The organism is Vibrio sp. RW (assembly GCF_027587105.1).
GTDB lineage: Bacteria > Pseudomonadota > Gammaproteobacteria > Enterobacterales > Vibrionaceae > Vibrio > Vibrio toranzoniae.
In genome coordinates, this window is sequence record NZ_JAPPTM010000015.1 from 57,672 (window position 1) to 98,329 (window position 40,658).

38 protein-coding genes (1 of these 38 only partly in view) are annotated in these 40,658 nt (G+C 43.7%); 15 read left to right on the forward strand and 23 right to left on the reverse strand.

All coding sequences use genetic code 11. The features are described from left to right. From OCT63_RS14170 to OCT63_RS14185, 4 genes are all read right to left on the reverse strand, one after another. Nucleotides 1-1,231, reverse strand: partial view of an AmpG family muropeptide MFS transporter gene (locus tag OCT63_RS14170; RefSeq protein WP_161678860.1) — the 5' portion only. The gene continues 128 nt to the left of window position 1, outside the view; the window shows 1,231 of its 1,359 coding nt (coding positions 1-1,231); the start codon lies at nt 1,229-1,231; the stop codon falls past the left edge of the window. Between the two features lie 54 nt (nt 1,232-1,285). Next, nucleotides 1,286-1,834: a peptidylprolyl isomerase gene (locus OCT63_RS14175; RefSeq protein ID WP_269983918.1), complete on the reverse strand. Its 549-nt coding sequence runs from the start codon at nt 1,832-1,834 to the stop codon at nt 1,286-1,288. Then, nucleotides 1,834-2,403, reverse strand: a complete 570-nt coding sequence (locus OCT63_RS14180; RefSeq protein ID WP_017056765.1) for a YajG family lipoprotein — start codon at nt 2,401-2,403, stop codon at nt 1,834-1,836. Before OCT63_RS14180 ends, OCT63_RS14175 begins: the two co-directional genes overlap by 1 nt. Nucleotides 2,404-2,469: 66 nt before the next feature. Next, nucleotides 2,470-3,621 carry a methyltransferase gene (locus tag OCT63_RS14185; RefSeq protein ID WP_161673109.1) on the reverse strand — a complete coding sequence of 384 codons (1,152 nt, stop codon included), beginning with the start codon at nt 3,619-3,621 and terminating at the stop codon, nt 2,470-2,472. Between the two features lie 173 nt (nt 3,622-3,794). Between OCT63_RS14185 and bolA the strand changes: the two genes are divergently transcribed. From bolA to dinB, 10 genes are all read left to right on the forward strand, one after another. Continuing rightward, the gene (gene bolA / locus OCT63_RS14190; protein WP_017056767.1) at nt 3,795-4,106 is read left to right on the forward strand and encodes a transcriptional regulator BolA; all 312 of its coding nucleotides are present in this window, start codon (nt 3,795-3,797) and stop codon (nt 4,104-4,106) included. Nucleotides 4,107-4,623: 517 nt separating this feature from the next. Continuing rightward, complete coding sequence (locus tag OCT63_RS14195; protein WP_032547916.1) at nt 4,624-5,964, forward strand: Na(+)-translocating NADH-quinone reductase subunit A; 1,341 nt, start codon at nt 4,624-4,626, stop codon at nt 5,962-5,964. A gap of 5 nt (nt 5,965-5,969) precedes the next feature. Beyond that, a complete protein-coding gene (locus tag OCT63_RS14200; RefSeq protein ID WP_269983919.1) occupies nt 5,970-7,214 on the forward strand; it encodes an NADH:ubiquinone reductase (Na(+)-transporting) subunit B in 1,245 nt (414 codons plus the stop codon). Beyond that, entirely contained in the window at nt 7,204-7,971 is a 768-nt protein-coding gene (locus OCT63_RS14205) for a Na(+)-translocating NADH-quinone reductase subunit C (RefSeq protein ID WP_046224562.1), read from the forward strand. The genes OCT63_RS14200 and OCT63_RS14205 overlap by 11 nt, the downstream gene beginning before the upstream one ends. Beyond that, nucleotides 7,971-8,603, forward strand: coding sequence for an NADH:ubiquinone reductase (Na(+)-transporting) subunit D (locus OCT63_RS14210; RefSeq protein WP_017056771.1), 633 nt, complete (start codon nt 7,971-7,973; stop codon nt 8,601-8,603). Before OCT63_RS14205 ends, OCT63_RS14210 begins: the two co-directional genes overlap by 1 nt. 7 nt (nt 8,604-8,610) lie before the next feature. Continuing rightward, entirely contained in the window at nt 8,611-9,207 is a 597-nt protein-coding gene (gene nqrE, locus OCT63_RS14215; RefSeq protein ID WP_046224563.1) for an NADH:ubiquinone reductase (Na(+)-transporting) subunit E, read from the forward strand. A gap of 29 nt (nt 9,208-9,236) precedes the next feature. Beyond that, entirely contained in the window at nt 9,237-10,463 is a 1,227-nt protein-coding gene (nqrF, locus tag OCT63_RS14220; protein ID WP_060468457.1) for an NADH:ubiquinone reductase (Na(+)-transporting) subunit F, read from the forward strand. 173 nt (nt 10,464-10,636) lie between these two features. Then, complete coding sequence (locus OCT63_RS14225) at nt 10,637-11,641, forward strand: FAD:protein FMN transferase (RefSeq protein WP_060468456.1); 1,005 nt, start codon at nt 10,637-10,639, stop codon at nt 11,639-11,641. 16 nt (nt 11,642-11,657) lie between these two features. Next, nucleotides 11,658-11,912, forward strand: a complete 255-nt coding sequence (gene nqrM / locus OCT63_RS14230) for a (Na+)-NQR maturation NqrM (RefSeq protein WP_004735214.1) — start codon at nt 11,658-11,660, stop codon at nt 11,910-11,912. A 194-nt stretch (nt 11,913-12,106) separates the two neighbouring features. Beyond that, nucleotides 12,107-13,183, forward strand: coding sequence for a DNA polymerase IV (gene dinB / locus OCT63_RS14235; protein WP_161673115.1), 1,077 nt, complete (start codon nt 12,107-12,109; stop codon nt 13,181-13,183). A gap of 100 nt (nt 13,184-13,283) precedes the next feature. Here the strand turns inward: dinB and OCT63_RS14240 are convergent, their stop codons facing one another. After that, entirely contained in the window at nt 13,284-15,218 is a 1,935-nt protein-coding gene (locus OCT63_RS14240) for a RecQ family ATP-dependent DNA helicase (protein WP_269983920.1), read from the reverse strand. 144 nt (nt 15,219-15,362) lie between these two features. Here OCT63_RS14240 and OCT63_RS14245 point away from each other — a divergent pair, with 144 nt between their 5' ends. From OCT63_RS14245 to OCT63_RS14255, 3 genes are all read left to right on the forward strand, one after another. Continuing rightward, nucleotides 15,363-15,836 carry a GreA/GreB family elongation factor gene (locus OCT63_RS14245; protein ID WP_161673119.1) on the forward strand — a complete coding sequence of 158 codons (474 nt, stop codon included), beginning with the start codon at nt 15,363-15,365 and terminating at the stop codon, nt 15,834-15,836. Nucleotides 15,837-15,919: 83 nt separating this feature from the next. After that, a complete protein-coding gene (locus tag OCT63_RS14250; protein ID WP_269983921.1) occupies nt 15,920-16,678 on the forward strand; it encodes a YggN family protein in 759 nt (252 codons plus the stop codon). Nucleotides 16,679-16,959: 281 nt separating this feature from the next. Continuing rightward, nucleotides 16,960-18,321, forward strand: a complete 1,362-nt coding sequence (locus OCT63_RS14255; protein ID WP_161673122.1) for a sodium-dependent transporter — start codon at nt 16,960-16,962, stop codon at nt 18,319-18,321. A gap of 158 nt (nt 18,322-18,479) precedes the next feature. Here the strand turns inward: OCT63_RS14255 and lipA are convergent, their stop codons facing one another. The 12 genes from lipA to leuS all read right to left on the reverse strand — a co-directional run bounded on the left by lipA (nt 18,480) and on the right by leuS (nt 31,295). Then, on the reverse strand, nt 18,480-19,445 hold the full coding sequence (lipA, locus tag OCT63_RS14260; protein WP_046224568.1) for a lipoyl synthase: 966 nt from the start codon (nt 19,443-19,445) through the stop codon (nt 18,480-18,482). A 4-nt stretch (nt 19,446-19,449) separates the two neighbouring features. Continuing rightward, a complete protein-coding gene (gene lipB / locus OCT63_RS14265) occupies nt 19,450-20,109 on the reverse strand; it encodes a lipoyl(octanoyl) transferase LipB (protein ID WP_017056781.1) in 660 nt (219 codons plus the stop codon). A gap of 195 nt (nt 20,110-20,304) precedes the next feature. Continuing rightward, a complete protein-coding gene (ybeD, locus tag OCT63_RS14270; protein WP_026084358.1) occupies nt 20,305-20,583 on the reverse strand; it encodes a DUF493 family protein YbeD in 279 nt (92 codons plus the stop codon). A gap of 231 nt (nt 20,584-20,814) precedes the next feature. Further along, nucleotides 20,815-21,996, reverse strand: a complete 1,182-nt coding sequence (locus OCT63_RS14275; protein ID WP_082710346.1) for a serine hydrolase — start codon at nt 21,994-21,996, stop codon at nt 20,815-20,817. A 93-nt stretch (nt 21,997-22,089) separates the two neighbouring features. After that, nucleotides 22,090-22,929, reverse strand: coding sequence for a septal ring lytic transglycosylase RlpA family protein (locus tag OCT63_RS14280; protein ID WP_060468450.1), 840 nt, complete (start codon nt 22,927-22,929; stop codon nt 22,090-22,092). Between the two features lie 3 nt (nt 22,930-22,932). After that, the gene (gene rodA / locus OCT63_RS14285) at nt 22,933-24,054 is read right to left on the reverse strand and encodes a rod shape-determining protein RodA (RefSeq protein ID WP_017056784.1); all 1,122 of its coding nucleotides are present in this window, start codon (nt 24,052-24,054) and stop codon (nt 22,933-22,935) included. Then, the gene (mrdA, locus tag OCT63_RS14290; protein ID WP_060468596.1) at nt 24,054-25,946 is read right to left on the reverse strand and encodes a penicillin-binding protein 2; all 1,893 of its coding nucleotides are present in this window, start codon (nt 25,944-25,946) and stop codon (nt 24,054-24,056) included. The genes rodA and mrdA overlap by 1 nt, the downstream gene beginning before the upstream one ends. Nucleotides 25,947-25,952: 6 nt before the next feature. Continuing rightward, complete coding sequence (rlmH, locus tag OCT63_RS14295; protein WP_017068506.1) at nt 25,953-26,423, reverse strand: 23S rRNA (pseudouridine(1915)-N(3))-methyltransferase RlmH; 471 nt, start codon at nt 26,421-26,423, stop codon at nt 25,953-25,955. A 3-nt stretch (nt 26,424-26,426) separates the two neighbouring features. Continuing rightward, a complete protein-coding gene (gene rsfS, locus OCT63_RS14300; RefSeq protein ID WP_017056787.1) occupies nt 26,427-26,744 on the reverse strand; it encodes a ribosome silencing factor in 318 nt (105 codons plus the stop codon). A 66-nt stretch (nt 26,745-26,810) separates the two neighbouring features. After that, nucleotides 26,811-27,836 (reverse strand): DNA polymerase III subunit delta, encoded by a 1,026-nt coding sequence (gene holA / locus OCT63_RS14305; RefSeq protein WP_060468449.1) that lies wholly within the window; start codon nt 27,834-27,836, stop codon nt 26,811-26,813. A 9-nt stretch (nt 27,837-27,845) separates the two neighbouring features. Beyond that, nucleotides 27,846-28,502, reverse strand: coding sequence for an LPS-assembly lipoprotein LptE (locus tag OCT63_RS14310; RefSeq protein WP_269983922.1), 657 nt, complete (start codon nt 28,500-28,502; stop codon nt 27,846-27,848). Between the two features lie 216 nt (nt 28,503-28,718). Next, the gene (gene leuS / locus OCT63_RS14315) at nt 28,719-31,295 is read right to left on the reverse strand and encodes a leucine--tRNA ligase (protein ID WP_269983923.1); all 2,577 of its coding nucleotides are present in this window, start codon (nt 31,293-31,295) and stop codon (nt 28,719-28,721) included. Between the two features lie 266 nt (nt 31,296-31,561). On the opposite strand from leuS, the gene OCT63_RS14320 reads away from it, so the two are divergent. After that, a complete protein-coding gene (locus OCT63_RS14320; RefSeq protein WP_017056791.1) occupies nt 31,562-32,032 on the forward strand; it encodes a zinc ribbon-containing protein in 471 nt (156 codons plus the stop codon). Between the two features lie 79 nt (nt 32,033-32,111). Here OCT63_RS14320 and lnt read toward each other — a convergent pair whose 3' ends face one another. From lnt to miaB, 5 genes are all read right to left on the reverse strand, one after another. Further along, nucleotides 32,112-33,629 carry an apolipoprotein N-acyltransferase gene (gene lnt / locus OCT63_RS14325; RefSeq protein WP_269983924.1) on the reverse strand — a complete coding sequence of 506 codons (1,518 nt, stop codon included), beginning with the start codon at nt 33,627-33,629 and terminating at the stop codon, nt 32,112-32,114. 32 nt (nt 33,630-33,661) lie between these two features. Further along, nucleotides 33,662-34,552 carry a CNNM family magnesium/cobalt transport protein CorC gene (gene corC / locus OCT63_RS14330; protein ID WP_017056793.1) on the reverse strand — a complete coding sequence of 297 codons (891 nt, stop codon included), beginning with the start codon at nt 34,550-34,552 and terminating at the stop codon, nt 33,662-33,664. 120 nt (nt 34,553-34,672) lie between these two features. Beyond that, a complete protein-coding gene (ybeY, locus tag OCT63_RS14335) occupies nt 34,673-35,134 on the reverse strand; it encodes an rRNA maturation RNase YbeY (protein ID WP_137007941.1) in 462 nt (153 codons plus the stop codon). Next, on the reverse strand, nt 35,135-36,259 hold the full coding sequence (locus OCT63_RS14340; protein ID WP_269983925.1) for a PhoH family protein: 1,125 nt from the start codon (nt 36,257-36,259) through the stop codon (nt 35,135-35,137). Nucleotides 36,260-36,424: 165 nt separating this feature from the next. Continuing rightward, nucleotides 36,425-37,849: a tRNA (N6-isopentenyl adenosine(37)-C2)-methylthiotransferase MiaB gene (miaB, locus tag OCT63_RS14345; protein WP_269983926.1), complete on the reverse strand. Its 1,425-nt coding sequence runs from the start codon at nt 37,847-37,849 to the stop codon at nt 36,425-36,427. Between the two features lie 305 nt (nt 37,850-38,154). Here miaB and OCT63_RS14350 point away from each other — a divergent pair, with 305 nt between their 5' ends. Then, complete coding sequence (locus OCT63_RS14350) at nt 38,155-39,330, forward strand: 2-octaprenyl-3-methyl-6-methoxy-1,4-benzoquinol hydroxylase (RefSeq protein ID WP_269983927.1); 1,176 nt, start codon at nt 38,155-38,157, stop codon at nt 39,328-39,330. A gap of 69 nt (nt 39,331-39,399) precedes the next feature. Here the strand turns inward: OCT63_RS14350 and OCT63_RS14355 are convergent, their stop codons facing one another. Then, the gene (locus OCT63_RS14355; RefSeq protein WP_060468441.1) at nt 39,400-40,446 is read right to left on the reverse strand and encodes a lactonase family protein; all 1,047 of its coding nucleotides are present in this window, start codon (nt 40,444-40,446) and stop codon (nt 39,400-39,402) included. Between the last annotated feature and the right edge of the window lie 212 nt (nt 40,447-40,658).

Here is a 40,658-nt window from a genome sequence, read left to right on the forward strand (position 1 = left end):
AATCAACGACTTCACCGCTGAATGATGCCAGTGTTGTCCGACCTAAATTTCCCAATGATGCAAGCAGAGCGTATTGGGTTGCAGAGAATGCTTGGCCAGTTACCATTGTCAGGAAAGAAACAAATGCAACGGTTGAGAAGGCAGATGTGAAGTTATCAACCATCAGCGTGGCTAAGAACAGATGCTCATTTGGACCAACTTGGGCGATCCATGCGAACATTAGATTACTGGCTGCCATTGCGATACCGCCGATCATTAACCCGCGAACTATACCAAATTTAACATTGACCATACTGCCAATTAAGGTGAATAACATAGTTAATCCCCAACCGATTAATTTAGAGTAGTAACCGATTTGCTCGTTAGAGAAGCCAATTTCTTTATAGAATGTGATCGACATTCTTCCCAAGAAGGCTTCACCTATCTTAAATAGAAAGACGAAAAGTAATAAAGTTAGAGCGACTCTAAATCCATTGCGTTTGAAGAAGTCTAGGAAGGGTTCTGCGACGGTCACGGTAAGCCAGACAGCAATAGGGTTACCTACTATTTGACGATGACGGCGTTCGGCTTCTGCTTGTAAGCTATCTCGTTTCGTTTTTGGTTCGCCAACGAGTAATGTGAACAACATTAGAATTGCGACAATACCAGCCATACCGTAGTAAACACCATTCCAGCCAACTGAATCAGCATTTATGAAGGCAAGGTAACCGGGTAGCGAATAGCCTGTCCACCAACCTATAACCGTCATAGCAGAAGCTTGAGGCAGTTTAGATGACTCTGACTTTGGAAATGTATCAATTCGAAAGGCATCGATCGCAATATCTTGAGTCGATGAAGCAATCGCTATGCCTAAAGCTAACATCGAAGCTAGAACAAGATCATCGGCTGGGTTTACTCCAGCAATGAAGAGCGTGCAGATCAATACAGCGCTTTGACACAAAAATATCCAACTACGCCGTTGGCCTAATATCGCATGTAGGATTGGTAGTTTGACTCGGTCTACCAGGGGGGCCCATAGAAAGTTAATGGCATAGACGGCAAATACGCTACCAAAATAGCCAATAGCAGCTCTTGTTAAACCTGCATCTTTTAGCCAGCCAGACATGTTGGAGCCAATAAGAACCCATGGGAAGCCACTTGAACAGCCTAACATAAACACCCAAAGTAGACGTTTATCTAGGTAGCTGCGAAAAGTCTGCATCCAAGAAAGAGAGGGAGAGCCTGATGACATGGGGCGTCCTTGTATAGAAAAACGCCCTTAAGAGGTTAAGGGCGCTGTATGAGATTACTTAAGAAGTGTTACTTTGTTGATGATGATAGGGTCTATTGGGATGTCTGACATACGGCCCATTCGCTTAGTCGGAATGGTAGCCATCTTCTGTACGACATCAAATCCCTCAGTCACTTTACCAAATACAGCGTAACCAAGATTAGCGCCTTTCGCGTTTAAGAAATCATTGTCAGCAAAGTTAATGAAGAACTGACGAGTTGCAGAATCAGGCGCATTAGTGCGAGCCATAGCGATCGTTGCTGTATCATTCTTTAGACCGTTACTGCCTTCGTTTTTGATAGGGCCATAAGTCGCTTGTTGATCCATGTCTTGATCGAAGCCACCACCTTGAGCCATAAAGCCAGGAATAACTCGGTGGAAGATAGTGCCTTCATAGCTGCCGTCTTCAACGTATTTTAGGAAGTTCTCAGCGCTAATCGGTGCTTGCTCTTGATTAAGCTCAATAGTGAAGTTGCCTAATGTTGTTTCCACGTTCACTTTAGGACCAGCCCAAACGCTCACGCTCACCAGCATTAATACTATAGAAGTAAGGATACGGCTCATTAGAAACGTTCCTTCATGTAAGTTTGTAGCTCTTGGTCGTTAGCAATCTCAGTAAGTACTAAATTGAGCACATCATTAAGGACCATTGAGATGTCGTCGTTTGAAGCGCTTAACGCACCAGTTCGAACGGCTGTACCATTGAATGTCTTAACCAGTTTGCCTTCAGGTGTCTCAGCGGTTACTTCAAGCGTCACTTTACCGTCCATTTGGTTTTCCATGATGGTGTGTTCTACGGTAACGAGTGCTTCTTGAATCTCTAAAACAATCGAGTTTTCACTGTTTACGCTTGCACGGAAACCTTGAGAGTCCAGCTGTTTTGCTAGCGCGTTTTCTAGAGAAATACGCATGTTTTGCTTAGCGTGAATCGGCTGAATATTTGAACGGCCGCTATCAACCAATGCTACATATTGAGCAGCACGGACATCTTTACTTGTGAGCGTGTATGTTTTGCCTTGTACAAGGTTGCTTGAGCTTAGTGAAGCTTCTGGCATTACGTTGATCTGTTCTTGCTGAGGGGCTGAACATGCCGTCAAAGCCATAATAGAAGCAGCCAAAATCAGTTTTTTCATTCCTTTATCCTTTCTAAATTCACACCAGAAGCTCGGTATTTTAAATTTTTGTGAAGTCGTTTCTGCTTATTTATTAAAATTAGCAGGTTCTCTTGTTGCCTGTAATATCTCAAATTTTTGGTTTAGTTCAAGCGTTTCAACGTTCGCTTCACCAAATAATCTTGCGAGTTTTACATCGTATCCGAGGTGTCGGTTACCAATAACAATTAATTTTCCGCCATTGCTAAGAACATGCTTCGCATCACAGAACATTTGCCATGCAATGTGATCAGTAATCGCTTGTTGTTGATGGAACGGAGGGTTACACATCACCAAGTAGGTGCTGTTTTTCTTAAAGCCATCTAAACAGTTGTTAGCAATGAATTGGAAGTTACCTTCTTCACCAAGGTTATCCTTGACGTTTTGTCGTGCTGATTCAACGGCCATAAAACTCTCATCAACGCAGGTGATACGAGCTTGTGGGTTCAATTGTCCTGCTTTTACACTCAATACACCGTTGCCACAGCCTAGGTCGATAATATGACGTAGCTCAGGATCTTGAGGTATGTGCTCTAGCATATAGCGAGCGCCTTGATCGAGTGCTTCCCCTGAGTAAACATTCGGTAAATTTTTCAGGCGGATATCTTCACCGTCTACATCCCACTCAACAAACGGCTCAACAGTTTGAATCGGTTGGCAATTTGGAGAAGAGAAAACCAAGCGGTGCTTTTTCTTCGCTAATGAGGTTTTGGTCTCGCCTAGGTATTTTTCGAAAAGGTTAAGTGTAGAGGTGTGGATCTCTTTTACTTTGTTGACACCGATCACTTGGCAGCCTTCAGGCAGTGCTTGGCGTAACTGACTTAACTGCCATACAAGGTGGCGGTTGGTTTTTGGTAGCTGCATGATCACAAGATCGATACCGTGTGGGATAGCATCCATTGTGTTTAAAAAGTTGACTCGATTACATTGATTTCGCTGTAAATTTTTTAGCGCACCGCGATGAGAGATAAATGAGTCGCTCATCATGGTGACATCATGATCTTTCGAGAACCAAGCAGATAGAGCACCAAAGCTGTCGTTCATGATCAGTATGTGTTTGCCCGGTTCAAGGTTCATCTCTTCAACATGACTGAGCAGGTATTCGTCGCCCGCATCCCAAGCTTGAAGGGTTTCATTTGAACGTTTAGGGAAACGATGTAAGGTCAAAGTTCTATCGTGAAGGGTAAGTTCGGTTTTCATTGCTTGAGGTGCTTATATAAGAAATAACAAAGATATTGTCTCAAATGCAGGCTAAACAAGATAGAAAAAACTCCACTAAACCGGAGTGGTTCGCAATGAAATACTCAGACAGTCGACCCGTTAAGGTTTATACTCAGCAACATATAATGCCAATACGTTACTAAGGAATCACAATGATCCAAGAAGTTATCGAAACAAAATTGCACAATGAGTTTTCACCAAGTCATTTAAACGTGGTGAATGAGAGCTATATGCACAATGTTCCGGCTGGTTCTGAAAGTCATTTTAAAGTGATTGTTGTCAGCGATGTGTTTGAAGGTTTGCGTCTTATTGCTCGTCATCGAGCGGTCAATAAAGTACTTTCAGAAGAGCTAGCGAATAATATTCACGCCCTGTCCATTCACACTTATACAAAAGATGAATGGATGAAGCAGCTAGATAACGTGCCAGATAGCCCAATGTGTATGGGTGGTGGTAAGTCATAGAACTTATCTATACAAAAGAGGCGGCAATACCGCCTTTTTTGTTGTCAAATATCTCTGTTTTTCGTTGTTATATCACTCAAATTGATGGTAAATCGAACGGCTAAAAATACCTACAATGAGTAATGTTTTTATTAACAGTGTTTCAACATAGTTCGTAAAATATGAGTTTGTGACAGAGTATTAATCTCTTGTTTAAAACATGATTCAAAAGCCATTTTATCTGTGCGGCCCGTCAAATTTATACATATTTGAGAGTCCATATGCTTCAAATCTCACCAAATAAAGGCCGTATTCAAGTTATTGGTCATGGCATCAAGTTATCAAAAAATGCTAGTATACGGCACCTGATAAATCTCACATGATTTATGTGATGAGTTTATTAAGATAATGTTGCGATTTTGGTGTCTCAAATTTACCAAAACCGGACACAGTAATGTCGTGTCTAAGGGCGATTTAAAACGTCCCGAATTTACGCAATTAAAAGAATCTTTTTCCCGATAAAGTAGTGCAAGTGCGTATGATTACAATAAATAAGGGTTTGGACCTTCCTATTGCAGGAACTCCATCCCAGGTGATTAATGATGGTAAGTCCATCACTAAAGTCGCCTTGCTTGGCGAAGAGTACGTTGGTATGCGTCCTACGATGCATGCTCGCGTTGGTGATGAAGTGAAGAAAGGCCAAGTTCTTTTTGCAGATAAAAAGAACCCAGGTGTTGTATTTACTTCTCCAGCAAGCGGTAAAGTTATTGAAGTGAACCGTGGTGCTAAGCGTGTTCTTCAATCAGTAGTGATTGAAATAGCAGGCAATGAGCAAATCACGTTCAATAACTATGAAGCCAACCAACTAGCAGGTCTTGACCGTGAAACGGTTAAAACTCAGTTAGTTGAGTCTGGCGCATGGACCGCTTTGCGAACTCGTCCGTTCAGCAAGGTTCCAGCCATTGATTCTGAAACTCAGGCTATTTTTGTAACTGCTATGGATACGAATCCGTTAGCAGCTGAGCCAGAATTAATCATTAACGAGCAGTCTGATGCTTTCGTTGCTGGTTTAGATCTTCTTTCAACATTGACTAACGGCAAAGTGTACGTTTGTAAAAAAGGCACTAGCTTGCCTCGTTCTGCTCAGTCTAACGTTGAAGAACATGTTTTTGATGGCCCACACCCTGCAGGTCTTGCAGGCACGCATATGCATTACCTTTACCCGGTAAATGCACAAAATGTAGCGTGGAGCATTAACTACCAAGATGTTATCGCATTCGGTAAGCTTTTCCTTACTGGTGAGATTCATTCTGAGCGTGTTGTTGCTCTGGCTGGCCCAGTGGTTAACAACCCACGTCTAGTTCGTACTCTAATTGGTGCTAGCCTTGAAGAGTTAACAGACAGTGAGTTAATGCCAGGCGAAGTTCGTGTGATTTCTGGTTCTGTACTCACGGGTACTAAAGCAACAGGTCCACATGCTTTTCTTGGTCGTTACCATCAGCAAGTTTCTGTTCTACGTGAAGGTCGTGATAAAGAGCTATTCGGCTGGGCTATGCCTGGTAAGAACAAGTTCTCTGTTACTCGTGCATTCCTTGGTCACCTGTTTACAGGTCAGTTGTTCAATATGACAACGACAACAAACGGCAGTGATCGTTCGATGGTTCCAATTGGTAACTATGAGCGCGTGATGCCTCTAGATATGGAACCTACATTGCTACTGCGTGATCTATGTGCAGGCGATATTGATAGTGCTCAAGCACTAGGTGCGCTAGAGCTAGACGAAGAAGATGTAGCATTGTGTACCTTTGTATGTCCAGGCAAGTACGAGTACGGTCAACTACTTCGTGAATGCCTAGATACGATTGAGAAGGAAGGGTAATTTTCATGGGCCTTAAAAAGTTTCTTGAAGACATCGAGCATCATTTTGAGCCAGGTGGTAAACACGAGAAGTGGTTTGCGCTTTACGAAGCAGCAGCGACAGTGTTCTACACGCCAGGTCTTATCACAAAGAAAAGCTCACACGTTCGTGATAGCGTTGATTTAAAACGTATCATGATCATGGTTTGGTTCGCGGTATTCCCAGCAATGTTCTGGGGTATGTACAACGCGGGTGGCCAAGCTATCGCTGCACTTAACCATATGTACGCAGGCGCTGAATTAGTTTCTGTTATCGATGGTAACTGGCACTACTGGCTAACCGAAATGCTTGGCGCCTCCTTAGGGCCCGATGCTGGTGTTGGCAGCAAGATGCTACTTGGTGCGACATACTTCCTACCTATCTATGCAACGGTATTTATCGTTGGTGGTTTCTGGGAAGTTCTGTTCTGTATGGTGCGTAAGCACGAAGTCAACGAAGGTTTCTTTGTTACTTCTATCTTATTTGCGCTTATCGTTCCGCCAACTCTTCCTCTATGGCAAGCAGCACTAGGTATTACCTTCGGTGTTGTTGTAGCGAAAGAGATCTTCGGTGGCACGGGTCGTAACTTCCTGAACCCTGCACTTGCTGGCCGTGCGTTCCTATTCTTTGCATACCCTGCACAGATTTCAGGTGACGTAGTTTGGACTGCTGCAGATGGTTTCTCTGGTGCAACTGCGCTTAGCCAATGGGCTCAAGGCGGCGGTAGCGCACTAATGAACGTAACATCTGGTGAAGCAATCACTTGGATGGACGCATTCATTGGTAACATTCCAGGTTCTATCGGTGAAGTATCGACTCTGGCGCTTATGATTGGTGCTGCGATGATCGTTTACATGCGTATCGCTTCATGGCGTATCATTGTTGGTGTGATGATTGGTATGATCGCTGTATCTACTCTGTTCAACGTGCTCGGTTCTGAGACAAATGCGATGTTCAGCATGCCTTGGCACTGGCACTTAGTTCTAGGTGGCTTCGCGTTTGGTATGTTCTTCATGGCGACAGACCCAGTATCAGCTTCATTTACCAACAAAGGTAAGTGGTGGTACGGCATCTTAATCGGCGCAATTTGTGTAATGATCCGTGTAGTTAACCCTGCATACCCAGAAGGCATGATGCTTGCGATTCTATTCGCAAACCTATTTGCCCCTCTGTTTGACCACGTTGTAATCGAGAAGAACATTAAGCGGAGACTAGCGCGCTATGGCAAGTAATAACGATAGCATTAAAAAGACGCTGTTTGTTGTTATCGCATTGAGCCTTGTGTGCTCAATCATCGTTTCAACAGCTGCAGTTGTTCTTAAACCTAAACAAGAAGCTAACGCAGTTCTGGATAAGCAAACTAAGATCCTGGAAGTTGCAGGCATTGAACTTGCGGGTGATATTCCAGCACTGTACGCCGATAATATTGAACCTCGTTTAGTTGATTTGGCTACTGGCGACTTTGTTGAAGGCGATGCTGCTGAATACAATCAACGTAAAGCAGCAAAAGATCCAGCTCAATCAATCAAGCTTTCAGCTGACGATGACATCGCGAAGATTATTCGCCGTGCGAACACTGCTACAGTGTACCTAGTGAAAGATGGCACTGAAACTTCTAAAGTTATCATTCCTATTCACGGTAATGGCCTTTGGTCAATGATGTACGCATTCGTTGCGGTAGAAACAGATGGTAACACTGTGGCTGGCATCACATACTACGAGCAAGGTGAAACTCCTGGACTTGGTGGTGAAGTTGAGAACCCAACTTGGCGTGATCAGTTCGTTGGTAAGAAATTATTCGACGAAAACCACAAACCAGCGATTAAGGTAGTTAAAGGTGGCGCTCCTCAAGGTTCAGAGCACGGTGTAGATGGACTTTCTGGTGCAACACTGACTAGTGTTGGTGTTCAACATACATTTGACTTCTGGTTAGGTGAAATGGGCTTTGGTCCTTTCCTAGCAAAAGTTCGTGACGGAGGTCTGAACTAATGTCTAGTGCAAAAGAAATTAAAAAAAGCGTATTAGCGCCTGTGTTGGACAACAACCCAATCGCGCTACAGGTTCTTGGTGTGTGTTCTGCTCTTGCGGTTACCACTAAACTAGAAACAGCATTTGTTATGACTATCGCGGTAATGTTTGTTACTGCTTTGTCTAACTTCTTCGTTTCTTTGATCCGTAACCACATTCCTAACAGTGTACGTATCATCGTTCAGATGGCAATTATCGCATCATTAGTAATCGTGGTTGACCAAGTGCTTAAAGCATACCTATACGATATCTCTAAGCAGCTATCTGTATTCGTAGGCCTAATCATTACGAACTGTATTGTAATGGGTCGTGCTGAAGCATTCGCAATGAAGTCTGCACCAATCCCATCTTTAATCGATGGTCTTGGCAACGGTCTTGGTTACGGTTTCGTTCTTATCACTGTTGGTTTCTTCCGTGAGCTTCTAGGCTCTGGCAAACTATTTGGTATGGAAGTACTACCTCTAGTGAGTAACGGTGGTTGGTATCAGCCGAATGGCTTGATGCTTCTAGCACCTTCTGCGTTCTTCCTAATTGGTTTCTTGATTTGGACAATTCGTGTGTTCAAACCTGAACAAGTAGAAGCGAAGGGGTAAGGTAATCATGGAACATTATATTAGTCTGCTAGTTAAATCGATTTTCATCGAAAACATGGCGCTTTCTTTCTTCCTAGGTATGTGTACATTCCTAGCGGTATCTAAGAAAGTTAAAACTTCTTTTGGTCTTGGTGTGGCGGTAGTTGTAGTACTTACCATTGCTGTTCCTGTAAACAACCTTGTTTACACACACATCCTAAAAGAAAACGCGCTTGTTGAAGGTATCGATTTAAGTTTCCTTAACTTCATCGCGTTCATCGGTGTTATCGCGGCGCTTGTACAAATTCTAGAGATGGTTTTAGACCGTTTCTTCCCACCTTTGTACAATGCACTAGGTATTTTCCTTCCATTGATCACAGTTAACTGTGCAATCTTTGGTGGTGTATCTTTCATGGTAACTCGTGACTACAACTTTACTGAATCTATTGTTTACGGTTTCGGTTCTGGTGTGGGTTGGATGTTAGCTATCGTTGCTCTTGCGGGTATCCGTGAGAAGATGAAGTACTCTGACGTACCTCCAGGTCTGCGTGGCCTTGGTATCACGTTCATTACTGTTGGTCTGATGGCGTTAGGCTTTATGTCTTTCTCTGGTGTTCAACTGTAGGGTAAGCACCCAGTAATAAGGAATAACAAATGTTTAGTATTATTCTTGGCGTAGCGATGTTTACCATTATTGTACTGGCTCTAGTACTAGTGATTCTTTTCGCTAAGTCTAAGTTAGTACCATCAGGTGACATCACTATTTCAGTAAATGACGATCCTGAAAAGGCGATCGTTACTCAACCTGGTAGCAAGCTACTTAGTGCCTTAGCTGGCGCTGGTATTTTCGTATCTTCTGCTTGTGGCGGCGGTGGCTCTTGTGGTCAGTGTCGTGTGAAAGTTAAGTCTGGCGGTGGCGACATCCTACCAACTGAACTTGATCACATCACAAAAGGCGAAGCTCGCGAAGGCGAACGTCTTGCATGTCAAGTTGCTATGAAAACCGACATGGAGATTGAACTAGACGAAGATATCTTTGGTGTTAAAAAGTGGGAATGTACTGTTATCTCGAATAACAACGAAGCTACTTTCATCAAAGAACTGGCTCTTGCAATCCCTGAGGGTGAAGAAGTACCGTTCCGCGCGGGTGGTTACATTCAGATTGAAGCTGAACCACATCACGTGAAATACGCAGATTACGATATTCCTGAGGAATACCGTGGTGACTGGGATAAGTTTAACTTGTTCCGTTATGAGTCTATCGTTAAAGAGCATTCGATCCGTGCTTACTCTATGGCTTCATACCCAGAAGAGAAAGGCATCATCAAGCTTAACGTGCGTATCGCGACTCCGCCGCCAAACAACCCTGACGTAGCTCCTGGTGTGATGTCTTCATACATCTGGTCTCTTAAAGAAGGCGACAAATGTACTATTTCTGGTCCATTTGGTGAGTTCTTTGCTAAAGATACAGACAATGAAATGGTCTTCATCGGTGGTGGTGCAGGTATGGCGCCAATGCGTTCACATATCTTCGACCAGCTTAAGCGTCTTAAGTCGAGCCGTAAGATGTCTTTCTGGTACGGTGCGCGTTCTAAGCGTGAGATGTTCTACATTGAAGATTTCGACGGCCTAGCGGCTGCGAATGAAAACTTCGTGTGGCACTGTGCACTGTCTGATCCTCAACCAGAGGATAACTGGGACGGTTATACCGGTTTCATCCATAACGTATTGTACGAAAACTACCTGAAGGATCATGAAGCTCCTGAAGACTGTGAGTACTACATGTGTGGTCCACCAATGATGAACGCGGCTGTTATCGGCATGCTGAAAGATCTTGGCGTAGAAGATGAAAACATCCTACTAGATGACTTTGGTGGTTAATCCATTCAAGTGATTGATATTATGGCTGACTCCAACGAGTCAGCCATTTGTTTTTCTAAGGTGGCTTTTGACAATACAACGGCTTATATAAGAAAGAGTAAGGTGTTAAAAATACCTATTTGTTCTCTTATTTTTCCTTATATAAATCCTCAACATTAGATTGGAGTAAGCAAGTGAAAATATGGCTTGTTGCATTAACTTCTTTAATTTTTCTAGCAGGCTGTGAACAGCCAAGAGAGCAAGTGCATTTAAGTGGCCCAACAATGGGTACCAGTTATAATATTAAATACATCAATGGTGATGAGTTTCCTGAGTCTAACGAAGTTCATACTGAGGTTGATCGTTTACTTGAACAAGTGAACGACCAGATGTCGACTTACCGTGAAGACTCTGAACTGAGCCTTTTTAATCAACACCTTGCTGCTGATGCATTCGAAGTGTCCGAACAGACTGCGACTGTTGTGAAAGAAGCGATTCGTTTGAACGGTCTTACTGAAGGTGCATTAGATGTCACGGTTGGCCCATTAGTTAATCTATGGGGCTTTGGTCCTGAAGCGCGACCTGAAGTCGTCCCAACAGATGAAGAATTAGCTGCTCGTCAAGCAAAGGTTGGAATACATCACCTAAGCGTTGAAGGTAATAAGCTCACTAAAGATTTACCGAACCTGTATGTTGACCTTTCAACCATTGCAAAAGGTTGGGGCGTGGATGTGGTCGCAGATTACCTTGATTCAATTGGTATTCATAATTACATGGTAGAAGTAGGTGGTGAAATCCGTCTGAAAGGTCTAAATCGTGAAAGTGTCGGTTGGCGTATTGCGATAGAGAAACCAAGTGTTGAAGAGCGCACTATTCAAGAGATCATTGAGCCGGGTGATATGGCGATCGCCACGTCTGGTGACTACCGTAATTATTATGAGCGTGATGGTGTTCGTTATTCTCACATCATCAACCCAGAAACAGGAAAGCCTCTTCATCATAAAGTGGTTTCTGTAACTGTATTGGACCCGTCTTCAATGACTGCAGACGGCTTATCTACTGGCCTTATGGTCTTAGGTGAGGTTAAGGGAATGGAAATCGCAAACCAACATAACATTCCTGTGTTCATGGTGGTTAAAACAGCAGATGGCTTTAAAGAGATTGCTTCTGAAGCATTTAAGCCATACTTAAGTAAATAAGGTAAGCGAGAGAATTATGAATACATTTCTGATTACATTTGGTGTTTTTCTTGCTGTAATCGCAGCGATGTCAATTGGTTACATTATCCAAAAGAAAGTTGTAAAAGGTAGCTGTGGTGGTTTGGGGGCTGTTGGTATTGATAAAGTATGTAACTGCCCTGAACCTTGTGATGCGCGTAAGAAGCGTGAAGCACGAGAAGCATACCGTGAAGAGAAACTAGCAGAGCGTCAACAGAAAGAAGCGTCTTGGAATAAAGATCGTATCGCTTAACTGATGATAGCTATTAGGGGGCAGAGTTATCTCGCCTCCAGAGAATTTAGAATGAAAAGCTCAAGACGACTGTCTTGAGCTTTTTTTGTTGTGGTGAACTTTTTTGGGGTGGGATTTCGGTCGTTTTAAACCTAGTAATAATTTACTATACTATACTGTTTATAGATACAGTTGTAAGGTTGAGCTATTCTTAGATGTCTAGTGTGGTTGAAGATAAAATAAGAAAGATAATCCATGTCGATATGGATTGTTTTTACGCGGCTGTCGAAATGCGTGATAACCCTGCTTATCGAAATCGACCACTGGCTGTAGGTGGTCATGAAAAGCAGCGTGGCGTTTTAAGTACGTGTAACTATGAGGCTCGCAAGTTTGGAGTTCGTTCTGCTATGCCCACAGGGAAAGCGCTACAGCTTTGCCCTAACTTGTTGGTTGTCCCAGGAAGGATGTCGGTTTATGTCGAGATATCTAAAAAAATTCGAGAAATTTTTTCTCGATACACTTCGATGATTGAACCTCTCTCTTTAGATGAAGCATTTCTTGATGTTACAGAGTCGAAAAAGTGCCATGGTTCGGCAACACTGATCGCCGAATCGATTCGGCGTGATATATGGAGTGAACTCAACCTCACGGCTTCTGCAGGTATTGCTCCGATAAAGTTCCTAGCGAAAGTCGCTTCAGATATGAATAAGCCAAATGGTCAGTTTGTTATCCCTCCGCAAGACGTGCAAGCGGTGATCGACCAGTTACCACTCGAAAGCATTCCCGGTGTCGGCAAGGTGAGCATTGAAAAGTTACATCAAGCTGGCTTCTTTACTTGTAAAGATATCAAAGAATCTGACTATCGAGACTTACTGCTCAAGTTTGGCCGTCAAGGTGCATCACTTTGGAAGCGCAGCCATGGTATTGATGACCGAGAAGTGATTATTGAGCGTGAAAGAAAGTCGGTAGGTGTGGAGCGAACCTTTACTCAAAACATATCGACCTACGCAGAATGTTGGCATGTGATTGAAGACAAGTTGTTTCCTGAACTTGAAACTCGCTTAGAAAAGGCTAGCCCAAGCAAAGCGATCATCAAGCAAGGTATTAAGCTCAAATTTGCTGATTTTCAGCAAACCACGATTGAGCACATACATGCTTCACTTGATCGCGAACACTTCAAAGAACTGTTAAGTGAAATACTGAAAAGGCAACAAGGACGAGAAATACGCTTACTTGGTTTGAGTGTGGTGTTACAACCGAAAGACCAGATGCGTCAGCTGAGTTTCTTTTAAGGAAAGGCGTTGAGACTTTAGGTTTAGAAGTGTTGTTTGATACCGACTAGACTTTACAGCCTAATCGGTTTTTTCTAAAAGCAAAGAAAAAGAACTTGGCTTACCTAGGTAGCTGTTTAACTCGAGCTAAAGTATCACTGAATGGTTGTTGTTCGAGCTTACCGTAACCGTTCATCTTGCTCGCTTTAAGTTTAGTTGAAAGCGGAGTGGCGATTCCGCATAAAAAACGAGTAATGGCTTCGTCGGTAATCAATTGTTGGCTCTTAGATATAAACTCATGAATCCATGTTATCACCGTCTCATCATCAATAGGTTCAACATCAACAGTGGGTAATATTGCGACTTGACCGCGACATACTGAACAGTGTCCACAATTGGTAGGGGCTTTGTCGTCGGCAAAGTAACTCGCAAGGCGTGAGCTTAGACAGGTGTCGGATTCAAAGAAGCTCAGCATCTGATCGAGGCGATTAATTTCACTGCTCTCTTTTGCCTTAAATAGCTCAGTTAGGCGTTCAGATAGTTGCATCATATCTTCAGAGGTATTATGGATTGCGTAGACATCTGTGATCTGCTTGCTTTCCAGTTCGATCCAACCTTGTTCATTGAAGTAATCGATAGCCGCGATAACACGCTGACGATCCGCTTGGAAGTGTGTCCAAAGTGCGTCGAAATCGACTTGGCACCAGACTCTTGCTTGGGGCGAGCATTGGAAAATTGCTTCTACGAAATTACGACGCTCCCCTTGGAATGGTTCAGAGATCTGCTGCTTAGGACGAATGAACTTAAATTTGTAATCAGCGAAGTAGCTGTATTTAGGCTCAATCACCCCTTCAATTTCGAGGTACACCAGTAGTGTCTTTAATGGCAACTGACGAATGTTGGACTCACGTGATAGTTGGTTGAGCATGATTTCCCATTGGTTTGCGCCAGAAGCACCAATTTTCTGGTTCTCGTAGATCTCCTTCAATACCGCTTGGATTGCTATGTTGTCTGGCGTGTCGCCAAAGACGAAGTTCTCTAGAGTACTTAGGCCATATTTGTTAGCGAGTAAAATACATTCAGATGGCTGACCATCTCGTCCCGCTCTGCCTATCTCTTGCGAGTAGTTCTCTATCGATTTTGGGAGATCGAAGTGAATAACTCGGCGAATATTGGATTTGTCGACGCCCATGCCAAAGGCAATCGTCGCCACGATACAGTTCACGTCGTCATTCATGAATTGGTGTTGAATTGCATCTCTGTTTTCTGGCTTAAGACCAGCGTGATAAGCCACGGCGTTAACGCCAGCATTACGAAGCTGCTGTGCGACCATTTCTGCTGTTTGTTGAAGGGTGACATAAACAATGGTTGGCGCCTGAGATGCTTGGTTAACAACATTACACAAGGTTTCTAGCTTGCTGGTTTGTTCACAAGGTTGAATCGACAGGTCGAGGTTTTGGCGATAAAAGCCTGTAACTACAACACGTTCTTCATCAATATCGAATTTAGACTTCATATCGTGGATCACTGTGGTGGTTGCAGTTGCCGTGAGTAGAAGTACTTGAGGGATATTGAGCTGCTTTTGGTACTGGGGAAGCTTCAGGTAGTCTGGTCTAAAGTTATGGCCCCACTCTGAAATACAGTGTGCTTCATCGACCACAAGTAACGAGATTGGCACTTGAGAGATAAATTGGCGAAATCGTTCATTCTTCAGTCGCTCAACGGAGATCATTAGGATTTTGGTGTCACCGTTACGTACTGACTGCATGACTTGTTGTGTCGTTTGTCTGTCTTGGCTTGATTCTATTGCGGCTGCGCTGATGCCTTTATCGTGTAAGAAGCTGAGTTGATCTTTCATTAACGCTAATAGTGGTGATATCACTAAGGTTAAATGAGGTAACTCCAACGCTGGTAATTGATAACAAAGCGACTTGCCTGAACCCGTCGGGAATATAGCGGCAGTTGAATGACCAGATAGAACATTATCAATGACTTGCTTTTGCCCATGACGCAGTGAATCGAATCCGAATACTTGTTTTAGCTTCTGCTCAATCATTTATGCTCTACCTGAATTATTAAGTGTTGTACTGATGCTAAAGCAGCGCTTATTGGTGATAGCGTCGCTCAATGAATCAAATGTCTTGCACCTGATTGTACCTAATTCTATTCTGTAGCTCCTATAGAAAAGCACCCCAAAAGTATGAATAAGTCTGAGCTTCGACAAATAATCTTAGAACAACTCGAATCCCGATTACGTATCGCACAATCTGCTACTCAACGAGCTATTGACGCTGCGACCGATGAAGAAACTGTGCCAGAACATAAGTATGATACATTGGCACTAGAAGCTTCATATCTCGCCCATGGTCAAGCGATGCGAGTGCAAGAGTGTGAAGATGATATCCAGTGCTATCGGAATCTAGTATTACGTGACAGTGAAAAGATTACAGTAAGCAGCTATGTTGTGGTTATTGACGAAAATGATGAATATAAACACTTTTTCATTGGACCGAGAGTCGGAGGGCTTTCTGTTACGTGGAATCATCATGAGATCGCTATCGTTACGGTGAATGCACCCTTTGGTAAGGCTCTGATGGGCAAAGAAGTTGGTGATGAGATAGAGTTTAAGGTCGCTGACAAACTGTTTTGTTATGAAGTTGTGTCTATCGATTGAATGACGCTCGATATAAAACGTTTCTCTGACAAAGAATTATAAATCACGGGTATAGTTCTTTGTCAGATTGATGAGAGGATGTTATGAAAAACAATGTATTAATTGCATCACTAACAGTTGCAATAGCTGTTGTGAGCTTGCCAACGTTTGCAGCTCAGTGTCGAGTTGATTTGAAGAATGAATTACGAATCGATGATCAAAAAGTCGAAATCCACCAAGTGAATGGTGATACTGCTGTCTTTGATAACAATAATGATCTCTATATTCATGGTGAAAAGGTTGAACTCGATGCTGATCAACAAGCAGCGATAGAGAAATACCGTGACAACATGAGTGAGTATTTACCACGAGCGAAACAAATGGCTAACGATAGCCTAGCGCTAGCCAATGACGTTATTGATGACATCGCGGTTAGCCTCGATTCCCCTGAGTCTTTTGATAATGTAAAAAATTCCATGAAAGAGTACTTCGCTGAACTAGAAGCTCGTTATTATAAAGACGGTGAGTTAGTGCTGCCAGCTAATAGTTTTGACTCGATGGCCAATGGTTGGTCTGAAGATTTCGATAAGGCTAAGAAAATCTTTAACCAAGAGTTTATCTCTAGCGCTTTTAATGCGATGTCAGAGAAAATGAAGCAAGAGGGTGGATTAAATCTTACCGAGTTGGCTGATAGTATGGCTGAATTAAAGCTCACAGTAGAAGAGAAAATGAAAGAGCATGCTCAACAAGTAGAAGAAGAAACGGCTGAGTTTTGTGATTCTCTAGATGAGATGGCAGAACAAGAGCAAGAGCTGCATGACATCATTCCGAACCTAAAAGATTATCAGGTATTTACGATCTAACCTGAAGTGGATAGGAATAAAAAGAGCACCGATTGGTGCTTTTTTTGTTTCTATTGGATTGAGTTGATAAGGTTATTTTAGTGTTGGTTAGTTTTGAGGTAGAGGGCTATTTGGTTTTCTCGATGTATTTAAATTAATAAAACTGGCTTTCTGTTAATTTGGTGGTTCTAAATAGTGAATTAACTATAAAAATTAGCGAATTATTCATTTATTGGTTGTGCCTAACATTACTTTTTATTATTGTACTTCTAAACTAGTTCGCTGATTTTGATGTGAGAGATATGGAGCAACAATCTTCCTCTTCAAGAGAGCATTTTAGCTCTCGTTTGGGTTTTATTTTAGCAGCGGCTGGTGCCGCTGTTGGTTTGGGAAATATTTGGGGCTTCCCAACCCAAGTTGCCAGTAACGGTGGTGGCGCTTTTCTCTTAGTCTATTTGTTCATGATCTTCGTGGTTGCTTTTCCAATGCTGGTGGTTGAGATGGCGATTGGGCGTCATGGTCAAGCGAACCCTGTCGATAGCATGCGCTCTTTAACTAAAAAACCTTTAGGCAAAAAAGTCGGTGAATTTGTCGGCTGGATTGGCCTAAGTGTCCCAAGTGCAGTATTAGCTTTCTATAGCATTGTTGGTGGGTGGTTGATCTGTTTCCTGATCGGTGCTGTTGCTGACCTGATTGGCCTAGAGATTATTGCGGATTGGTTTAAAGGTTTCAGTGTTGAGCGCAATGTATTTGGTACCGTGGCGTTCTATGTACTGACTATTCTGATTGTACAGGGTGGTGTTAAGCAAGGTATCGAGAAGTGGTCGACGCGTTTGATGCCTGCACTGTTTGTGTTGTTCGGTTTATTGTTTGTTTATATCATGACGCAAGCTGGCGCGATGGAAGGCCTAAAGCACTATTTAGTGCCAAACTTTGAAAAGGTGTGGGATAGAAAACTGATTCTAGCAGCGATGGGACAGGGATTCTTCTCGCTCACCATTGGTGGATGCTCAATGTTGGTTTATGGTTCTTACTTAAGCAAGAAAGAGAATCTGCCAAAAATGGCAATGAACGTTACTTTGGTTGATACCGCGGTTGCTTTTATTGCGGGTTTGGTCGTAATGCCTGCAATGTTTGTCGCGATGCAAAAAGGTGTTCAAATCTATGCGGAAGATGGCTCGTTGTTAAGTTCTGATACTTTAGTGTTCACGGTTTTGCCTTTGATGTTTGATAGTTTAGGTGTACTTGGTCAGATCTTCGCAATTGTCTTCTTCTTGTTGCTAACGATTGCAGCCCTTACTTCTTCAATTTCGATGCTGGAAGGGCCTGTAGCGCTAGTGAGCGAGCGTTTCAATACCAGACGAACGGCAACGAGTTGGGTGATTGGTGGTGCTATTGCATTGTTCAGTGTGGTGATTGTTTACAACTTTGCTGCGATGTTTGGCATGGTTGCGATGATAGCGACTCAATACCTTCAACCGATTGCAGCACTGATGTTCTGCCTGTTTGGCGGCTGGGTGTGGAGCCGAGCTTCAAAAGTGAAAGAGCTTGAGCAAGGCTGTCCTGATTTTCAACTTGGCTGGTTTGGTAAAGTGTGGCCAATGTATGTGAAGTTCGTATGCCCAATCTTAGTGGCAACGGTTATTTGGGCTTCTTTCGGTTAGTAACCATTTACTGCCTAGAGCATTAGACGTGTAGTTCAAGGCCACTCTTATTGAGTGGCCTTGTTGTTTTTATGTCGAACAAGCTTGTTTTACTCGATAGAAAAAAGGCGCTGAACATACAGTTCAGCGCCTTTTCAATTTTGGTTTAAGCTATGTGATTACTTAATTTCCATACCTTGAGCTTGCAAGTCGGCATGGTAAGAAGAACGTACAAACGGGCCACAAGCGGCGTGAGTGAAGCCTAGTTCAAGAGCAATCTCTTTTAGTTCATCGAACTCAGAAGGCGGCACGTAACGTTCTACTGGTAAGTGGTGACGGCTTGGCGCTAGGTATTGGCCTAGTGTCAGCATAGTTACACCATGTTCACGAAGGTCTTTCAGTACTTGAACGATCTCTTCTTTAGTCTCACCAAGACCCATCATTACACCTGACTTTGTTGGAATATCAGGGTGTTGCTCTTTGAATTTTTTCAGTAGATCAAGAGACCACTTGTAGTTCGCACCTGGGCGCGCTTTACGGTATAGACGTGGCGCTGTCTCTAGGTTGTGGTTGAAAACATCTGGCGGGTTGTCTTTCATTAGATCAAGTGCAACGTCCATACGACCACGGAAGTCAGGAACCAGTGTTTCGATACGAATATTTGGGTTTTGTTCACGAATTTCACGGTTACAGTCAGCAAAGTGCTGAGCGCCACCATCACGTAGATCATCGCGGTCAACTGAAGTGATTACTACGTACTTCAGTTTCATGTCTTTAATCGTCTTAGCCAGTTTCTTCGGCTCTTCTGCTTCAGGAGCAACCGGGCGACCATGGGCAACATCACAGAACGGGCAGCGGCGAGTACAGATAGCGCCAAGAATCATAAACGTTGCCGTACCGTGGTTAAAGCACTCGGCTAGGTTAGGACAAGACGCTTCTTCACAAACTGAATGTAGGTTGTTTTTGCGCATTGCAGATTTGATTTCTTGGATACGATGGCTGTCTGAAGGCAGTTTAATCTTCATCCAGTCAGGCTTGCGTAGAACTTCTTTCTGTTCAGCAGGCATATTCTTTACGGGAATTAATGCCATTTTGTCAGCGTCACGATATTTAACGCCTTTTTCCATTTGGATTGGTTTGCTCATGATTTTATGCTTCTGCTGTAATGTTACTGGTGGCTTGAATGTCTACTTGGTCATAATCGAGTAATTCTACAAGCTCTTGTATTAACTGTTGCTCAACGTTTTCTAATTCACTTGGTCCACCGAGTTGGCTTACTTGTGCCATTTCCATACCTTGGTAACCACATGGATTAATGCGTAGGAAAGGAGACAGATCCATATTAACGTTGAGTGCTAGCCCGTGGAAGGAGCAGCCGCGTCGAATGCGTAATCCGAGTGAACAGATCTTCTTGCCATCGACATAAACACCAGGAGCGTCAGGTCGGGCAGCTGAATCTATATTGTAAGCTTTCATAGTATTGATTACGAGGTTCTCGATATGAGTCACCAAATCACGTACTCCGAATTTCTTGCGGCGGATATTAATCAAAAAGTAAGCGACTAACTGACCCGGGCCATGATAAGTCACTTGGCCACCGCGATCGCTTTGTACCACAGGGATATCACCAGCATTTAATACATGCTCAGCTTTACCTGCTTGTCCTTGAGTGAAGACAGGGTTGTGTTCAACTAACCAAACTTGGTCTACATCTTCTTCTGTGCGTTCGTCTGTGAACTTATGCATGGCTTTCCATACAGGTTCGTAATCCTGACGACCTAATTTTTTTACAATTAGCTTATTTTGCAAATCAGCACTCCCTCAAGGATTAACAAAGTGAACGCATTATAAACGCGAAACATGATTCTAACTACAGACGGACTGCAAGGTTTTTCAACTTTCTTTGTATTTATTTAAAATTAAGTTGAATGAATTCGGCATTGATAGAAAGCTCTAAATAAAAACAGCGGCAATAAGCCGCTGTTTTTCATGCGTAATCGAAAACTACAGAACCATCCGAACGATTTCGATCTCGCCCAGTTCTTTATATAGTGTTTCTACTTGTTCGATTGATGTCGCAGTAATATTGATAGAAACGGAGTGGTAGTTACCTTTCGCACTCGGTTTTAGCGTTGGACTGTAGTCACCAGGAGCATGACGCTGGATCACTTCTAGCACTAGCTCAGTCAGTTCTGGCTTAGCGTGGCCCATTACCTTGTAAGTGAATGAACAAGGGAACTCTAAGAGGTCTTTTAGTTTTGCATCAGAATTGATGTTCATGATTAGCTCCAAAAGGCTAGACTCTCGCAAATTGGCGATATGTCGATAAAAAGCGTGTTCGGTCAACAGACACGAGTAATAAGGCGGAATATTACGTGTAAATATCATCGAACTCAAGATCAACAAAAGCCGCACATAGCGGCTTTTTTTTCGCTAATGAGTAAATTATGAACTTACTCATTAGGTTAGCTCTGTAAGAAGTTTAGGTATTGTTTAGAACAAACCTTTAACTCGTTAGAAGAAACCTTTGAAAAGCAGTACCAAGTAGTCCCACAGACGGCTAAATAGGCTGCCTTGTTCTACATTTTCAAGTGCGAGCAGTGGGTATTCAGCAACGTCTTCACCGTCTACTTGATAGAATAGCTTACCTACAACATCGCCTTTACTGATTGGTGCTTCTAGCTCTTTTTCAAGAACGAAGCTTGCCTTTAAGTTCTTCGCTTGACCACGAGGAAGAGTGACGAAAGTATCTTCGTCTACGCCTAAAGCAACGGTATCTTGGCTACCCATCCAGATCTTCTCTTCTACGAAGGTTTCACCGGCTGTATGTGGTGCAACTGTTTCGAAGAAACGGAAACCGTAGCTCAGTAGCTTTTTGCTTTCTGTCTTACGAGCGTTTGTATTCTTAGTGCCCATAACAACAGCAACTAAGCGCATTTTTCCTTCTGTCGCTGAGCTTACTAGGCTGTAACCTGCGTTGTTCGTGTGGCCAGTTTTTATGCCATCAACGTTCATGCTCTTGTCCCACAACAGACCGTTACGGTTGTATTGGGTTATGCCATTGTAAGTGAATTTTTTCTCTGAGTAGATACGATACTCATCAGGAACGTCGCGAATCAGCGCCTGACCAAGTAGCGCCATATCATAAGGCGTTGAGTATAGGTTTGGGTTATCTAAACCGTGCACGTTAGCGAAGTGCGTGCCTTTCATGCCGATAGAGCTTGCCCATGCGTTCATTAGATCAACAAATGCGTCTTCAGATCCGGCAATGTGTTCGGCCATAGCAACACAAGCATCATTACCTGATTGAATAATGATTCCGCGGTTCAGTTCTTCAACTTTAACCGTTGTACCCACTTCAACGAACATTTTAGATGAATCTGGGAAATTTTTAGCCCAAGCATTTTCGCTGATTACAACGTCGTCGTTCAGGTTGATGTTACCACGATCAAGCTCTTGGCCAATCACGTAGCTCGTCATCATCTTGGTTAAACTTGCTGGAGAAAGTTGAGTATTCATCTCTTTCTCGGCTAGTACTTTGCCCGAATGGTAATCCATTAGAACAAAACCTTTAGCGGCGATTTGGGGTGCGTCAGGAACAACAATAGGAGCGGCGAATGATGATGTAGCTATTGTTGCTGAAAGCGCAACAGAAGTAGCAAAAATCGATTTAACAAGTTTATTAGATTTAATCATTTTGAATGCAATTATTTGGTTAACTATTCATATCTTAACAGAATCACTCTGTCACACCAGAGCGCTGATTACCAGAAGTAACTGTTAGATTAATTAGCGAGTTAGTGTGTGTTTTTTTATATAAGCTGACGGGTAACCCATAAGCTTAACCTGTTTTAATTTCTCTTGAGTCAGCGCATAGTCATGAAATGGCCCAAGCATCAGACGGTAGTTATCATCATTTGACTGTAAGAAGGTTGCTACTGCAAGCTTTCCACCTAGATCTTTGGCTAAGTTCTCAGTTCTGTCTTTATGCCGAGATGTGGCAACCTGAATGATAAATTGAGGTAAAGTGGCTTTTTTATTCGCATCGGTCGGCATAGCGACTGTGATGACTTCAATCTCCACATTAGCCGTGCCCGTTCTCAAAACATCGAGCTTGTAAGCCGCCGCATAACTAAGGTCAATGATTCGGCCTTCATGAAATGGGCCGCGGTCATTGATACGAACAATCGTGGTTTTGTTATTGTCGGTATTCGTCACTTTTACATAGCTTGGAATGGGTAATGTTTTGTGCGCTGCAGACATCGAATACATGTCGTAGATCTCGCCATTAGACGTTAAATGACCATGAAATTTCTTACCGTACCAAGAGGCTTTGCCTTTCTCAGTAAACCCTTGGGTCTTTTGTACTATTTTGTAGTTTTCGCCACGCAGAGTGTAATCCGTGTTACCACCTAAGCTGTACGGTTCATACTGAGGGTGAGCGTCCTCTAAATGCTCTACCGAGATAGGTGCGTCTGGTGCAATATCTGAATCAATATCGTAGCGGCCTGTTGGCTGCTGTGAAGAACAACCATTAATTAAAATCGCTAGCCCTAAGATAGAGACTATTTTTTTGATTGGCAGTTCATCAACCAAGGATGCTTTTTTTGGAAACGTTTTAATAGACATCGATTAGGTCGCCTTTGAGAATGCTTTTCTATGTGTATGGATAGACATTAAAATACCAAAACCAGCCATAAGGGTAACCATTGAAGTACCGCCATAACTAACCAGAGGAAGGGGGACACCTACAACTGGAAGGATGCCACTTACCATGCCAATGTTTACAAAAATATAGACGAAGAAGCTCAATACAATACTGCCGCCCATCATTCGGCCAAAGGCCGTTTGTGCTTGGCTCGCAAGTATTAATCCGCGTCCAATAATAAACAGGTAAATAGCAAGCAAAAACAAAATACCAATCATGCCCCACTCTTCGGCAATTACTGCAAAAATGAAGTCGGTGTGTCGTTCTGGGATAAACTCCAGTTGAGACTGCGTGCCTTGCAGCCAACCTTTTCCTGATATCCCACCCGAACCTATCGCAATCTTACTCTGAATGATGTGGTAACCCGCACCTAATGGATCGGATTCAGGATCAAAAAGGGTTCTTACCCGTACTTTTTGATATTCGCGCATCAAGAAGAACCACAGAATTGGAATGAACGCGCCAAGAGCAATTGCGGCACTGGCGATGATCTTCCAGCTAATACCTGAAAGGAATATTACGAAGATACCTGACGCAGCGATGAGTATCGATGTTCCTAAATCGGGTTGCTTAGCGATTAAAATAGTCGGTACAAGAACCATGACTAAAGAGAGTGTCAAGGTCTGTAAGGTGGGCGGAAGTGAGCGCTTACCGATAAAACGTGCCAGCATCAAAGGTACCGCAAGTTTCAATAGTTCAGAAGGCTGGAATCGAACAAAGCCGAAGTTCAACCAACGCTGTGCACCTTTAGAAGCCTCACCAAAAAATAACACCCCCAATAGTAGAATGACACCAACAGCGAACAGCAGTGGAGCTAAGGTTTCGTAGGTACGAGGAGAAATTTGCGCTAAGAAAATCATAACCCCCAAGGAGAGTGCCATGCGCATGGCCTGGCGATCCATCATTGCCAGGCTTTGACCACTCGCGCTGTACATTATCAGTAAGGCGAAGCCCATTAAAGCTAGGATACCGAGTAATAGTGTTAGGTCGATATGTAGCCTTTCAAATAAGGCTCTGTTTCTCCCTGTTGAAGGATCAAGTTTCATTATTTTGTTGCCTTACTGTCGTCATCTTCTGCAAGGATAATATGGTCTAGGATTTGTCTTACTACTGGCCCACCATTTGATGAACCGCCACCTGCATTTTCTAAAACAATGGTGACTACGGCTTCAGGGTTTTCAAAAGGAGCGTAACCAGTAAATAGAGCGTGATCGCGTAAGTGCTCGGCAATCTCGTCAGCGTTGTATTCTTCATTCTCCTTCAAGCCAAAGACCTGTGCTGTTCCTGACTTCCCCGCGGTTTGGTAAGACATATTTCGGAATGAGCGTCTTGCCGTACCTTTACGCCCATGGTTTACCAACCTCATACCTTCTTGCGCTATATCCCAGTACTTTTGTTTAACACCGGTAATAGGGGGGTAAGTTACGATCTCTGATATTGTTTGTTCATCGAACGGCTGGGCATTCTCAATCGTCGAGCGCAACAAGTGAGGTGCTGTCACTTTACCTTCGTTGACTAATACAGAGGTGGCCTTGGCGATCTGCATAGGTGTGGCTGTCCAGTAGCCTTGGCCAATACCAACAGGAATGGTATCACCTTGATACCAAGGCACACGGTGTCTTGCCATCTTCCATTCACGAGTAGGCATGTTGGCTTTACTTTCTTCGTAAATATCGATCCCAGTGTAGTCCCCAAAGCCAAATAGCATCATCCACTTAGATAAACGATCTATGCCTAGATCAAAGGATATTTGGTAGAAGAACGTATCAACAGATTCTTCAATGGCTTGGACAATATCAACTTTACCGTGTCCCCAGCGACGCCAATCACGGAACGGTTTTGTTTTCGAGTTTGGTATCTTCCAATAACCGGGGTCATTACGCGTTGTATTTGGCGTTATTACGCCCTCTTGCAGAGCTGCAACGGCAATGAACGGCTTGATAGTAGAAGCTGGTGGATAAATACCTAGTGTTGCACGGTTAACCAAAGGTCTATCTTTGTTTTGTAATAAGGCGTTGTAACCTTTTGAAGATATACCATGAACAAAGGCGTTTGGGTCATAGCTTGGGCTGGAAACCATAGCCAGTACACCGTTATCTTTCGGATCGAGAACGACAGCTGAACCACGACGGCCATCAAGTATTTTATGCACATAAAGTTGTAGGTTGATATCGAGGTTGAGAACAATATCTTTACCTGGAATGGAAGGAACAAATTTTAATGTGCGAATGACTCGACCACGGCTGTTAACTTCGACTTCTTGGTAACCCGCTGTTCCATGCAGCGTATCTTCGTAGTATCTTTCAATACCTAGCTTACCAATGTCACGAGTCGCTTGATAATTGGCGTATTTCTCTTCGCGCTCTAGTCGTTGTATGTCTCTGTCATTGATACGAGATACGTAGCCAATAACGTGGGTCAGTACATCACCATACGGATAAAAACGCTTTAGTGTGCCTGTCACTTCAACGCCCGGGAACTTGTGCTGATTTACGGAAAAAACCGCCACTTGCTCTTGAGTCAGTTGGTTTAAAATTGGAACGGATTTAAAACGTCGTGAGTTTCGGCGATCACGATTAAAGCGCTCGATACGTTCTGGCGGAATATCGATTAAAGTTTGTAAACGGACGATAGTATCATCCATATTTTTAATTTTTTCTGGTGTAACTTCTAAGTTGAAAACTGGACGGTTTTCAGCAAGAAGGACGCCATTGCGATCGTAAATCAAACCGCGATTGGGGGCGATTGGAACGACCTTGATACGGTTGTCGTTGGAGCGAGTTTTATAGTCCTGATACTGGTTGACCTGAATGTTATACAGGTTAACAACCAACATCGACATCATGACTATGATCCCTATAAACGCAACAAAAGCACGACTAGTAAATAGTCGTGCTTCTGCTTTGTAATCACGGATTTGGCTACGTTTACGTAACATTAACACTTATTCTCGATGATACGGATGGTTAGCGGTAATGCTCCAAGCTCGATACAAGCTTTCAGCCATGATAACGCGTACTAATGGGTGAGGCAGAGTAAGTGCTGACAGAGACCAACTTTGGTCGGCAGCCGCTTTACATGCAGGGGCTAACCCTTCAGGTCCGCCAATTAAGATTGAAACGTCACGTCCATCCAGCTTCCAGCTTTCTAATTGCTCAGCTAGTTGAGGGGTATCCCACTTGCGTCCTGGGATATCGAGCGTGACAATGCGGTTGCCTTTTGGAACCGCAGCCAACATCGCTTCGCCTTCCTTTTGAAGAATGCGTGCTATATCGGCATTTTTCCCGCGCTTTCCCGCAGTGATTTCAATGAGTTCTAATGGCATATCGTGAGGGAAGCGGCGTTTGTATTCTTGAAACCCTTCTTCAACCCACTTTGGCATTTTTGTACCAACTGCGATTAACTGGATCTTCAAAGCTTAGCCCCAAAGTTTTTCTAGTTGGTATAGCTCACGATGTTCTTCTTGCATAACGTGTAGCATGCTTGTGCCCATATCGAGAACGACCCATTCACCTTCTTGCTGACCATTAATACCGAGTGGTTGCATACCTGCTTTACGCACTTCATCTGCAACGTGCTGTGCAATGGAGGCAACATGGCGTTTAGAGGTACCAGTACAAACAATCATGTAATCAGTCACACTTGATTTGCCTTCTACATCGATAGTCACTATCGATTCTGCTTTCATGTCGTCGGCTTTGTCTGCAAGAAAATCTTTTAGTTCTTCACGTAACACAGGGTGTTCCTTTAATCTGAATGTAGCTTTGCTTAGGGTCTATTGACCTTAGAATATAACACGCTTTTATGCGTGAGATGGTATTGAAGCTGAAGGGATACAAAACTCTACGCTTAACTGATGAATTAGTGGCCAAGGCGATTGCTCATATTGGGTTTTTGTCATCAATTCTGCTTGAGTGAGCAGCGCGAACAGGGAGTGTAATTGAGAAATCGAAACTCTTGTTAGCGCGGCGTTATAAAGCGGCTTTTTAGATTGCCAGATGCGGTGTTTTTCGAAGATCTGACCAATCGGCATCTGTTTCATTTGTTGCTGCATTTGCAACAACAAAGAAAGTTCACGTTGTACGCTGCGCAGCAAAATGACTGGCTCAACACCTTCCGCTTCGAGTTGCCTTAAGATTCGTTGTGCGCGATTGCCTTTACCTGCCAGCAATGCATCACTCCAGTGGAAAGGAGTAAAGTGGTTGTGTCGACTCAGCGATTCTTCTAAGCGTACTAAAGTGAGCTTTCCATCTGGGTATTGCAGTGCTAGTTTTTCTAGGCTCTGAGTCAGTGCAAAAAGGTTCCCCTCGTGCCACTGAGCCAGCATTTGAATGGCTTCAGGATCTGGCGACAAGCCGATTTGACGACAACGAGCCTGCACAAATTGAGGCAATCGGCTGATATCAGGAGTTAAACAGCTGACCCAGTGCCCTTGATTAGAGAGCGCTTTAAACCACTTAGCATTCTCTTGAGCTTTGGTTAGCTTAGTACCAATTAAAATTAACAAAATATCGCTGTGAATATGCTCAGAGATGGCGAGCAGTTCTTTCGCTATTGCAGCATTCACACCTGATTCTGGCAGTTCCAGCTCGATTATTTGACGGCTAGAGAACAGGCTCAATGCCTGAGTGCAGTCATAGACTTGATTCCAGTCGAGGCTATTATCAATCACAAAACGGTGACGTTCTTCGAAGCCTTGCTCTTTGGCTGTCTTTTGAATCGCTTCTCGGCTTTCTTGCAGCAGCAAAGGCTCGTTACCAAAAATGAGGTAAACGTTGCTTAACTGCTTAGCAAGTTGCTCTGGTAGACGATCAGCAAAAATACGCATTAAATAAACCTATTGCTCGACAGTTACACTGGGCTCAGCATCAGATGCTGCACTGGCGTCGATCTCAACGTCGTCAATTTCGATGTTCTTGATGTTGTACTGTTTCTCAAGTTCTTTCACTTGAACATTACCTAAGGCTTCTAGGTCCATACTGCCAGCTGCAATAGTCGCTTTTAGGCGAGCCATTTGGCGAAGGATCTGACTGGTTGCAAGCTTACGCATCTCATCTTCAATCATTTCTCGCTCAACCGATTTTGCTAATGCTGTTAACGGGTTATCTAGGTAACTACGGGTTACGCTCGTTGAGAACGTTTTTGAACCAACCTCTGGGATGGTTACGCGATAAGAAGCGCGGAATGTGAGTTCTTTTTCTGCCGCACGTGTATTTTGGTAAAGAGACAGAGTGCGCTCGCCTACGCTTTCGCTAATGATATGCAGGTTAGGAGTGTTCTGCGCAGGTGGCACAATTTCTACATCATTCATGCGTAGTTGACCTTTCATCATACGTGTAAACGTGCTGTATTGGTCGTAACTGGTCACAGAGATCTTGTTGAGTTCTTCTGGTACGGAGTAATCACCACGCAGGTGGAAGCCACACGCACTCAGTAGGCTTACGGTTAAAACAACAATAGTAACTTTCAATGAAGATAGTGAAATCAGGCGCATTATTTGATGGCTCTCATGAAGGTAGAATACTTATTTAAAGGCTTTAGTTTCTTCGAGTCGTGTGGCTCTGAATGGAAAGCGCTTAAATAAGTAGACAGGGTAATTCGTTCCCCTGTCTACAGACTACTAAAAACGAAATAAGTTCGTTACAGCAGTTATATATGCGAACTAAAACCAGTGAGCCAGTTTTAGCCTGCAACTGTTAGTTTGCCAATATTAGTTAGCAACGATGTTCAGAAGCTTGCCAGGTACGAAGATAACCTTACGGATAGTTAGGCCATCTAGGAACTTCTTAGCGTTTTCATCGTTTAGACCAAGTTCACGAACTTGCTCTTCGGTCGCATCAGCAGCAACCGTCAGTTTCGCACGTAGCTTACCGTTGATCATGACAACGATAGTTTTCTCGTCTTCCACTAGCGCTTTCTCATCGAAAGTTGGCCATGTTGCTGAGTCTACGTTTGATTCACCCAGCGCAACCCACATTTCGTAAGAGATGTGTGGAGTCATTGGGTAAAGCATGCGAACGACAGCTTTTAGCGCTTCATCAAGGATTGCACGATCTTGTACCGACTCTTGAGGTGCTTTCGCTAGCTTGTTCATCAGTTCCATGATCGCAGCGATTGCTGTGTTGAACGTTTGGCGACGGCCGATATCGTCCGTTACTTTCGCGATAGTCTTGTGGATGTCACGACGAAGTGCTTTTTGGTCACCAGACAGAGCAGAAGCATCAACAGATTCAGCTGTACCCTTAGAAGAGTGAGCGTGAACTAGTTTCCAAACACGTTTAAGGAAGCGGTTTGCGCCTTCAACGCCAGATTCTTGCCACTCAAGTGTCATATCTGCAGGAGAAGCAAACATCATGAATAGACGTACTGTGTCAGCACCGTACTTGTCTACCATCTCTTGTGGGTCGATACCGTTGTTTTTCGACTTAGACATCTTGATCATGCCTGAGTGTTCAACGTCGCGGCCTTGGTTGTCGACTGCTTTTTCGATGCGACCTTTACCGTCACGATCGATAGTCACATCAGTAGGAGCAATCCACTCTTTCGTGCCTTTCTCGTTCGTGTGGAAGAACGCGTCAGCTAGAACCATACCTTGACATAGAAGTTGCTTGAACGGTTCATCAGACGTTACGTAACCTGCGTCACGTAGCAATTTATGGAAGAAGCGAGAGTAAAGCAGGTGCATACACGCGTGCTCAATACCACCAATGTATTGGTCCACTGGTAGCCAGTAGTTTGCTTTCTCTGGATCTAAGATATCGTCAGCTTGTGGTGAACAGTAACGAGCGTAGTACCAAGAAGACTCCATGAACGTATCGAATGTATCAGTTTCACGTAGCGCAGGTTCGCCGTTGAAGGTTGTTTCTGCCCAAGACTTGTCTGCTTTGATTGGACTAGTTACGCCATCCATTACCACGTCTTCTGGAAGAATAACGGGTAGTTGGTCTGCTGGTACTGGGTGAACTTCACCGTCTTCAGTGGTTACCATTGGGATTGGCGCACCCCAGTAACGTTGACGAGATACACCCCAGTCACGTAGACGGAAGTTTACTGTCTTCTTACCTTTGCCTTCAGCTTCAAGCTTCGCAGCGATTGCATCGAATGCTTCTTGGAAAGCAAGACCATCGAATTCACCAGAATCGAACAGCACACCTTTCTCTGTGTAAGCTGCTTCAGACACGTCTAGCTCAGAACCGTCTTCAGGCTTGATTACTGGGATGATGTCGATGCCGTACTTCGTTGCGAATTCGTAGTCACGTTGATCGTGAGCAGGAACCGCCATTACCGCACCTGTGCCGTAATCCATAAGAACGAAGTTGGCTACGTATACAGGAACCACACGACCGTTAAGAGGGTGGATAGCCGTTAAGCCAGTATCCATGCCTTTCTTTTCCATCGTCGCTAGTTCTGCTTCAGCCACTTTAGTGTTACGACACTCTTCAACGAATGCAGCAAGCTCTGGGTTGTTTTGCGATGCTTTCTCTGCAAGAGGGTGACCTGCAGCGATACCCACGTAAGAAACACCCATTAGTGTGTCTGGACGCGTTGTGTAAACTTCCAGTGGCGCTTCTTCACCGTTAACAGCGAAAGATAGCTCAACTCCTTCAGAGCGGCCGATCCAGTTGCGCTGCATGGTCTTAACCATTTCAGGCCAACCTTCAAGGTTGTCTAGATCGTCGAGTAGCTCTTGTGCGTACTCAGTGATCTTAATGAACCACTGTGGGATTTTCTTTTGCTCTACTGGGGTATCACAACGCCAGCAGCAGCCATCTTCTACTTGCTCGTTTGCCAGTACCGTTTGGTCGTTTGGGCACCAGTTAACAGAAGAGGTCTTCTTGTAAACTAGGCCTTTTTCGTAAAGCTTAGTGAAGAACTCTTGTTCCCAACGGTAGTACTCTGGAGTACACGTTGCGAATTCACGGTTCCAGTCGTAACCAAAGCCTAACAGCTTAAGCTGGTTTTTCATGTACTCGATGTTTTCGTAAGTCCATGGTGCAGGCGCTGTGTTGTTCTTAACAGCTGCGTTTTCTGCAGGTAGGCCGAACGCATCCCAACCAATTGGCTGCATTACGTTTTTGCCTTGTAGACGTTGGAAACGAGATACCACATCACCGATGGTGTAGTTACGCACGTGACCCATGTGCAGTCGGCCACTTGGGTACGGGAACATAGACAGACAGTAGAATTTTTCTTTGTTTGGGTCTTCACTTACAACGAAAGTTTCGCTGTCATCCCAGTGTTGTTGAACCTTTTGTTCAATCTCTTGCGGGTTATATTGTTCTTGCATCGATGGTATCCGGTTATCTTGGAATTTGTGAGTTCGGTTAGAACAGAATCTTACAGATCGTCATAGAATACCTAAAGGAGCTTAGTACAACAATAGTTATACCCTTCATACTTGCAGTTGCACCATGGTTGATTGCGTAAATTCAACCGTATTACTTAAGACAGCTATGCTTAAGGGTATGAATTGCATTTGTTTGTGAGGGATTGCTTGCTTAGCTGTATACCAGTTACCTAAGATAAAGGTTTGTAATCTTAAGGAGGTTGTTTATGCCGAAGAAAAAAGCACTCTATGAAGAAGTCGTCGAAGAGGTAATTGAAACGCTGAAGCATAGCCCCGAAGAGTTCAACAATAAAATTGAAACGTCAGGTAAGTTTGCTAAAGCAGCCAATGATATGACCAAAGACGAGTTATCATTGATTTCAGCGTATGTTAAGTCGGACTTGAAAGAGTTTTCTGAAAGTTACGAAGAGAGTAAAAGCGGTCCATTTTATTTGATGATTGCAGACTCTATTTGGCAAGGTCTGTTAGATATCACTGATCGAACTAAAGTGGAGTGGGTTGAACTGTTCCAAGACCTGGAGCACCAAGGTCTGTATCAAGCTGGTGAAGTTATTGGTTTAGGTACACTCGTATGTGATGAGTGTGGGAATCAAACGGAATATAACCACCCAACAACCATTATCCCTTGCATTAAGTGTGGTTCGACTGGATTTAGCCGAAAGGCATTGAAACCTTAGCTTTAGCTGCTTTCTCTTCTAAACTGCTTATGTAATAAAGATGAAGGTTGATGCTCTCACATCAACCTTTATCTTGTCTTTAGTCTTTTTGTCTTCTCACCAGCCAACCGACCACCAAGCTCAACAAAGCCCAGATATACAGCGGCCAAGTACCGACCACGTGATAAGGGGTTTGACCATCTGTTGAAACAAGCTCAGCTTTTAATACTGCGGTTTCAAACTGAGGTATCTGTTTGATGATCTTGCCTTTGTGATCTGTCACAGCCGTTACGCCATTGTTGGTAGAGCGAATAAGAGGCTTGCCGAGCTCTAGAGCACGCATTTGAGCGATTTCCATATGTTGCAGAGGCCCAATTGAACGACCAAACCACGCATCGTTAGAGAGCGTTAAGATAAAGTCTGTCTCATCGGTAACATTTCGCCTTACTTGTTCATTAAAGATTATTTCATAACACAGCGCAGGGGCAAGATGGCGACCATTAGAAACGATGTTTGGTTGAACATAATCACCACGGCTAAACGATGACATTGGCAAGTTAAAGAAGGGAGCTAACGGGCGCAGGATCTCTTCAAACGGTACAAACTCACCAAATGGCAATAGGTGATGTTTATGGTAGCGTTCGTTTGGATCATAGCTATATTCGCCGTATGGGTTTACTCCTAGTGACAGAATACTGTTGTAGTACTTCTTATCTTCAGACTGATTTAGCACACCGGTGATGATTGAGCTGTTGTTCATCTTGGCTGCGCTGTCTAAGTTGCGTAAGAAAGAAGGGATCTCAACCTCAAATGCAGGGATCGCCGCTTCAGGCCAGATGATGATATCAGCACCCCAGTTTTCTCTGCTCAGGTCGGTGTATTTCATCATAGTTGGCCAGCGATGACTGGGTAGCCATTTACTGTCTTGAGCGACGTTACCTTGGATTAATACGACTGACGTTGTTTTGTCTGGGTTCGGTGTCACCCAATCGATGTTTCGAATACCGAAACCTGCACTAAACACGATGGCAGGGATGATGCTGACACTCCATGCTTTGTTGATAACCGTATAGGCAAGTGCGGAGGCTGAAATAATGATCGCCAGAGTGACCAGTTCTACACCGCCAATAGGTGCGAATGAGCCTAACGGAGAATCGATTTGGCTGTAGCCTAACCATAACCAAGGGAAACCAGTCATTACCCATCCACGCAGCCAATCACTGATTAACCACAATGCTGGCGCCGCGAGGAAATATCGACTGAGACTATTGGCAGGAAAAAACTTGTTTAGACTCCAAGTAAATAGACCCGAATAAACAGCTAGGTAGCCAACAAGCAATGCCATTAAAAACAGGTTGGCTGCCAGCGGCATTCCACCAAAGCCATCAATGCTGACATATACCCAGCTGATACCTGTTGTAAATTGGCCTAAACCCCATGCATAACCAATCCAAAGCGCACTTTTAGGTGATCGGTTGTGGATCAGCAAAAGTAATAAGGCTGGGCTGAGAATAGCAAGAGACCATATCGAGTATGGTGCAAACGAAAAGGTTGTTATAGCGCCAACAAAAACGGCCGCAAGCGGCCGTAATAGGCGATGAATAAAGGTCTTAGTCATCTAATTTCTGTCATCTCTTTTGAGAGAAGTGGTTATTCTTCAGTAGTCGGAAGAGGTTGCTCATCAGGAACGGTTACCTGTAGCTGGATCACGCGACGATTATCCGCTGATGTTATTTTGAAATGGTAGTTGTCGATTTCTACTACTTCTCCACGAACAGGCAGATGACCGAGAGCTGTCATCACCATACCACCCACAGTATCCACTTCATCATCACTGAAGGTTGTGTTAAACGTTTCGTTAAACTCTTCAATGGTGGTTAAAGCTTTAACCGAATAGGTATGCTTACTCAGCTTGCGAATATCTAGCTCTTCTTCATCGTCAAACTCGTCTTCTATTTCACCAACGATTTCTTCGAGGATATCTTCAATGGTGACTAGGCCAGAAACACCGCCAAACTCATCGACTACGATAGACATGTGGTAACGCTCTTCTTGGAACTCCTTAAGTAGGCGATCAACTCGCTTACTTTCCGGAACAACCACGACAGGGCGAATCACTTGTTCGATATCAAATGGGGCACTGTCTGAACCTAGATACTTAAGTAGGTCCTTCGCTAATAGAATGCCTTCAACATGGTCTTTATCTTCACTGATCACTGGGTAGCGAGAGTGTTGAGCATCAGTAATAAGCGCAGTCAATGTATCTAAGTCATCGGTGCGTTCAACTGTAACCATTTGAGAGCGAGGCAGCATGATATCGCGTACTCGCATCTCTGAAATCTCCATAACACCTTCGAGCATGTCGCGAGTGTCGTGGTCAATTAGGTCATTAATTTCTGAGTCGCGGATAATATCTACGAGCTCTTGGCGGTCTTTCATTTCGCCTTGAAATAGTTGGCCTAGGCGTTCAAAGAAGGACTTTCTACTCGGACCTTCAGATTTTTTACTTCCCTCAGAAGTGGGGGGGTTACCTTCGTTCATGATTTCTCAAAAAATAACGCTACCAGAAGTGTGATAGCACACATTAAAACTCAGATTCCTGTAAAAACAACAGGTTCGATGAGTTATTGTTTCTCTGCAATCTGCTTTACTAGAATCAATTTACTTTTCTAGAATGTAAGGGTCTTCAAAGCCCATAGCTTGCATGATTTCTGTCTCGAGTGACTCCATCTCTTCAGCTTCATCATCTTCGATATGATCATAACCTAGCAGATGGAGGCTACCATGTACAACCATATGAGCCCAGTGTGCTAACAGAGGCTTATTTTGCTCTTCTGCTTCTTTCTCGACAACTTGGCGGCAGATAATAAGGTCGCCCAGTAGATCTAACTCGATCCCAGGAGGAGCCTCGAATGGAAAAGACAACACGTTAGTCGGTTTGTCTTTTCCACGGTATTCATGATTGAGCTGGTGGCTTTCTTCTGTATCTACGATACGAACTGTCAACTCGGCGTTCTCTTGAAACTGAGGAATGGTCTTGTCTAACCAAAGCTGGATATCTTGTTCGGTTGGGAGACCCTGCTCATTTTCGACCGCTAATTGCAGGTCTAGTTCAATAGACATCTATTTATCACCTTGCCCTGTAACCGCAGAAGTATTTTGTGTTGCTAGTTGTGTCGTCGTCGCTACTTGTTGAGCCTCAAGAAGTTTGGCTTCTCTCTCTTCACGTTTACGGGCCTCAAACTCTTTACGCTCTTTCTGGTCTTTTGCTTCCCATTTCTCGTAGGCATTGACGATACGAGCAACCACTGGGTGACGAACAACGTCTTCAGACATGAAGAAGTTAAAGCTAATGTCATCAACTTCACTGAGCACTTCAGTTGCATGACGTAGACCAGATTTTGCACCACGAGGTAAATCGATTTGCGTTATATCACCCGTGATGACAGCTCGCGAATTAAAACCAATACGGGTTAAGAACATTTTCATCTGTTCAACCGTGGTGTTTTGGCTCTCATCAAGAATAATAAAAGCATCATTCAGTGTACGGCCACGCATATAGGCCAGAGGCGCTACTTCAATCACGTTACGTTCAATCAACTTTTCAACACGTTCAAAGCCAAGCATTTCGAAGAGTGCATCGTAAAGTGGACGCAAATATGGATCGACTTTCTGGCTTAAATCACCAGGAAGGAAACCAAGTTTCTCACCGGCTTCAACAGCAGGGCGAGTCAGTAGAATACGGCGAACCTCTTGACGTTCGAGTGCATCGACAGCTGCCGCAACGGCTAAATATGTTTTACCAGTTCCTGCTGGGCCAATACCAAAAGTGATGTCATGAGTCACCATGTTCATTAGGTACTGTGCTTGGTTTGGAGTACGTGGCTTAATCACGCCCTTTTTAGTCTTAATGGTGACTTCTTTACCGTAATCAACCTCAGACTCGACGTGTTGCTCCAAAATGCCAGATTCGGTGATCGCCAGATGCACCTGCTCTGGTTCGATATCGATCATGTTGCCTTTAACTGGAGCCGTTTCAACATAGAGGTGTTTGATGATGTCTAAAGCGGCGGCTGTCGTGTGAGGCTTACCAACGATTGTGAAGAAGTTGCTGCGGTAATTAATCTCAACACCCAGGCGACGCTCAAGGTGTTTGATGTTGTCGTCGAATGGTCCGCATAAATTTGCCAAGCGCTTGTTGTCTGCTGGCTCTAGATTTATCTCTAAGGTAACGATTTTATTGCTCAAATTAGCCTCTCATTTTGTACCATTCTCTCTTAAATAAAAATAAAAGAGCAAGAAGCCCGATTTAGACCGGGCTTCTGATGGTGATATCCCTATTTCTAAGATGGTCACTTAGTTAGGTAATTTCAAGCTTTGTGTTTGTGCTTTGTGCTCAAACAGTTGTATTGCTTATGGCGTAAAGGTTGCTACGCCTAGCTCGTCTTCGCGTTTTGTTTTTTCCATCATTTCTGCTGGAGTCATAACAACGCGTAGACCCATGTCTTTTTCTGTTCGAACCAATTCGCCACGTAGTGAGTTGGTGTAAACTTCAGTGATCTTCACGTCTACGAATTGACCGATGAGATCAGCAGAACCTTCGAAGTTCACAACACGGCTATTTTCAGTACGGCCACGCAGTTCCATTAGATTCTTTCTTGATGGGCCTTCAACAAGGATACGCTGCTCAGTGCCTAGCATCAGACGAGAGAAGCGCATAGCTTGTGTGTTTACCGTTTGTTGCAGTTCGTACAAGCGATCTTTCTTCTCTTGTGCTGGAACGTCACATGGGTAATCTGCTGCTGGCGTACCTGGGCGAGGAGAGAAAACAAAGCTGAAGCTCATATCGAAATCAACTTCTTTAATTAGCTTCATTGTATCTTGGAAGTCTTGCTTAGATTCGCCAGGGAAACCAACAATAAAGTCAGAGCTGATTTGAATATCAGGACGAGCTTTACGCAGTTTGCGGATAATAGACTTGTACTCGATAGCTGTATGGGGACGCTTCATCATCGTCAGAATACGGTCACTACCACTTTGTACTGGTAGGTGAAGGAAGCTCACTAGTTCTGGTGTATCTTTGTAAACTTCAATGATGTCGTCACCAAACTCAAGCGGGTGGCTTGTTGTGAAACGAATACGGTCGATACCGTCGATAGAAGCAACAAGACGAAGCAGTTCTGCGAATGAACAGATATCACCTTCGTATGTTGGACCGCGGTATGCGTTTACGTTTTGACCCAGTAGGTTAACTTCACGTACGCCTTGCTCTGCAAGTTGAGCAACTTCGAACAGTACATCATCCATTGGACGGCTAACTTCTTCACCACGTGTGTATGGTACAACACAGTAAGTACAGTATTTAGAACAACCTTCCATGATAGAAACGAACGCCGTCGCGCCTTCAGCTTTTGGTTCTGGCAGGTTATCGAACTTTTCGATCTCTGGGAACGAGATGTCCATTACTGGCTTTTCGTTAGACAGTGATGACTTAATCATCTCTGGCAGACGGTGCAGAGTTTGTGGGCCAAAGATTACGTCTACGTACGGTGCACGTTGACGAATGTGATCACCTTCTTGAGTCGCTACACAGCCACCCACACCGATCACCACACCTTCTTTTTTATCTTTAAGCGTTTTCCAACGACCAAGCTGGTGGAATACTTTTTCTTGCGCTTTTTCGCGGATAGAACAAGTATTCAATAGTAGTACGTCTGCTTCCTCAGGTACTTCCGTTAGCTCATAGCCGTTTGCAGCGTTAAGCAGGTCGGCCATTTTTGATGAATCGTATTCATTCATCTGACAGCCCCAGGTTTTAATTAGCAGTTTCTTACTCATTTTATGTTCGCTCGATCGTTAGTTTAATTTAAGGGAGCAAATCGCCCATTATTCATCCTCAAGCACCTTCGGTCATCATTAGGTATTCATTTATGACGGGCGCTAGCGGCAAGCGGCGTATTGTACTGGTTTCAAAACCGACTGACTAGTAGTCTGATCAAATCTCTTCGGTAGTGGTTTCTATTATCGTTAACGCTAGATACAGCAAGGGATAACCCTTCTTTCAAATAAGGTTTTTGGTTACAAGTTAGTTATGAAAAAGTACAATCAAAACAGTCAAAGAATCAAACTGATAAGTACAAAATATGAACAATTACGATGTTGTGGTCGTTGGTGGTGGTATGGTTGGTGCAGCAACAGCGATTGGTTTTGCAAAGCAAGGTCTGAGTGTTGCGGTGATCGAAGGTTGTGCTCCACAAGCTTTTGATGAGTCGCAAGCGATGGACATTCGTGTGTCAGCGATCTCTCAAGCATCGGTCGATTTGCTTGAAGATCTTGGTGCATGGCAAAGTATTGCAGCGATGCGAGTGTGTTCTTATAAGCGTTTAGAGACGTGGGAGCACCCAGAGTGTCGTACTCGTTTTGATGCCGCATCACTGGATCTGCCTCGTCTAGGTTATATTGTCGAAAACAGACTTATTCAGTTAGGCTTATGGTCTCAGTTTGATGCTTATGACAATTTAGAACTGTTGTGCCCTGAAAAGTTGGATTCTATTGAATTTGGCGAAACTAATATCGTCAAGCTTCAATCTGGGGCAGAGTTATCAGCGAAGTGGTTGGTTGGTGCTGATGGTGCGAATTCAGCCGTTCGTCAACAAGCTGGAATAGGCATTACGGCTTGGGATTATCGACAGCACTGCATGCTTATCAATGTAGAAACAGAACTACCTCAACAAGATATTACTTGGCAACAGTTTTTACCGAGTGGACCTCGTTCATTCCTTCCATTGTGCTCGCTAATGTCTGAAGGCAAAGAGGTGGGGCAGGGTTCTTTAGTTTGGTATGACTCGCCTTCTCGTATTAAGCAACTTTCTACTATGAGCCCAGAAAAATTACGTAATGAAGTACTTACTCACTTTCCTCAAGAGTTAGGTGATATCAAAGTCTTGAATGCAGGTTCATTCCCTTTGACTCGACGTCATGCTCAATCATACTCGAAGAAAAACTGCATTTTAGTCGGGGATTCTGCGCATACGATTAACCCGTTGGCTGGGCAGGGTGTTAACTTGGGCTTTAAAGATGTGGCAGCACTATTGGATATTACCAAAGAGAAAGGTGAATTGAGTCAATCTGAGGCGAGACGCTATGAAGTGATCAGAAGAGGTGACAATCTGATGATGCAAAGTGGCATGGACTTTTTCTACAAAACGTTCAGTAATGATATTGGCCCGCTCAAGTTTGTGCGTAATGCTGCACTAAAGCTAGCAGAACACTCAGGGCCGATTAAAGCTCAAGTCTTGAAATACGCGTTGGGCCTTTAAACGGTTACATAAGGTTATTTACATAGAGAAGGAGAGCAGATGCTCTCCTTTTTTGTATGGTGTTGGATGCTATAACTGCTGTGTAATACAAACCGGTGTATCGATCTCTAAAGAGTACCCTGTATAAACCAAAGACCCGTCCTTATTATCTCGCTTGAATGATGTGATGTTGTTGGAGTGCTGGTTTGCGGCGATAAGCCACTGTCCACAGTCAGTGATATGAAAGTCGCGAGGGAAGTTACCTTCAGTGTTATAGCTATCAATAAAAATTGGTATTTTAGTCATAGAATCTATTCTGAAGCTACTGATCCTTGATTGATATCGACCAGACACATATAGGAATTGCTCATCCGGCGATAACTTAATTGCAGCTGCGGCTTCTCCCTTCTCCATATTCGGAAGGGCATCTATTTCCTCCACAATGCTCCACACACCTAAAACTTTTTCCAACATGAGTATCGTTTCAGAGAGCTCACAGAGCACGTAGGCCTTATCTTCAGCCTTATTGAAGACCAAATGGCGAGGCCCATTACCTGCTGGCGCTTTAATGGATTGCATTGGTTCGTCTAGAAACTCTTCCTGCTCTTCGTCAAAACAATAGAAATTGATTTTATCAGCTCCTAGATCGATGGTGACAAACTGTGGTGAGTTTTGTAAGAACAGGCACTGATGAGCATGAGGCCCAGTTTGTCGATCTTTGTTCGGCCCAGAACCGACCATTTTGATTGTTTTGAGTCGCTTATCGATATTGCCATTGATACTTAGACTAAAAATATCGAATGTGCCTGATGAGTATTGCGACGTAATAGCAAATTTATTGTTGGGAGCAATCGCGACATGGCAGGGGTGACTGCCCGAGATAACTCCTGAATTGGTCGTTGTCTTTGAATATGTATTAGGAATATGAAATAGCTGGGGTTGTTTTGGTTGTTCGACTTCAGACGCGGTATAAATTCCAAGTTTTGTCGCTACGACAAAAGAGGGGTTATTACACTCGGCGACAAGCTTAAAAGGTAATAGTTTTCCTGTACCTAAGTCTAACTGAGTTTGATAAACACCTTGGCTTTTACTTGGTGTGTCCGTGTAGCAACCGATCGTTAAAGGGAGGATTTTCATTGGCAGTCAGACTCAGTTAGAAAATGGAGCTGACATTGTCTTATAAAAAGAACGAAAAAGTGAGGAGTGAGAGGGAAATATTTGGTGATTTGGTTAGCAGATTTTCATATTCCAGATAAAACAAAACCCAGCTAAAAAGCTGGGTTTTATAAATGATGGTGCGGTCGGAGAGACTTGAACTCTCACACCTCTCGGCGCCAGAACCTAAATCT

Excerpts from the sequence above, each read along its gene's own strand:
- OCT63_RS14245 (WP_161673119.1), top strand. The coding sequence starts at position 15,363 with ATGAATAAGTCTGAGCTTCGACAAATAATCTTAGAACAACTCGAATCC.
- OCT63_RS14180 (WP_017056765.1), bottom strand. The coding sequence starts at position 2,403 with ATGAAAAAACTGATTTTGGCTGCTTCTATTATGGCTTTGACGGCATGT.
- mrdA (WP_060468596.1), bottom strand. The coding sequence starts at position 25,946 with ATGTTACGTAAACGTAGCCAAATCCGTGATTACAAAGCAGAAGCACGA.
- OCT63_RS14240 (WP_269983920.1), bottom strand. The coding sequence starts at position 15,218 with ATGATTGAGCAGAAGCTAAAACAAGTATTCGGATTCGATTCACTGCGT.
- OCT63_RS14185 (WP_161673109.1), bottom strand. The coding sequence starts at position 3,621 with ATGAAAACCGAACTTACCCTTCACGATAGAACTTTGACCTTACATCGT.
- OCT63_RS14275 (WP_082710346.1), bottom strand. The coding sequence starts at position 21,996 with ATGATTAAATCTAATAAACTTGTTAAATCGATTTTTGCTACTTCTGTT.
- nqrE (WP_046224563.1), top strand. The coding sequence starts at position 8,611 with ATGGAACATTATATTAGTCTGCTAGTTAAATCGATTTTCATCGAAAAC.
- rodA (WP_017056784.1), bottom strand. The coding sequence starts at position 24,054 with ATGAAACTTGATCCTTCAACAGGGAGAAACAGAGCCTTATTTGAAAGG.
- bolA (WP_017056767.1), top strand. The coding sequence starts at position 3,795 with ATGATCCAAGAAGTTATCGAAACAAAATTGCACAATGAGTTTTCACCA.
- OCT63_RS14310 (WP_269983922.1), bottom strand. The coding sequence starts at position 28,502 with ATGCGCCTGATTTCACTATCTTCATTGAAAGTTACTATTGTTGTTTTA.
- OCT63_RS14355 (WP_060468441.1), bottom strand. The coding sequence starts at position 40,446 with ATGAAAATCCTCCCTTTAACGATCGGTTGCTACACGGACACACCAAGT.
- corC (WP_017056793.1), bottom strand. The coding sequence starts at position 34,552 with ATGAACGAAGGTAACCCCCCCACTTCTGAGGGAAGTAAAAAATCTGAA.
- nqrM (WP_004735214.1), top strand. The coding sequence starts at position 11,658 with ATGAATACATTTCTGATTACATTTGGTGTTTTTCTTGCTGTAATCGCA.
- OCT63_RS14210 (WP_017056771.1), top strand. The coding sequence starts at position 7,971 with ATGTCTAGTGCAAAAGAAATTAAAAAAAGCGTATTAGCGCCTGTGTTG.
- nqrF (WP_060468457.1), top strand. The coding sequence starts at position 9,237 with ATGTTTAGTATTATTCTTGGCGTAGCGATGTTTACCATTATTGTACTG.
- dinB (WP_161673115.1), top strand. The coding sequence starts at position 12,107 with ATGTCTAGTGTGGTTGAAGATAAAATAAGAAAGATAATCCATGTCGAT.
- miaB (WP_269983926.1), bottom strand. The coding sequence starts at position 37,849 with ATGAGTAAGAAACTGCTAATTAAAACCTGGGGCTGTCAGATGAATGAA.
- lipA (WP_046224568.1), bottom strand. The coding sequence starts at position 19,445 with ATGAGCAAACCAATCCAAATGGAAAAAGGCGTTAAATATCGTGACGCT.
- OCT63_RS14195 (WP_032547916.1), top strand. The coding sequence starts at position 4,624 with ATGATTACAATAAATAAGGGTTTGGACCTTCCTATTGCAGGAACTCCA.
- holA (WP_060468449.1), bottom strand. The coding sequence starts at position 27,836 with ATGCGTATTTTTGCTGATCGTCTACCAGAGCAACTTGCTAAGCAGTTA.
- lnt (WP_269983924.1), bottom strand. The coding sequence starts at position 33,629 with ATGACTAAGACCTTTATTCATCGCCTATTACGGCCGCTTGCGGCCGTT.
- OCT63_RS14175 (WP_269983918.1), bottom strand. The coding sequence starts at position 1,834 with ATGAGCCGTATCCTTACTTCTATAGTATTAATGCTGGTGAGCGTGAGC.
- OCT63_RS14280 (WP_060468450.1), bottom strand. The coding sequence starts at position 22,929 with ATGTCTATTAAAACGTTTCCAAAAAAAGCATCCTTGGTTGATGAACTG.
- OCT63_RS14255 (WP_161673122.1), top strand. The coding sequence starts at position 16,960 with ATGGAGCAACAATCTTCCTCTTCAAGAGAGCATTTTAGCTCTCGTTTG.
- OCT63_RS14200 (WP_269983919.1), top strand. The coding sequence starts at position 5,970 with ATGGGCCTTAAAAAGTTTCTTGAAGACATCGAGCATCATTTTGAGCCA.
- ybeY (WP_137007941.1), bottom strand. The coding sequence starts at position 35,134 with ATGTCTATTGAACTAGACCTGCAATTAGCGGTCGAAAATGAGCAGGGT.
- OCT63_RS14205 (WP_046224562.1), top strand. The coding sequence starts at position 7,204 with ATGGCAAGTAATAACGATAGCATTAAAAAGACGCTGTTTGTTGTTATC.
- OCT63_RS14320 (WP_017056791.1), top strand. The coding sequence starts at position 31,562 with ATGCCGAAGAAAAAAGCACTCTATGAAGAAGTCGTCGAAGAGGTAATT.
- OCT63_RS14350 (WP_269983927.1), top strand. The coding sequence starts at position 38,155 with ATGAACAATTACGATGTTGTGGTCGTTGGTGGTGGTATGGTTGGTGCA.
- OCT63_RS14250 (WP_269983921.1), top strand. The coding sequence starts at position 15,920 with ATGAAAAACAATGTATTAATTGCATCACTAACAGTTGCAATAGCTGTT.
- leuS (WP_269983923.1), bottom strand. The coding sequence starts at position 31,295 with ATGCAAGAACAATATAACCCGCAAGAGATTGAACAAAAGGTTCAACAA.